Here is a 55989-nt window from a genome sequence, read left to right as displayed (position 1 = left end):
TTGCCCAGAAGAACCCACGCCGCCGGCCGCCCGGCCCACGGCGGTTAAGCCTCAACACCAAGGATCGTGAATCGTAAACATGTCAGACACCGTTGAAGATCCAACACCGCGCATTGGGGTGCTGCTGGTTGATGACCAGCCGTTGCTGCGCATGGGATTCAGGCTCATCCTGGAGGGTGAGGGCGATCTCGCCATCCTCGGTGAGGCCTCGGACGGTGCCGATGGTGTGCGCCAGGCGCTGAAGTTAAAGCCGGACGTGGTGCTCATGGACGTCCGGATGCCCACCATGGACGGTATCGAGGCCACCACCCGCATCGTCAAGGAGCTGCCCGATACCAAGGTCATCATCCTCACGACCTTCGACCTCGACGAATACGCCTTCGCCGGGCTGCAAGCCGGTGCCAGCGCATTCCTGCTCAAGGACGTGGCCCCGGAAGAACTGGTGCAGGCCGTGCGCCTGGTGGCATCGGGTGATGCGGTGGTCGCACCCCGAGTCACGGCACGACTGCTGGAAACCTATGTGCGCAACGGCGCCCCGAACCGGGCCAACAACACGGCCCCGGAACGGGACCCGCTGCTCGAAGACCTGACCCCACGCGAGCTCGAGGTGCTCGGAGCGATGTCCGAGGGACTCTCCAACGCCGAAATCGCTCACCGCTTCTTCCTCTCCGAGGCCACGGTGAAAACTCATGTGCGGCGAATCCTGACCAAGTTGCATCTGCGTGATCGCGTCCAGGCAGTGGTCTACGCCTATGAGACGGGTCTGGTTATTCCCAGCCAGGGACTTGACTACTAGGGGGAGTGATGAATTTCGAACTGCTGCGCTCGCCGTGGCTCCTGCTGGCCGGGGTCTTGTTGGTGGCCGGCGCATTTTTGATCACCAACTTCGCGCTTCCCATCCTCGGGTGGGCTAGCATCGTTGCAGGTGCAGCGGCCCTGGTGGTGGCCCTGCTTCGTACCCGAACCTAAATCATCCCTCACACCTCTTCACCCATATCAGCCACGGAAAGTTTCGAATGCCCAGCGCAGCCATCAAGCACATCAACGACCTCGCCGCCTTCGTAGCGGCCTCGCCCTCGTCCTTCCACGCGGTCGCCGAGGCGGCGCGCAGACTTGATGCCGCGGGCTTTAGCGCTCACGCTGAGGACGCTGCCTGGGAGCTGAGCGCAGGGGGTCACTATGTGATCCGCGACGGAGCGATCATCGCCTGGGTGCAGCCGGCCACCGCCACCGCGAGCACCGGATTCCACATCCTTGGCTCACACACGGATTCGCCGTCCTTTAAGCTCAAGCCCAAGCCGACGACCGGGGCCCACGGCTGGCTGCAGGCCGGAGTCGAGGTATACGGCGGCCCGCTGCTGAACTCCTGGCTGGATCGCGAGCTCTTGCTCGCCGGACGGCTGGCGATGAAGGACGGGCACACCGTGCTGGCCCGCACCGGCGCGCTGCTGCGCTTCCCGCAGTTGGCCATCCATCTAGATCGGGCGGTCAATGAGTCGCTGACGCTGGACAAGCAGACGCACATGAACCCCGTGTGGGGGATTGGAAACCCGGCCGAAGCCGATGTGTTGGCAGTGCTCGCCGAAAGTGCGGGGGTGGACGCGGCGCAGATCGGCGGTTACGACGTGGTGGTGGCCGACACCCAAGCCGGTGAAATCTTCGGCGGATCCAACGAGTTCTTTGCCTCCGGGCGGCTGGATAACCTCTCCTCGGTACACGCCTCACTGGTGGCACTGATCGAGCACGCGGCAACGGGCACAGGTGAGCACATTGCCCTACTGGCGGCCTTTGACCACGAAGAAATCGGGTCCTCCTCCCGCTCCGGTGCCTGCGGCCCGTTCCTCCAAGACATGCTCGAACGCATCGGGCACCACCTCGGCGCCGACACCCAGGACCGCAACCGCGCCTATGCCAATTCCTTCTGCGTCTCGGCCGATGCCGGTCACTCGGTGCACCCGAACTACGCGGGACGTCACGACCCGGCCAACCGCCCGCTGCTGGGCGCCGGACCACTGTTGAAGATCAACGCGAACCAGCGCTACGCCACCGACGGCATCGGGGCGGCACTCTTCGCCCGGCTCTGCGAGCAGGCTCAGGTGCCGTATCAGGAGTTTGTCTCCAATAATCAGATGCCGTGCGGTTCCACCATCGGCCCGCTGACCGCCACGCGTCTGGGTATCCGCACCGTGGATGTTGGCATCCCGCTGCTCTCGATGCACTCGGCACGCGAAATGTGTGGAGTGGAGGATCCGCTGCGCCTGGCCAAGATCTCCGCGGCCTTCTTCGCCGCCTAACAACACACCGTGAAGGGCATCATAAAAGCGTGCACCGGATAGCGAGTTAACACTCGCAGGTCACGAGGTGTTCATGCGTGTGTGCTTTGCTCGCGGGCATGAACACCGATTTAAAGCCGCCGCGCCGTTTCCTGCCAGAGGTTCAATCGCTGCGAGCCCTCGCTGTCGCTTTGGTGGTGGCCTATCACCTGGAACCGCGTTTGGTGCCGGGCGGATTTGTTGGTGTGGATGTCTTTTTTGCCATCTCCGGATTCCTGATCACCGGACATCTGCTGCGCGAGGTTCGCGCCTCGGGTCGGATCAACCTGCCGGGGTTCTGGGCGGCACGTGTGCGCCGCATCCTTCCCGCGGCCTTTGTGGTCATCATCGCGGTAGTCATTGCCACGCTCCTCTTCCTTCCTTCCACGTTGTGGAAAACGGTGGGAACCGCGGCACTGGCCTCGGCGTTCTCGGTGGAAAACTGGGTGCTGGCTGCCAATGCGGTGGACTACCTGGCCGCCGATCAAGCTCCCACGGCGCTGCAGCACTTCTGGTCATTGGGCGTGGAGGAACAGTTTTACCTCTTCTGGCCACTGTTGGTACTGCTCGCCATGTGGGTGGGGGGTCGTAACTGGGCAGCCAAGAAGGCCGAACGTGTGGGCCGTCGGGGGCTGAGCGGTGCCCTGCCACGTGCCGCCCTGGCCCTGGTCTTTGGTGCGGTCATCATCATCTCGCTGATTTATTCGATGGTTCTGGTGGGCTCGGGGGATCCCGCGGCCTACTTCGTGACCCCCGCCCGGGTGTGGGAAATGGCTGCAGGCGGCCTGCTGGCGCTCTTCCTCGCCCCCGCGGAGCCGGGCCTGATGCCCCGCACCATCAAATGGTTCCAGACACCGGGTGTCCGTACCGCTGTGGCCTGGGCTGGCTTTGCGGCCATCGCGGTGGCGGCCTTTGGTTATGATGCGAAAACGCCGTTCCCAGGGGCCTCGGCGGCCCTTCCGGTGCTTGGCACCCTGGCGGTGATCCTTGCCGGGGAGACCCGCGGGATGTTGGCCCCACAAAAGCTGTTGGAGCATTCGGCGGTTCAATGGTTGGGCAACATCTCCTACTCGCTTTATCTGTGGCATTGGCCGGTATTGACCTTCTTCCTCTTCTTCGCCGAGCGTGAGCCGCGAGCGTTGCAGAGCATCGGCTTGTTGGTGCTCAGCCTGCTGCTGGCCACGGCGAGTTACCGCTGGATCGAAACCCCCGCACGGAACTTCGCCCCACTGCAATCCTCAAGCTGGCGGGCTCTGGGCGTCGGCGCGGTGGCACTGAGCATGGTTGCCGCGATGTCCCTGGCCCCGGGAGCGCTGGCCCAGCGAGAAGTTGTGGCTCAGGAACGGGCCGCGGCCACGATGCTTGCCGCTCCGCCCGAGGGCTTCGGCGCCGCTTCGGTTCCCGCCGGCGCGCCCGCCTACCTGCAGGGCATGAAGCAGATCGTCCCGGTCCCCGCGGAAGCCGCCAGCGACCTGCCCGATCTGGGCGAATGTGTACAAAAGCCGCAGTCCGAGGTGACCCGCGAATGTATCCGCGGTGCTAAGGACGGCAAATTTACGATCGCCCTGGTGGGGGATTCTCATGCAGCGCATTGGTTTAGGGCGGCGGAAGCAACCGCCGAGCAACATGGCTGGAAGGTCCTCACGTATCTGAAAAACTCCTGCCCCTTCACCGCCACCGAGCGGACGGCGGAGAAGAATGGCAGTATTTCTTGCCAGCAAGCCAATAGGGACACCCTTGAGCGGATCGTTTCTCGTGGCGATGTGGACGCCGTGGTGACCAGCCACTGGGCCGGGTCGGCCTTTGCCAAGGGTGCCGCGGAGGGCTTCGCCCAATACTGGGATGCACTCGAGGATGCGGGCATTTCTGTCTATCCAATTCTGGACACCCCACGTCCGGGCCTGAAGACCTACGCGCGTGACTGTGTGGTGCAGCATCCGGAGCAACTTCAATCCTGTGGCACGCCGAAGTCGAAGGCCTTCGAGGCCAACGACTTCACGCTCTCTGCGGCCAAGCTCGACCCGCGGGTTGATGTCTTGGATTTCTCCGACCAGTTCTGCAGCAACGAGTTCTGCCCGGCGGTGATCGGCAACGTGTTGGTGTATCGGGACAAGCACCACATCTCCGACACCTATATGCGCACGCTAGCGCCGGTATTTGACCAACGGTTGCTCGCCGCGATGGATAAAGATCACCTGGAATCGAGCCGCTAAAGCCGATGCGTGATGCAGCGCACCAGAACTTGTCGGGGCAAAGCGCGTTTTTCAGCTAGAATAGTTGAGGCTGTTTCTGCCGCGCCCAGCAATCGGGTTGCGGCGACAGCAAATGCAAAGAACCTCCTGTTGCGGAAATGCCGTGACCGTTTAGCCCAAAGGAGGTGGGTTCACATGCGTGCTTATGAATTGATGGTGCTGATCGACCCCGAGGTCGACGAGCGAACCGTTGAACCGACCCTCGGTAAGTTCCTGGACGTTGTCCTCAACGATGGTGGAACCATCGAAAAGGTTGACATCTGGGGCCGTCGCCGCCTGGCCTACGACATTCAGAAGAAGAATGAGGCCATTTACGCGGTAGTTAACTTCACCGCTACCCCCGCTACTTCCGCAGAGCTTGATCGCCAGCTGAGCCTCAATGAGACCATCATGCGTACCAAGATCACCCGCCCGGAAGAGGCAAAGGTCGTAGCAGAGTAATTCTGCTTTTCGATCTTCGTAGAACAACACTTTAGGAGGCTCCAATGGCAGGCGAGACAGTCATTACGGTTATTGGTAATTTGACCGCTGACCCGGAACTGCGTTTCACCCCGTCAGGATCGGCAGTGGCGAACTTCACCATTGCTTCGACCCCGCGAACCTTCGATCGTCAGACCAATGAATGGAAGGACGGCGACACGCTGTTCCTCCGGGCTTCGGTGTGGCGTGAGGCTGCTGAAAACGTCGCTGAGACGTTGACCAAGGGCATGCGAGTCGTCGCCCAGGGTCGCCTTAAGTCGCGTTCTTACGAAACCAAAGAAGGCGAAAAGCGTAACGTCACCGAGCTAGAGGTCGATGAAATCGGCCCATCGTTGCGTTACGCCTCGGCTAAGGTCACCCGTACCCAGCGCTCCGGCGGTGGCAACGGTGGTGGCTTTGGCGGCCAGCAGAACTCCGGCGCTCCTGCCGGCGGCAATCAAGGTGGCAACGGTGGTTTCGGTGGCGGCAACGCTGGCGGAAACAACGGTGGCGGCTGGAATGCACCTGCAGCCGATCCATGGGGCGCTCCTGCCGGAGGAAACAACGGCGGATGGGGCAACCCGGGTTCCGACGAACCGCCCTTCTAAACACATTTATTCACCATCCCGCAGAATCTTCTGCGGGCTCCACCTGAATTAAGGAGCTCCACGATGGCTAAGGCTGAACTCCGTAAGCCCAAACCAAAGTCCAATCCCTTGAAGGCCGCTGACATCACTGTCATCGACTACAAGGACGTAGCATTGCTGCGCAAGTTCATTTCGGATCGCGGAAAGATCCGTGCCCGTCGCGTTACCGGCGTTTCCGTACAGGAACAGCGCAAGATCGCACAGGCCATCAAGAACGCGCGCGAAGTGGCATTGCTGCCTTACTCCGGCGCTGGCCGCGGCTAAGGAAGGTATACCAACATGGCAAAGCTCATTCTGACCCACGAAGTTACCGGCCTCGGTGCCGCAGGCGACATCGTCGAGGTGAAGGATGGTTACGCACGTAACTACCTTCTCCCGCGTTCATTCGCTATCACCTGGACCAAGGGCGGTGAGAAGCAGGTTGAGTCGATCAAGGCCGCCCGTGCTGCTCGCGCTGTTGCATCCTTGGAAGAGGCACAGGCACTCGCTGCTTCGATTTCCGCCAAGCCGGTCAAGTTGACCGTCAAGGCTGGCGCTACCGGTCGCCTCTTCGGCACCGTGAAGACCGACGACATCGCCAAGGCTGTTTCAGCTGCTGGCGCTGGCTCGATCGACAAGCGCAACATCGAAATTGACGACCACATCAAGTCGACGGGTAACTACTCGGCTACCGTGCGTCTGCACGCTGATGTTTCGGCAAAGATCTCTCTCGTAGTTGTTGCTGTAAAGAAGTAATTTCTTTAGCAACTACCGTCGTCCTTGACGACAACCTACTGTGGACCCCACCTTTGGTGGGGTCCACAGTAGGTTAACGCGACTACCCGTGAGGGCTTTGAAGCTCGCAGAACCGCCCGTCGATGAATGTCGGTCATCCGGCCATCGGCCAACCTATCGCCGGTACTCCGAAGCCTCAAGGATTCGACGCCGGACCTAGCGCTCGAAGCCCGGGGTACGTAATGTTTCCATGACAAGGGCCTTCCCCAGTAATGCCCACCCATGGACAGGCGAAGCGCACATGAAACTGACACTCACCGAGTTTGTAAGTCTTGATGGGGTCTGCCAAGGTCCGGGTTCTCCGGAGGAAGACCGCAGCGGTGGTTTCACCCGCGGCGGCTGGTTCGTTCCGCATATGGACGAGGCCTTCATTGACCAGGCCGCTCAGTGGCTCCGCTTGGCCGATGGATTGCTGTTGGGTCGGCGGACCTATGAGGCTTTTGCCCGGGACTGGCCGGAGATTACTGCCGAAGATGACCCATTTACCGGCCTGATGAACTCCTTGCCGAAGTATGTTGCCACTCAGACCCTCAGCGAAGGAAGCTGGAACCCGACCACCGTTCTTTCCGGCGACGTCCCCGCACGTGTTGCGGAACTCAAGGCCACCCCCGGCAAGGAACTGCAGATTCACGGAAGTGCACGATTGGCCGGCAGTTTGTTGGCAGCGGGACTCATTGATGAACTCCGTCTGGTGGTGGCGCCCGTGGTCGTTGGTCAGGGCCGGCGACTCTTTGTTGATGGCGGTGCCCCTGCCGGCTTACAACTGGTCAGTGCCACAACCACTCCGGGCGGCCTAGCGATCCTCACCTATGAGAAAACGGGGACAGCAGCGTTCGCGACCTATACCGGTGTTGCCGACGTTGGGTGATCGGTAGCGCGAGCTCGATCTGCGGCTAAGTCGAGGGGAGTTCGCAACGGCGGACGTAACCAGGAAAGTTACGTGTGGTCGAGCTCTCATCCGCGAGCGTTCAGCAGCTTAGACACTTTTACAGTGGAAGTGTTCACTTGTCACGAGTTCGTCGCAGATTCTTCGATTTGAACGCTTCATGACTTCTCATGTCGAAATAAACTTTGACGAGACGTAATTATTGCTTCTAACGTTAGTGATGAATCAAGAGTGTCAACGTCAGGCCCTGGCCCGTTGGCCGGCAACCCTCTCACGGTGGTGGGGTGCTCCAGGTGATGATTCGGCCGAACGGGACCCCGGGCGGCAAACACCGCTCACCTCGCAGGTTATCGCGTGAATCTCACGCACCTGGGACGGTGGCAGAAGCCGAAGGATTGAGCATCATGACTCTTACCTCTGACCTCACGCCCAATACTCTGCGCAATGTTTTTGCCCAGCACCCATCGGGCATTGCAGCGCTCTGCGCGATCGTTGATGGAGAGCCTCAAGGAATTATCGCCTCCTCCTTCACCGTTGGTGTCTCCATGGATCCACCGCTGGTGATGTTTGCCGTTCAGAACACCTCGCGCACCTGGCCTCTGGTGCGCAGCAGCGGCCGTATCGGTGTTTCGGTACTCAGCGAAAAGAATGAGGGCGTCTGCCGTCAGATTGCTTCCAAGGCGGGGGACCGCTTTGCCGGTCTTCGCCTAGATTCGACCGACGCGGGCGCGCTGTTCTTGCACGACGCCACGTTGTGGCTTGACTGCTCGATCGAGCAGGAGATCGAGGCTGGGGATCACCAGGTAGTGATCATGCGCGTGCACGGCCACGAGACGCACGATAACGCCCATTCGCCGCTGGTATTCCACGGTTCGGCTTTCCGCCGACTGGAAGCCGAGCAGCTGGTCTCCTAGGGCGTCTAGCGTTCAACGGGCTCCCGGCATGTGATGTCGAATCTTGGATTCGGCCTCAGGTGCCGGGAGTCTTTTCTTTGGCCAGGTTCTTGGCCTATGAGGGGCAATGCACCACATCCATCATGTAGCGGTAGCCATCGGCGGCCAACTGCCGCAAGATCTGAAGATCGACGTCCGCAAGCTTGTTGATATAGAGGCACGATGCCCCGAGCTTGTGTTTGCCTAGTTGCGCCAGAAGCGCTGGGGCCGTGGGGGCGATGGTCAGCCCATACAGTGCAAGATTGGCCGAACGTGGCGAAAAGCCGATGGCGACGGCGTCCCCTTCGCGCCCTGATTCATAGACGTAGTGGTAGATTCCGAAACCAACAATTGTTGGACCCCACATTTTCGGCGGCTGTCCACTGACTTCTCCCATCATGTCCGCGAGAATCGTGGCGTCGGCCCGCCGGGTTGGATGGGGCACGGCTGCGATGAATTCGTGGGGGTCGATGGCCGTGGGCTTGGTCTTGTTCTCGCTCATGTGGCCCAGTGTGGCAGTGCGACGTGACGCCCATCAATGTCCACTATCCCCAGTTTTTGGCATTTGACCGGCGTGTCTGTGGATAGCTTGTGGGTAACTGTGGAAAGAGGGCCTGTTTAGCCCCGGAATCTAGGGGTTTTTGTGTGTATAACGTGAGTTTACGCCGACGGAGGATGTGGATAATAAGTTTCTATCCACAGCTGTGGAGACATATAAGCCCTAGTCAGAGGGGATTTAAAGATCAACCATGCGGCTAATCCACAAAGTTCTCCCCAGACTGTGCACACAACACGCCACGAGGTACACAGGTTATCCACACGCCCTGTGGATAACTGCCTTGGGTTTTGCCGAAATGGGGTCTAGGGTGGCACTGTTCCCCACCTATTTCCACAGGTTCGTGGTGCCATTACGCACGTGTGATATTGCACCTAACGAATCGTCGGTTCTCCTTGAGACACTGGGGGTAGGTCATGAAGCGGAAACCTTGGGAACCCGCAATGCTTGAAGGGAAAAGCCCGTGTCGCTAGCCAGCTCAAATGCCACCTCCGATTCTCGAGAATCGGAGTATGGACGTACTCCACCGCAGGACCTTGTCGCAGAACAGAGTGTCCTCGGTGGCATGATGCTCTCCAAGGACGCCATCGCCGACTGCGTTGAAGTGCTGCGAGGACTGGACTTCTACCGTCCGGCACACGAGGCAATCTACGAAGCCATCATCGACCTCTACGGCCGTGGTGAGCCGGCCGATGCCGTCACCGTCTCGGACCTGTTGACCAAGCGCGGTGAAATCACCCGCATCGGTGGCCCGGCCTACCTGCACACGCTTATCCAGTCGGTGCCTACCGCCGCCAACGCCGGCTTCTACGCCGAGATCGTTCGCGAACGAGCGGTGCTTCGCCGACTGGTTGATGCGGGTACCAAGATCGTCCAGCTCGGCTACTCGCAGGACGGCGAGGTCGACGCCATCGTTAACGAAGCTCAGGCCGAGGTCTACAAGGTCGCCGAACGCCGCACGGCCGAAGACTACGTGCCATTGCGCGACATCATCGAGGGCACCGTCGACGAAATTGAATCCGCCGGCAGCCGCGGCGAGGGCGTGATCGGTGTTCCCACAGGATTCTTCGAACTCGACGAACTGACGCAGGGCCTGCACGGTGGCCAGATGATCGTCATCGCCGCCCGTCCGGCCGTTGGTAAATCAACGTTCGCATTGGATTTCGCTCGCTCAGCGTCCATTAAGAACAACATGACCGCCGTTTTCTTCTCCCTAGAAATGGGCCGGAACGAAATTGCCATGCGTCTGCTCTCGGCAGAGGCCAGCATCGCTCTGCAAGATTTGCGTAAGGGCACCATCCAGGACGAACAGTGGTCGAAGATCGCCACCACGATGGGCCGACTTAACGACGCGCCCCTGTTCATTGATGATTCGCCGAACATGTCGCTCATGGAGATTCGTGCCAAGTGCCGTCGACTAAAGCAGAAGCATGACCTCAAGCTCGTGGTGCTCGACTACCTGCAGCTGATGAGCTCTGGCAAAAAAGTCGAATCGCGTCAGCAAGAAGTTTCGGAGTTCTCCCGTGCCCTGAAGCTTCTGGCCAAGGAGCTGGACGTTCCGGTTATCGCGTTGTCCCAGCTGAACCGTGGTTCGGAACAGCGTACGGACAAGAAGCCGATGATTTCGGATCTTCGTGAATCCGGCTCGATCGAGCAGGACGCCGACATGGTCATCCTCCTGCACCGTGAAGACATTTACGATAAGGAATCGGCTCGTGCCGGCGAAGCTGACGTGATCGTGGCCAAGCACCGTAACGGACCCACCAAGACCATCACCGTCGCCTTCCAGGGACACTACTCGCGCTTCAGCAACATGGCCCAGGATGGCCACGGTTAGCACCTGTTGATCACCGAAGACCGGGCGGTTGGCCTTTCCCACGAGGAAGGCCAACCGCCCGGTCTGCTTTTGCCGGCAATCCCCGGGATATTTCGTGATGATCCAACCAGCGGGGGAGCAGGAAGGTGACGATAGGCTGGGATCATGAGCACACACGCCTTGCCGAAGCTTTCCGCACCCGCCACTCGAGCGTTGGATTCCGCTGGGATCACGAGTCTCGAACAGGCAGCAGCGCACGGGCAACGGGCCTTACTGGCGCTGCACGGATTTGGGCCTCAGGGCATCACGATCTTGCGAGCCGCCTTGGCGGAGCTTGGTCTGGAACTGGCCGACTGAGCCGTGGCGCTTAGCCCTTAGGCAGGATCGCGAGGTGCTCCGGAGTTGGCGTGATGAGTTCGGCATCAAATTCGTGGTGCTTTCGCACGTATACCTTGATGTACGGGCAGACGGGGACGATCTTGTATCCCCGGGCGACGGTATCGGCCAACGCCTGGGCAGCGAGCTTGCCGGCCAAACCCTGCCCCGCGTAAGCCTCGTCGACGACGGTGTGGAAGAAAACCCGTTCGATGCCCGTGTCTGTCTCCAGATCCCGGTAATGGGCAGCACCAATCACGTTCTCCCCGTCGATCAGGGCATAACGGCGGCGGTCGGCGAGGAGCTCAAAGCGAATCTCTGTCATCGGGTTCCTTCTGGTTGAGGGGTCGTTGAGGGATTAGGGGTTGCCAAAGAGGCGGCCGAAAAAGCCGCGCGGTTCGGTGCCGTCGGCTTCAATGAATACGGCACCAAAACCGTCGTAGCTGCCACCGTGCTTTAGCGTGATCGAGTGGACCGAGCGCAGTGCATTCTCTGCGTGCTCCACGTCGATGCGTTGAATCCGATACACCCGAAGCGGAAACCGGGAATGTTGATCTTGCGCGATGTCGGCATCAACCTGCCAGCCCGCGTCCTCGAAATGAGTGGTCGCCTCGGTGGCCTCACGCAGTGAGCGGAAGGAAACAAAATGTTCCATTTCGCGCTTGGACTCCAACTGGTCGCCCAGTCCCGCACGTTCGGCCAAAGCTTCGCGCAACTTGGCCAGTTCCTCGGTCAGTGACATGTTTTGGTTTTGCCCTTTCCTTGAGCCCGACGCGTTTTTGGCAGGGGTGGAGTTTTAGTCGCGGGGACGCAGCCGCACACTGGGCAGGACGGGTGCCGGAAGCGCAGCCGGCTGGTCGGTGGGAAAATCGCCGAAACGCCTGGTGCCACTGAGGGTTCCCTCGGCGCCGATCTCTGACTGCCAGGCCCTGCGGTACTCCACGACTTCCTCATGGGTGCGGCCGACAAAATTCCACCACATCAGGATCTGCTCGTTCAGTGGTTCTCCGCCTATTAGCAGGGCCAATACTGGTTCCGTTCCTGCCGTCAGGGTGATCTCCGGGGTTCCGGCCGGCAGATAGGCCAGATGGTCAACGGGAACGTGGTCGGCATCGAGGTTCAGGTCCCCGGAGTCAACCAAGAGGCCATGCTCGTGGTGGGCGTTAAGCGCCACGGTGATGCTGGTACCGGGTTCCAACCGAACCTCGGCACCGAGTAGTTCGGTATGTGTCTTGATGGGCGACGCGGAGAACTGGTCGAGTCCGGCCGGGTTGCGCACGGTGAGGTGGCCCAGAAATACGCTCACCACCCATCCGCTCCCGGTCAGCGGCTCGGGGCGGTGATGGGCGAATGTTGGCTCCATATGGCGGGCATCATCGGGGAGCGCCACCCATAACTGAGCACCGTGCAGGACGGTGGTCTCTGGCGTGGAGAACTCGGAGTGGCTGATCCCGCGGCCAGCGGTCATGAGGTTCACCTCGCCGGGGCGAACCATGGCATGGAAGCCCGCGGAGTCTCGGTGCTCAATTTCTCCAGTAAAAAGCCAGGAGATGGTCTGCAGCCCCGTGTGTGGATGGCGTGGAACAGCCATTCCGCCGCTATCACCCACGGGATCTGGGCCATAGTGGTCAAGGAAACACCACGCCCCGATGAGGCTTCGCTGCTTCTGCGGTAGTGTCCTGCGAACGTCCATGGCGCGTGGACCGCCGAGCGGAACATTGCGTGGAGACAAAAGCTCAATTCCAGCACACTGCGCATCGGCACCACACACGAGCTCGTCGGGGGCTGCCTCAAGATTGCTCATGGTTTCAGACTAGTGCCGAATCGGCGGATTTGGGATTACTCCGGACGATCTGCGTTTTATGCGTCGTCTCCGGCAGACAGTTGGTCTTCAAGATGGAAAACCTCGGTGAGTTCGCTCAGGGAAGGTCCCGGATCCAGCAAGAAATCGGCCATGTGTTCCTGCCAGACGGCATTTGCATCGGAGTTTTTGATGGCGGATTGGGCTGCGGCGAGGTCATCGGTTTCGAAATAACCGATCACCAGCCCATCGGGGCGCATAAACAAGGAATAGTTATGCCAGCCGCTACTCTTCAGCGCCATCAGCATCTCCGGCCAGACTCGAGCATGTTCGTCCGTGTATTCGGCGAGGCGATCGGGCTTGACCCGAAGCTCGAAGCAAACGCGTTTCATGATCTTTTCCGCCCCACATGTTTGTGTTCAAGGCCCAGCAGAGAAGCTGCAGCGGCAAGGTCCTGGGCACGGTGTCCTACGCACAGGGCCCAGTGGTGGCCAATGCCGGTGGTCGACCAGTCATCAACCCACTGGCCAGGATCCATCCCGAAGTCCACTCGGGAAGTTGTGTTTCCGATGGCCAGCAGTGGGCCGTCGGTGACACTTCCCTCCGAAGTGATGAAGGTGTAGCTGCCGTCGCGTTCCTCTCCCAGTCCAAAGGCCGTGACGGGTCCGTGCTGCACATCAAATTCAACTGAGACACCCCAGCCGCGTTTTCCGTGATAAACACCTAGCCCGCGCAACAGGGGCTGACCCGCGGAAATTTGGAGGTGAGCCGGTCCGTCATGGCCCATTTCCACAACGTTGTCGGTGAAATTGAGCGCTTGAATTTCGGTAAATGATCCGCCGGAACCGAGGGCGTTTGCGGCCAGCATGGCAATGGAAGTGCGCAATTCATACTCCCCGGCCATCGGGATGCCACGGGCCGTGAGCAGCGAGGCACCGAGGATCATGCCGGCACCGAGACGTTCATGCATTTCTCCGGCCAACCCGCGATGATAGTAGGCCAGTGAGTCGAGATCGAAGTCGGCAACCAACTGGTCAAGACCCACGGAAACCTTGGCGCCCCAGGCCAGATCGTCCCGGTTGACCGAGGCATCGAGAAGGAACACGTTCTCGGCCAGGCTCACCCGCTGTGCCACCTGCGCCTCGGTGACGGCATTGACGCGTTCACGCAGGTCATCGAATTCGAGGACTTCCACATGCGATCCGAAGTGTGCCGAAACGTTAAGCGGGTCGGTGGATACATCAAGCATGCCCGGGTAAAGGTGGCCCATCAGCCCGTGTCTGGCGGTGCGCAAGCGTCCGCGGATCGATGCCGCCGAAACCCAGCGATTGATCCGTTCCCAAGCAGATTCCTGGTGCAGATAGCCGGAGACCGAGCGAAATTCGATGCCAGCACGACGGAATACGTTGGCGATTTCGGGTACCGGGCACTGCCCGCATACGCCAACCATTGACCGGTGGTGGTGTTGGCGTGGTCCATGGCCGGTGACGGCTGTAGATCGATGACCAGCACCGGAGCGCCGGCACGTTGGGCAATCGGCAGCACCATGGAGGCCGTGAGATAAGTGGCGGCGAACATGACGATCAAATCGCAGTCTGCCCGACGCAGCGTCTCTGCGGCTGCCGCGCCCTGGCGGGCATCGGAGATGAATCCAGCGTCGATGACCTCCGCATCGGAGGCCCGGAGGCGTGAGGTGACATAGGTGGCGGATTCCCGCAGTTGCGGCAGCAGCTGCGGAAACTGCTCCCAATATGCGCCAAGTCCGCCGGAGACCAGACCAATGCGAGTTTTACGTCGCTGGTGGGGCGGCAGTATCTCGGTGAGTGTGGGGGTGTTTGGCATGCTGCATCCTTTACTGGGTAGGCGTAGCGTGCCGTAGAGCGTGGCGGAAACGGCCGCGCTACGCTGGGATCTGACCCGCTAACTGCCGCTGCCGGGTGCTGACCACTGAAGGATCTGCACCCGGCAGCTAGAGAAAAGTACGTTGGTTTAGAAGTCGTACTCGTCGATGTTGTCCTTGTTGAAAACCGTTGGCGGGCCAACGATGACCAGGCCACCATCTTCGACGGTGCGTTCACCGAGGGCGCCGGCAGTGAACTTGTCACCCGTGGCGCCGGTGATGGTGCCGTCAACCAGTGCCTTGGCGGCGTAGGCGGCTACCTCACCAAGCTGCGCTGGATCCCAGAGGGCGAATTCGGTGACTGTGCCGTCCTTGACGAAGGAGCGCATTTCGTTGGGCAGGCCCAGCCCGGTCAGTGCGACTTTGCCCTTGTACTCCGAGGTGGAGAGGTAGCGTGCGGTAGAGGCGATGCCCACGGTGGTCGGGGAGATGATGCCCTTGAGGTTCGGGTGCGCCTGCATCAGGCCCTGAGCCTCCTGGAATGACTTGGCGTCGTCGTCATCGCCGTAGACCTTGGCGACCAGTTTGATGTCCTTGTAGTCGGGGTTGGAGGCCAGCTCCTCTTCCATGAACTTGATCCACTCGTTCTGGTTGGTGGCATTGGCGGTAGCGGAGAGGATCGCGATTTCGCCCTTGCCGCCAATCTGTTCGGAGATCAGCTTGGTTTGGATCAGAGCCACATCCTTGGCCACCACCTGGGAGATGAAGACGTCGCGGCACTCGGGGTTGGTGTCCGAGTCGAAGGCCACGATCTTGGCCCCGGCGGTGCGCGCCTCACCCAGGGCCGAACAGACGGCATCCGGGTCGTTCGCGGCGATCACGATGGCGTTGGTGCCGGCCTGGGTTTCGGCATTGATGAAGGAGACCTGGGAAGATGCCGAGGCCTCCAGCGGGCCGACCACGTTGGCGGTGGCGAAGCCTGCCGCCGTGGCACCTTCCTTGCCGCCACCCAACACCACGTCGGTGTAGGGGTTGTTCAGCTGCTTGGGGATGAAGGTGATGGTGGCATCGGTTTTTGCCGAGCCGCCGGATTCACCGGCACTGGGGGTGGTACCTGCATCCGAACCTGCACAGGCAGTCAGTGCCAGGGCCGCGATAGCCAGAGAAGCTGTGAGTGAACCGATCCGACGTGTGGTCGAGATTCGTTGGGTAAACATCCTTGTTTCCTTCCTCAGTGGCGGAAAGCCCGCCGGGATTTGGTACGAGTGCAAAATCGTTGTTAGCCGGTGACGGATGGCTCGGCTGGCGCGGAGAGCTGACGGCGCAGTCTTCGCTCGTGCCGCCACCGGGTGATGGAGGCCGAGATGCTGGGCGCTATGACGGAGGCGATGAGCAGCAGGCCCGTCAGCGAGACCAGAACTACGTCCGAGACTCGGCCCAGGCGCAGCGCGTAGTTCAGCGAGCCAATCAACAGCACTCCTGCTAACACCCCGGGGATCGAGCCCTTGCCGCCGAAGATTGACACCCCGCCCAGTAGCACCGCGGCAATCACCGTCAGTTCCAGGCCCGAGGCGTTATCACTCCTGGCGCTGGTATAGCGCAGCGTCCAGAAGATGCCTGCCGCAGCAGCGACAACCCCGGAGGCGAGGTAGAGCCAGAACTTGGAGAGACCGACGTTGATGCCCACAAAGTGTGCCGCATCCTTGGAGTAGCCCATGGCGTACAGTCCGCGTCCAAAGGCTGTCTGGTGCAGGATCAGTCCAAAGATCACCACTACCACCAGCACCGGGATGAGCATGATGGGGATACCTGTGGCCCCGAGCTTGGACGAGGCAAGGGCGGTGATCTCCTTGGGGAAGTTCGCCACCGCGTTGTCCCCGATGACCACCAAGGCCAGGCCTCGGAAGAGTGCCAGGGTACCGATGGTTACGGCTAGGGAGGGAAGACCGACAAAGGCGATCAGCACACCGTTAAAGATTCCGGCCAGCAATCCCACCACCAGTGCCACGGCCATGGAGAGCCAAATATTTGATCCTCCCGCCCACATCATGCCCAACGTCGCGGAGGAGAGCCCCGCGATGCTTGCCACCGAGAGGTCAATCTCCCCGGTGATGATGATCAGCGTCATCGGCATGGCGATCAGCAGCGTGGGGATGACGTCGAGAATGAGGAAGCCGGTAGTGACGGGGGAAGCGAAGCGCGGGATGGTGATCATCGCATAGAGCAGGAAGACGATCAGAATGTAGATCATGACGGCATCTCGGCCGGTGTACCACCGGGGGCCACGGGCTGGTGTGGCCCCGGGCAACGCCTTGGAGGTGTCAACGCTCATGGTCGCTGGCTCAGACATTGCGACCCTCCTTTTCTCGCAGGTTCTTGGCGTGGCGCAGGGAGGCCAGACGGTCGATGAGGATGGCGGTGATGATCAAGACGCCAACGATGGCTTGTTGCCAGAATTTGTCCACCCGCAGGGCGGTCAGTGAGCTGGTGATGGTGTTGAGCAGGATCGCGCCGATCGTGGCGCCAATGACTGTGCCGCTGCCACCAAAGATCGCCACGCCGCCGACCACCGCTGCTGCCACGACGTCCAGTTCCAGACCGCTGCCGGTGGTGGCTCCCACGGCGTTGAAGCGGCTCGCATAGAGCACGCCGGCCAGACCGGCCAGAGCTCCGTTGATCAGGAACGCGGTAAAGACGCGGCGTGAAACGTTGATGCCGAAGAGTTTTGCCGCCTCGGGGTCAGAGCCGATGGCGTACAGGTCACGTCCCGGACGGCTGCCGATCATGAAGATCGCCAGGATGATGACCACGATGACTGCCACCAGGGTGATGATTGGCATGCCCAGCACGGTGTTCACCGAAAGGTTCCCGAAGGCCTGTGGCCGATCGCCAGCAAAGTGCTGCTTGGGTCCCGCCCACGCATTGTTCAGGCCACGGAAAACATAGAGCGTGCCTAGGGTGATCACCAGCGACGGAACTTTCGCCCACACGGTGAGCAGCCCGTTGAGTGAGCCAAGCACCGCGCCGAAGACCATCCCGATGAGTACCACCAGCACGATGGGCATGTTGGGGTTGGCAGCAAAGATCGAGCCTGTGCCAAAAGCCACCAGGCCCAGAATTGAGCCCACGGAGAGGTCGATGTTGCGAGTGACTATCACCATGGTTTGTCCGGCGGCCAGCAGCATCATGATGGTGGCGTTGAGCAACAGATCCTTCATCCCCTGTGGGGAGAGGAACAGCGGGTTGATGACGGCCGTGACCACGACGAGTACTACTAGGGCCACAGTGACGGGCAGTTCGCGCAGTTTTAGCCACGCGCTCGCCGATTTGCCCCCTTGCTTTGGTGAATTGTTGAGTGTTCCGATAGCCGGGGCGCTCATGAGTTTTTCTCCTTGGAGCCGGTGGCTGCGTGCATGACCGCTTCGGGGCTGGCCGAATCGCGGTCCAGGCGAGCGGTGATGAGCCCTTCGTGCATGACCAAGACCGTGTCAGCCATGCCTAGGACCTCGGGAAGTTCGGAGGAAATCATCAAGATGGCCATGCCGTGACCTGCAAGTTCGTTGATCAGCCGGTGCACCTCGGCCTTGGTGCCCACGTCAATTCCGCGAGTTGGCTCATCGATGATTAGGACCTGGGGTTCGGTGGCCAACCACTTGGCTAGGACCACCTTTTGCTGATTTCCGCCCGAGAGGGTTGAAACTGGCTGATCCATCGAGGACGTTTTGACCTGGAGCTTTCTGCTCCAGGTGGCAGCCGTCTGTTTTTCGGCCCGCGAGTTGATCAGACCAAAGCGGCTGAACTTGTGACGCAGGGTCAGCGCGGTGTTCCTGGCGACGGAGAGATCCATGACCAGACCTTGTTTGCGGCGATCTTCGGGGACAAAGCCGATGCCCGCGGCGATGGCGGCTCGCGGGTTGCCCACCGGAAGTGCGGTGTTATGCACAGTTACGTGGCCGGAGGTGCTCTTGTCGATGCCGAAGATGGCCCGGGCGACCTCGGTGCGGCCCGCGCCAACTAGTCCGGCGAGGGCAACGATTTCTCCGGCTCTGACCTCAAAGCTGATGTTGCTAAAAACGCCCTTGCGGCTCAATTTGTCGACGCTGAGCACCACCTCGCCAATGACGGTTTCGGTTCGCGGGTACAGCGCATCGATGTCGCGCCCCACCATGTCGCGCACGATGTCCTCCACGCTGACCGTGGCGGTGAGATGAGTGCCGATGTACCGACCATCGCGCATCACGGTGATGCGATCACAAAGCTCAAAAACCTCGTCGAAGCGGTGTGAGATGAATAGGATCGCGGCGCCGGCATCGCGCAGGGAGCGGGCAACACCAAAGAGGCGCCGGACCTCCGAGCCGCTGAGTGCCGCGGTGGGCTCGTCCATGACCAGAACCTTGGCGTCCAGTGAGATGGCCTTGGCAATTTCGATCAACTGCTGGTCGGCAATCGAGAGGCCCTCGGCGCTGCGAGCGGGATCCATCGGGACACCGAGGCGAACAAAGAGTGCTGCCGCATTGCGGCGCATCAGCGCGTGGTCAATGAGCCCGAGCCGATTCTTGGGCTGCCGGCCGATGAAGATGTTCTCGGCGACGGAAAGATCGGGGAAAAGCGTCGGTTCTTGGTAGATCACCGAGATGCCCATGGCCTTGGAATCGGCGACGGATTTGAATGAGCATTGATTGCCTTCGACGGTGAATTGACCGGCGTCGGGGGAGTGGACCCCCGCAAGGATCTTCACCAGCGTGGATTTTCCCGCGCCGTTTTCCCCGCAAAGGGCCAGGATTTCACCCGCCCGAAGTTCAATGGTTCCGTCGGCAAGCGCCACGACCGGCCCGAAGGTCTTTAGGGCTCCAGTCAATGACAGGACCGGCGTCGAATCCGGGGCTGTGGATACTTGCATTATTGTGTGCACCTTTGCGAGATCAGCGAGTGGACAGCCGAGAAGTGAATCGTTTCAACCGAGCTGTGGCCTAGATCATATGCGCGTGATTTGGAGCACGTCAAGATGGTTTGAGGCGAATTTGCGGAAAATCTTTGATTCGTTTCAATCGTGCGGCTATGGTGAGTGCTAGCCTCCCTTATCGGACAGGATCGCCCATGTTTTCCGTAGGTATCAAGGACGTTGCCAATCTGGCCGGAGTATCGGTTGGCACCGTCTCAAACGTGCTTAACCACCCGACGCGGGTCAATCCGGCCACCCATGAACGAGTCAGCGCGGCCATCGCCAAGTTGGGATTTGTGCGTAATGCCGCAGCGAGCCAGCTCCGCGCCGGGCTCAGCCGCAGCGTGGGGCTCATCGTGCTTGATTCGGCCAACCCGTTTTTCGCCGCGTTGGCGCGCGGGGCAGAAGACCATGCAGCGACCGCCGGCGTCAGCGTTTTGGTCGGCAACAGCGGTGAGGATTCGGCTCGCGAGGAAACCTATCTTGACCTCTTCGAAGAACAGCGGGTCAGGGGGATTCTGCTCTCGCCGGTCGGGGACATCACCCCACGACTCGAGCGACTCCGGGCACGCGGAATCGCCACGGTATTAGTGGATCGGCACACTCGCAACTCTGCCTTCTCCTCGGTAGCCGTCGACGACGTTGCCGGCGGCAGGTTGGCGGCCGCACACCTGCTGTCTTCGGGAAGAAAACGCATCGCCTTCGTCGGTGGTCCGCTGCATATTCGGCAGGTTGCCGACCGGCTCGAAGGGGCGCGCCAGGCACTGCGAAACGTGGGCCTCCCGGATCCGGAGATCCTTGCGACACGGTCAATGACGCTACCCGCGGGGCAAGAGATCGGCCGTCAATTGGCCGCGCGTGGGCCACAGGATCTACCCGATGCCATCTTCGCCGCCAACGACATGCTGGGACTTGGCCTGATGCAGGGGTTGCTGATGAACACCGGCTTGCGTATTCCCCAAGACATCGCGCTGATTGGTTATGACGATATTGCGTTTGCGGAATCCGCGCTCGTCCCCATGAGTTCGATCCGCCAACACGCGACCGAGCTGGGTCGACGGGCCATGGAACTATTGCTCGAGGAATCCGCCGCCGAGGGCGAATACGTCCACCGGCAACTGATCAGCACACCATCGTTGGTGGTGCGCGCCTCAACCAGCAGCTAGCCGCCAGCCACCGACTGCATGATCAGCACCTGCTCACCAGCCGGAACCACCGAATCAAGGCCCTGCAACGAACGGATGTTCTCCTGCCCGATGAAGACGTTCACGAAGCGGCGCACCTGACCGCGCTCGTCACGCACTCGGCGGGCAAAGAGTGGGTACTGCTCGCCGAGCGCATCCAGGATCCCGCGGACCGTGCCGTCGGTGGGCAGCGGGAGCTGAAGGCTTCGTTGGCCGCCCAGCGTGGAGGCCAACACCGAGGGAACCTCGACGGTAATCTCCGTCATGTTCTCGCACCGTTGGCCTGAGCGGCCCGGACGCTAAGCACATCGGGCAGGCGCTGGGCCACCGTGACAAAGTGCGCGCCCTCGTCGTTGCTGGCGAAGACTTCCCCTCCACGGGTACCGAAGTAGACGCCCACGGTTTCGGGGTGCTCGTCCACCGCAGCCGCATCGCGCAACACCGCGTTCCAGTCCGCATCCGGCAACCCAGCATGTTGTTCAATCCAGTTCTCCCCGGCATCCGTGGAGCGGTAGACCGAAAGTCGTCCGCCTACCGGGTTGCGTTCCTCGGCAGCCTTCAGCGGAATAGTCCACACGGTGCCACCCGTGCGTGGATGGGACAGCAACACGAATCCGAAGTCGGCAGGCAGACCCTCGGCGATGCTATTCCATTGATCCCCGGCGTCATCGGTGCGGTAAACCCCGCCATGGTTTTGCGCATAAAGCCGGTCCGGGTTTTGTGCATCTGCGGTGATGTGGTGGACGCACTGGCCGAACTCTGGGAACGGATCAGGGGCGAAGTCGACGTGGATGCCCTTGTTCCGCGGCTCCCACGAAGCTCCCGCGTCGGTGCTGCGGTACACGCCCCCGGTACTCATGGCGGCATGGACAACGTTTTGGTCCACCACATTGGGAACGATGCTGTGCACCGCGGCCCCGCCGAAGCCAGCACCCCATTCGCTGCGGTGGGGGTGGTCCCAAAGGCCACGGTTCAACTCGAAGTTCTCCCCGGAATCGGTGGACTTGAAAACCGAAATCGGTTCGCATCCGGCCCACACGACACCCGGTCGTTCCTCCGTATCGGGGCGCAAATGCCAGATCCGTTCCAGTGCGGTGTCCGTGTCCGCCGGGAACTTGATGGCGCCGCTCTCGGGTTCTGACCACGTGGCTCCCGCGTCGTCGCTGTAGACGACGGTGGGTCCCCAGTGCCAGTCGTTGATCCCAGCCAGGATGCGGGTCCTACCCTCCCTGGTGTCGATGGCCACGGAGGGGACCTCAAGATTCGCGAAGTGGGGTCCGGTCAGCGTCCACGCTTCACGGTCGGTACTTTCGGCGAGCCAGAGGCCCTTTTTGGTTCCGATGGCGAGAATGGTGCGTGCGTCATTGTCCATGACATGTAGTCCAGCACCGCAGCGCCCCGGATTCAAGGGTTAACCGTGAACCAGAAAAACCTCCGTGTACGTGGCTCCTCCTCTGGCTGCCCCTGTGTCGTTTCCTCGGCTGCGTGGGGATGGTGCGACGCCAGCGACGCCGGTATGGAAAGGTGGATTAATGATGCAGCCGAAACCGAAGAATGCCCGACGATGGTTGGCCACCGCAGCGATGGCCGGCGTCGCTAGCTACATCGTGATCGACGTGGTGCTTCAGTTCCTGCCACCGCACTACAGCGTGCTCCACGATGCCGAAAGTAATCTGGCGGTGGGCCCCTTCGGGTGGATCATGAATCTGAATTTTCTGGGCAGGGGAGTGACCACGCTCTGTGCCATTGCGGCCATCAATCGGGTGGGTCACGCTTCCGGACTGCGGCGCGGCGGGGTGTTTTTGCTGGCCGTCGGAGGCGTATGTTCGGCGATTCTGGCCTTTTTCCCGACCGACGTTGTTCCGGGTTCCGGGCTGGTAGCTGTCACCACCGCGGGCACCGTGCATCTTTTCGTGGCGGGTCTCGGGTTTCTGGCCGCGCTGGCTGGCATCCTGCTATTAACCGGCTGGATGCGCACGGTGAGAGAACTCCAGGGCACCTACCGGGCAGCGCTCACTCTCGCGGTCATCACCGCGCTGGGACTTGTGTTGCTGGGCCTGAGCGCCATTCTCGGATCCGCGTTTTTGGGGCTGGCCGAGCGCGTCTGCCTGCTCGGGGTTCTCGGCTGGGTGCTAGTGGTGTCCAATGCTATAAGGCGCTTTTCCCGGCGGAGCGCGCTGATCCCTCCTGTCGGCATGGCGAATTCTGAGCACGTTCCTCCTACTGCGTGAACGATAGTTTAAGGCGGATGAGAGATCCTCGAATCTTAGGACGTGTCTCCTAACCGTGATAGTTCGAGGGCTAAGCGACGTCATTTTTAGTCGCAGAGCAATAGTAGGTATTCGGAGGAAGCTCTATCGCGGACGAATTCGTGAAGCCTGACTGCGATGCAATGTAAACGATGCAGAAAACACACACCTGACTGGGTGACAGCAAGTGATCACGAAACGTTGCCACGATGTCCTGACCTAGAAAGTCCACCGGTCTTACGCGATACGGAGGCTCAGAAATGGATCCCTTGCTGAGACTCACGGCTGTTTTCTGGCTTCCGAGCTCGAAACGTCGGGAATTGCTGAACTTCCGGGGTACCTAAATTCTCAATAACGCGTCTCAGCGCAGCCGGCGCACTGCTGGGGATTGAGAGCCATTGACGGGACGGCGCGCCATGGCACGCTCTTGAAGCGGCACCTGGGCTTCAAATCAGTTTCCCCTATCGGCCAGGGGACCCCGTACAGGTTTATGGGCCGAGGACCCTGTACGGGAATGCTCGGTGGTGAAGCCAGGGAAAATCGCTGTCCCTCCTTTGGCATTGGATGAAGCTCTGGCGGCGAAGTGCTGCCAGATCCGCTACTTCTTGGAGATCCTCACGGTGGAGCTGGTTTTCGAGACCGTTGTGTATGCGTGGCGTTTCGCGGTGACCTTCACGGACATGTTCTTGGAGGCGTCGGCCTTGGCCAGCTTGTAGCTGCGCTTGGTGGCGCCCTTGATCGTTTTGCCGTTGCGGAGCCACTGGTAGCTGAGCTTTGATCCCGGAGCCCACGAGGAGACCGCGGCTTTTACGGTTTTGCCGGGGCGTCTGGTGCCGGTGACGGACACCTTCCCGGGCTTTGATGTCGCCACGGTGACCTTGGTGCCGGACTTGGGTGTCTGGGTCTTGGCGGTGTAGCCAGGCGCGGTGGTGGTGGCCTTGAAAGAGATGGTTTTCCCGTAGTCCGCTGCGTTCAAAACGTAGACCTGTTTGGTGGCGCCAGTGATGGACTTGCCGCCACGCAACCACTGGTAGGCGACCTTCTGCCCGGGCAGGACTTTTCCACCGTGCAGGTTCGCGTGGATCCGGGAACCGACCTTCGCCGTTCGTGTGTCGGTTTTCCCTTCCGAACCGATCTTCAGGGTTGATGATGGCACGATGCCCAGACCCACGGTGAATGATTTCCGGACGAACACCTCGTACCGGCGATCTGCTTCGTTGTACATCGACATCACGAAGGACACGGACTTTCCCAGGTCCTTGGCCACGAAGTCTTGCTCGATCGATTCGTTGTCAACGGTGCTGCCGTCGAAGGTCATCGCGACCGAAGGCGAAACATAGGTCTCGGCCCAGCCTGGCCCGGCGAAGGCCTTGACCCTGTCACCCACGCGAATGGTCGATGGCAGATTCATTTTGCCTTGACGTGCCTTGCCCGCCGGGACCACGAGACTTGCGCCGGTCACACGTCCATCAAGACTGAAGTAAGGGTTGGTGGTGTTGTCGAAGCTGTTGGCTCCCACGGTGAGGGTCTTGCCAACCCAATCAGACCCCACCAGCGCAGAGAAGCGCCCCCCACTTTCTTTGCGTGCATGGGCAAAGGACTCCTGGGTCTCGGTGTTGATCCATGAGACGAAGGTGAAAGGCCATGCTGGGGGACCAGCCGTGGGGGTAATTTTCCAGTAGAGACGCTCTCCGACGATGGGTTTGTTTTCAAACGCATAGGTGCCTGCTTTGGCTGTCGGTCTGTTCACCCACGCGACGCCAAGCTGCTCGGTAGTTGTCCCATCAACAGCCGTGAGAAGCGCCCTGAACATGATGTCGTGGTAGGGCAACTTCGTCGTGTAGGTCTGCGTTCTGACCCCGGTGGCTACCGCGAAGCCGTCCTTGCCTTCGAACCATTCATAGGTGGCGGTAGCGCCCTCGGGGATGTTCGCGACGGCAGTGACGGTGTCCCCGCCGTAAATCCATCCGTCTATCCGGTCGGGGGATGTCCACGCCGGCCATGAAATGCTTTCGATCTTCCCTTCGACGTCGTAAGGGCTGGGAATTTCAAACGGGGATTCTGCAACGACACTGGTCAGTGGCGCTGCAGTGACTGCGGGGGTGCCGGCCAAGAGAAGGGACGCTGCGGTCATGCCGACCGTCAGGTTGCGCAGGGCAGCTCGCATGGGGAACACTCCAAAAATGTGGGGACCAAGGTTCCCGGCCGTCAGGTATTGCTTGATCCTACAGGCGGGGTCCGAGACAGCCACGGCCCCCAATCTCTCCGACCGGGTCCAGTCCACACGCAAAGTCGCTCCCCGGCTCAAGCGAAGAGTCCTTGGTGCGAACTATGGAAGCCGGATTCGAGTGCATCAGTACAAGTATCGAACTGGTGTTGCCAGAGCTGCCCTCGGAAATGGAAACGGCCTACAAAGAGTATTCTCTACCAATTGTGTGCCTAGTCCTGGGAGGGAATCTAGGTTGAGTCTGCTGTTAGGCGCGACATCTCCAGATCCCTCATACTGCCGCGTGATTTCCCTGGGAAATACAAACGTCATTTTTGGGTATACCCCAATCTGACGTCAGGAAGTCAAGTCGGACTATGTGTGTTTTTTGACGATAAATGTCGCATTCTTGAAAGCGATAAATGTCGCGGGAATCGCGGGGGCGCTGTCCCAAAACAGGGGGAGCGCCGACGGTGCAAACGCGACCGAAACTCGTATCAGAATTCCACGTGTGTTGTTTCGAACCACCGACCGTTGGCTCGTGCTATGCGCACCCAGACCCAAAACCCTTTCAAGGGAATCTCCGTGACCCGTAGAAGGACGTGAACAAAGCGGTAGACGATCCACAAGATTTTCGTTCGCGCCTCCAGCGAAAGCGTCGGCTGCGAGATCGAGGCCACCCCGACACGGAAAACTGCCCAACATAACCGAGGGGGCGACACCGCCAACCCGCCGGGAAGCTAGTTCTTCCAGCGGACGACGACGTCCCCCGAATCGGCTTCGCGGTCCTTGGGGTCGCCCGTGGACCAACTCATGTAGTCTCCGGAGCAATAGTCCATGTTTTGGCCCTGCGAAGCTGCCACCACCGACAGGTCCTTGGAGCCGCGGTTGTACACGTAGTGTTTGGTGGCGAGATTTTCGGATCCACCCTGGTACGTCCACGAAATCAGGGGACCGCATTGGGTCAGCCACGAAATCTCAGCATCTTCGGGAGTTTGGAACATCTCTGTTTGGCGGGTGTGAGGGTCAACGAGGTATAGGTTTTTGTCATATTCCACCGCGAACCCACGCTCATCGGAGCCCCACAACCACATGGCATATTCCGCGGTGGAGTCCTCTGCCACGCGAAGGATTTCATCCCGTTTTCCTCCCGGCGCGTAGGAACTGATCGTATCCCTGTAGCCCTCTTCGCTGTCGTCCGGGACATCGACCGCAGCCAGTACCCTGTCTTCCCACACATACAGGGGACCTGTCGGCGGCTTCGCATCGGTGAGGGCCGGATCGAATTCGTCCCGCACGGTGCCGGGTTCTTCAAGGTCGACGGAAAACAGTTTCTTTTCATAGAAGTCATCGTCCGAATTGGAGCGTTCGAAGTTCCAATAGACCCTGCCGTCGACCAATACGGGAGAGCGGAGCATCGTGTGTTCCAAGATATCGTTGAGACCCTTTTTCCATGAACGCGTCGCCAGCACCCGGACCTCGGTGCTTCCCGGAGAGACGCTGAGGATTTTCCATCCCCTGCTCGAGGCATTCTCGGAATAGATTTCGCCCCAAATTATCCCTGCATCGGTCACCGTCATACCGGAAATTTCTTGCGCCAAATAGTCCTTCTTTGAAGTTCCCGCGACGGTGAACGGCTCAAAGGCCCCCTCAACGTAGCGCCCGAGGCGCTGGGATTCCGGATCGATGACATATCCGTTTTTCTCCTGCTCCTGAACCGTTTGGCGAGGTCCATAGACTCCCACCAAGGCTCCGGAGGAGTCCACCGCCTCGACCAGGAATGCCATTTTCTCGTTCACGAGGCCACGAGTCTCGGATTCTAAGGTGAAGTCCTCGTCTTTTGTTGCCACCCGGGCATGCTCGATTCCTTGGACATTGGCGGTGACCCTGGTGCCATCGGCCCACACCAAGGGAACAGGTGCCGGTGCCGGGGGTGCCGCTACGTTCGGGGGCTGTACGGCGGTTGGCTGGGACAAAGGCATGCAAGCGGTCAGTCCAAGGGACAGTACGGTGCCGACAATTCCAAGAGCCAAGAGGGTCCGGGTCCGCGACGTGCCCTGCATGCTACGCATTGGATTCGAAAAAGAATTAATGAGGAGTCCTTATCCGGTTTATCAAGCATGTGGACTAGTTTTCGAATAATCCTAGTTCATAGTCCGAGAGATGCCGGGGTGGTCCGCGGCTGTGCTCTTTACCCGGATCGTTTCTTCTCGGGGCGTGTTTTCTCGGGGCGGGCGTTCTGGCGGTGGCCGCTGCATGCATGCTGTGCGAGGGAGTTTTCCGTCGTGTAGCATCTTGACCTGGACGGGGTTCTTGAGGGGCACGAGGCATCCGGATCGGCGACGCAGCGCCAGTTTGAAAGCCCGAATTTGACGTTCAACAGGAACCGTTGACAAACAGAAGCGTTCGCTTCGGTCACGGCCCATCCCATGTCCTATAAACCTGAAGCTTTTTGAGACATTGGCACGAGACCCAATCCGAAAATCGGCTGACCCTGGGTGGCGGGGCGCCATGTGTCTCGAAAAGTCGTCTTGCCGTAAAGAGTCTTACACGGTTGGCATCGAGGGGTTTTGAGCCAAAATGGCGAGGTGAGACTTTTGGGATACACGCGGGTGAGCACCTCGAGCCGGGATGCGCAGCTGCAGCTTGATGCGTTGGTCAAGGACGGGGTGCAAAAGCGGGACGTGTTCGTCGATGTCACTTCCGGACGCAGGGCGGCGATCGAGCGGCCAGGGATGAAGAAGCTCCTGGAGTACGCCGAGGCCGGGGACACCGTGGTGGTCTGGCGGGTCGACCGACTCGGCCGTTCCCTGATCGATTCCCCCATCTACCCTCAGCCCAGCCTCAGCAAATGCCGTTGCATGGTATGTGGTCTGGCAGGTCAGCTATGAGACCAATGATGATGATTGGATGTGGCTGAATCGTCGCCAGGCTGTCTGGGAAGGGTTTTTCCCTGGGAAGCCCTGGATCGATGGTGAGATGTGTGGACGTGACTTGTCAGCATTTGATTTGGGGGATCCGGACGATCCCAAGGATGACCCAACCGATGAAGAATCCTTTGTAGTAGATGACGACCTGGGCCGTGACCAGTCCGTGGATCCGGCTCTTACGGAGAAAATAGAAGGCTTCACTCAGGAGTGGTTCGGGATGAGCAGTGCAGAGGTGCGCGAATCTGGGCGGCAAAAGGAAATGATGGACGCATCAGCGGCAGTGCTCTTTCCCAACGTGTATGCAGATCAAGATCCGCATTATGTAAATACCTGCCTTGTGATGGAGGAAACTGGTATGACGGTTCCCAGGACCCTTTATCTTGCTGGTGAACGCTGTGTCTTCTTTCCGGAGAAATACTTAACGCAGCCGGAGACTGACGCCGAGCCTGTGCCGCTTTACTTGGCTGCAAAATGCAGCGAAATAGCGATGCTGCTTCCGGAGGAAGACTTGTGGGAGCCCCTGCCGGATGCCACCGTACCGTTGCTCGTCGGTTCATCAAGTTGGCCGCCCAGCTTGATGGTTGTGTACAACGGGGTCAGATTCTTTTCCCCTTTGCGGAAAGTTGGTATGCGCGAATGTTCGCCGACCACTTAGCTGTTGCTTTCAAGGGGGCACCTGCAGGCGAGGACTGAGCTGTTTGAAAATGAAGGATGCCATTGGCTGAGGGCAGGGGGTATCGAGTGGCCCTGGGGCAGCGGTTGGGGTAGCTTCCCGGGACAGTATCTCGGGCTGTATATACGCGATTCCAGATGCTCCGGGTTCCCTCTGTTTATGCGCCTCCAAATATTTGCTTCTTGGTGATGGCCCGTCGCGGTGTGAGATCGACAAGCGGGTCAGTTCGCCCGCGGCTGGGCGAGATTACATTCCGAGGCATATCGGCAAGACCCTAGGAGTCACCTGCGCAATGGTCTACTGGTACCTGAGCCTGGCTGAGAAGGCCTTCATGGGCGTCACCGCACACGCAATGGTGGCGGCAATGGTCTAGACAAACCTCTGACGGCAACACACGATGCTCTGCTTTGCGGTGCTCGCAGACATCACACCAGCGCATGTCCGGCCGCATAGACTGGGTACCTATGGGTCGGCAACAGCAAGGATGAGTATCGTGAATCCGCCAAGACCGCTTGGCACAAGCGGTGGGTCGATTGTGGATCTGAGGGAGCACAACCTCTCGCAGGTGCTTCTGGTCCTAGCTGCAGAGTCCCCGCTCTCGCGCTCCAAGATCGCCGCACGCACGGGACTTGGGATCACCGCGATGACCAAACTCATTGCGGAGCTGCGCGATAGGCAGCTTGTCATCGAGGTTTCCGACACCAATCCGGCAGCGATGGGCAGGCCGACGAATCTCATCGCCCTGGCCAGGCACCACTGGGCCACCGCCTCGCTGAGCCTGGACAATGGCACCATCCACGCTTCCATCGGTGGGATTGACGGAAAGCACAGCACCGCATTTTCCGTTCCGACACCCATGTCGCTGGAAATCGACGAATACATCGAGTACGTCGGCATTGCCTTGAATCAAATCGCCGCGGAGTGCCGCAGCAGCGGACACGAACTGCTCGCTGTCGAAGCATCGGTCCCGGGGGCAGTCAACAGCTCCTCCGGTGTCATGATGCGCTCGATTCTCAACGGCTGGTCCCGCCCTTACCCGCTTCGCCAAGAGCTCCTGAACTTGCTCTCGCACATCGAAGGTGGCGTTTCTCCGTCGATCCTCGTGGGGATAGACCGCGCCACCAATTACTCGCTTTTGTCCCGGATCCGAGATCTGGAGCTGCCCGGTGAGATCGACTCGGTGGCTCACTTGGGCGGCCTCTATGCCGTCAGTGGCGGAATCTATAGCCGATCGGCGCTCGAGCACGGCTCAACCGGCCTGGCCGGCGAATTCGGTCACTTTGTCATCGACCCCGCGGGCGCCCAATGCTGGTGCGGCCGGCGCGGTTGCGTGGAAACGCGGATCGGGCTGGCGTGCCTTTACGCCCGGTGCAGCGGTTCGGGCATTACGGAGGCGGAGCTGGTGCCCCAGCTTGCCCAGCGCCACGAAAAAATGGTCGGGGAGCTACTGGCCCGAGCGCGGGCTGGCGAACAAGTGGTACTCCGCGAACTAGATCGCGCCGGATATTGGCTGGGAATCACCGTGGACACCATTGCCGCAGTAGTCAATCCACGGACGCTCATCATCGACGGCTACCTTGCCGCGCTGCAGGAGTTCCTCCGCCCCGAGATGGGTAAGCAGTTGGCATCCATCGGAGCGCTGCCCTCCATCGCGGAGCTGGGCATCATCTTCGCTGGTGACCCGTTCGCCCCGGTCAACAACGGTATGCACATCGCCGCCGGGCGCGCCGTGGCACAACACCCCGCGGCGGCCGCACACTAGAAAAACCCCCGAAACAACCTTGCGGGAAAAAGGTATCGACATTTTCCACGGCGTGGAATAATATGGTTGTGACGCGTGACACTGGGCCTCTTCTGCTCGTGGCCACCACGCACCTCATGCCTCCTCCTCACCAAGGACCCGTAATGGAAACCCAATCAACTCACCGGCGTGCAACAGCGCGCATTGCGGCCACGCCGCAGATTCAGACGCCGACCGAACAGGCCTGGCCGGCGCACCGGCTACGGGCTCGCAAGCCCGTTATGGCGGCAATGATCTGCATTGCGCTGGTTGGGGGCATGCAGGGCGTTGACCCCGCTCTGCATTCGGTTGCTATGCCGGCCGCGGCCAAGGCCCTTGGCATGGACCCTGCATTGGCATCGTTCCTCAAGAGCATCGGAACCATTGTGCTTGCCGCCAGCATGCTCGGCGTCGGAATCATCGGTGACCGGCACGGGCGCAAGAAGGTCTTGGTTGCCGGAATCCTCTTGATGGGCGTCGCGGCGTTCATCACCGCCGTGGCACCAAATCCGCTGGTTTTCGCCGTCGGGCGCGTGCTGATGGGTGTTTCCACGGCCATGTCCTTCGCCATGTGCCTAGCGCTGATCCCCACCCTCTTTGAAAAGAAGGACCTGCCCAAGGCCTTCGGATTGTTCTTCGGTGCAGGCGCCACCCTCATCGTGATAGCAACCTCCTTATCCGGATCGATCCAGGGTGCCTTCGGCTGGCGTGCAACCTACATCAGCACTGCGGTGCTGTGCTTGGCCCTGACCTTTACTGCGCTCCGCCTGCTGCCCGAGAACAACACCTCCGCCCAGCGGAAATTCGACAGCGTCGGCGTGGTCCTCGCCGCAGCAGGCCTCATTGCGCTTGTCTACTCGATCGGTCAGGCTTCCACGCGTGGCTGGGGCAGCCCGCTGGTCATCGGCGGCATCTTCACAGCGCTGGTCATCCTGGCCGGCTTCGCGCTCTGGGAACGCCGCATTCAGAGCCCTGCATTCCCCGTTGATTTGTTCAAGAAGCCCGCGTTCTCGGCGGCGTGCCTGGCGGGCGTGCTCTTCAACTGGGCCGATGCCTCCATGCTGGGCCAATACCCGGCGTTGGCGCTGCCAGCCGGGGTTCCGGCCTCGGCCGTCTCGGTGGTCGTCGCCGTCATGTACATCGGCATGATCTGCGGCGCACCGATGGCCGGCCTTGCGCAGAAGCGCTTCGGCGCGAGCAACCGCACCATGTTCACCAGTGGCCTTCTGTTGTGCGCCGCCGGTCTAGCAAGCCAGATTTTCATGAAGGACCCTCACAACATCACGTTGCCTGCTGCCGGCTTGTTCATTGTGGGCTTCGCGGTCATGTGGATGCAGAACCCGCAGAGCGCGGTCATCATGGGTTCGGCGCCGGCCGACCAGCTTGGCGCCGTCGGCGCGGTCAAGCCCGCCGTCGGCCAGTTCGGGTTCGGTTTGGGCTTTGCCCTGGCTGGACCCATGTCCACCATTTTCATGCAGGACGGCATCATGACAGCCCATGCCTACGGCATGGGTCTGGCGGCCCAATCACTCTTCTTCGTGATCGCTGCCGCGTTGATCTTCCTGCTATTAACCCCGCGCAACCGCCGGGCAACGGCGTAACCAGAGAGGCCACCATGAACGCGACAACGATTCTCCACAACGCCATAATTCTCACCGTCGATCCGGACTTCGGCACCGCTGAGGCCATCGCATTCAAGGACGGCAAGATCCTTGCCGTCGGTTCGACCGAACATGTTATGGAGACGGCCGGACCTGACACCGAGATTCGCGATCTAGAGGGCAACACCGTCCTTCCTGGTTTCGTCGAGGCACACGGGCACCCGACCGCCGAAATGAACTTCATCGGCCCGGACGCCATCGATATCCGGGCTTCGCTGTGCGGCAGCGCAGAGGCGGTGCTGGAGAAACTCCGCGCGGCCGTTGCCGAGGCAGAAACCGCCGGGCCAGGCGCATGGGTTGCTGCCTTCGGCTGGGACCCGCTGTTGCTGCCCGAGCTGCCCCGCATCAGCGGCACCTGGCTCAGCGAATTCTCTCCCACGGTTCCGCTGTCGGTCATGCACTACTCTGCCCATTCGGCGTGGGCCAACGATGCGGCACTGCAGGCCCTGGGCCTCGATCGCAACTCGGAGGATCCCGGTGCCTCGCAATACCTGCGTGACGAGGCAGGCGAGCTTACTGGCGAGGCACTGGAAATTCCGGCTGTTATGAATTTCATGGGCCCGAAGATGCATGCCGGTGCAGAGAAGTTCTCCGGGTTCCTAGACTTCGAGTTGCGCCGCATGGCCGCTGCGGGTGTCACCACCACCGGTGACCTCGCCTTTCACCCTGACTCCTATCCCTTAATGCAGGAATACCAGCGCGCGCACGAACCACCCGCACGCATACGCTCCTACGAGATGTCGGGAATCCGCGAAAGCATTCCTGCCCCGGGCACCGATCCCTTGATGGGCCCGGGCACCGCGATGTTCCGCCCCACCGGTGTGAAGGTGTGGACCGACGGTTCCCCATGGGTCGGGAATATCGAGACGAGCTTCGGATACGAAGACAGCGTCCAAACCGAATCCATCGGGCTGAGTGCCGGCCACCAGGGCTGCTCCAACTACACCGAGGAGCAGTTGCTGGCCATTTGCCGCCAGCATTACGCCAACGGCTGGCAGATGGCGTGCCATGTGCACGGCGACATTGCCGTCGACACGGTGCTCAGCGTTTTTGAGCAGGTTCAACGTGAATTCCCGCGCGCCGACGGCCGCCTGCGGATGGAGCATTGCGGCTCCATCACCCCCGAACAGGTGAAGAGGGCTTGGGAACTTGGCGTGGGCATCTCATTCTTTGTCGCGCACATCCACTACTACGGGGATATCCTGTCGGGTCTTTTCGGCGAAAATGCCGAGGCGTGGACTCCCGCAGGGGCCGCGGCGGAGGTTGGAATGCGCTTCTCGCTGCACAACGATCCGCCGGTGACGCCTGAATCACCCTTGATCAACATGCAGGCGGCGATTCTCCGCCAGACGCCATCGGGCAAGGTTCTGGGACCGCAGTTCCGCATAGGAATCCGCGATGCGCTCAAGGCACAAACTATCGATGCGGCGTGGCAGCTTTTTTCCGACCACGAGGTTGGGTCGCTGGAGGCCGGGAAACTTGCCGACATCGTCATCTTGGAACGGAATCCCCTAGAAGTTCCCGCCACCGAGTTGGGGGACATCCGGATCCTAGAAACTTGGGTCAACGGTCGCCGCATCCCCGCCGGCATCTCGGTGGATGCCGTATAGGTGTAGCGATAAATCAGGGGTCGCGAGGTGCAGTACTCCTAGGAGCCGCGCGGGCCGTACATAATCAGCCCCACTCCGGCCAGGGCAATGATGGCACCGGTGATGTCCCAACGATCTGGACGGAATCCATCAAGGAACACCGCCCAGATCAGTGAACCAGCAATGAAGACGCCTCCGTAGGCGGCCAGAATACGGCCGAAGTTGGCATCGGGCTGGAGCGTGGCCACGATGCCATAAAGTCCCAGTGCTACCGCACCGCCACCGATCCATAACCAGCCCCGATGCTCACGGATACCCTGCCAGATCAGCCAGGCGCCGCCGATTTCCAGCACCGCGGCAACACCAAAAAGCAGGATTGATTTGATCACAGTCATACCCGTAATCCTTTCATCATCACCTGATGCATGTTTGCCATCACACGGTGCCACCAATATTCGATTCGCGGCCGTATCCACGGTAATCTCGAGCGCATGGATATGGGCGAACTGGTTATTAATCATGAATTTGCGGCACCCCGTGCGGCACTGTGGGCGGCCTTCACCGAACCCGAGATCCTGGCCGAGTGGTTCGGCCCAGAGGGTTGGGGCGTGCACGTGGACACCGTCACCATCGAGCCACGCATCGGGGGCGTACAGAAGTTCGTGATGCACCTGCTCGAGGACCCCACCCAGACTTCGCCGGTGCACGCAAAGTTCACCGAAGTGCGGGAACATGAACTGCTCGTGGGTGAAGACGGGCCCCATGAAATGACCCTGAACCTGGTGATCACCATGCGTGTGGAATTCGCCGACTGCCCGATGGGCACCGCGCTGACAATCACCCAGGGTCCACTGCCGGGTGAGGTTCTGGCTCCGGCCCGCGCCGGCTGGGAGTCCTCATTCACTAAACTAGAGGCCTTGTTCGCCGCTCACCTTTAGGCCGTCGCATCATTCCTAGCCGCGGCCGATGTACGGCATTCCGGCCGCGGTGATGGTGACATTGTTGATCGAGACCTCGGCCGGGGCGGTGGCAATGAACTCCACGATGGCCGAGGCCTGCTCCATGTCGAAGGTCGGCTCGACCTTCCGGCTACCGTCGGTCTGCAAGGCACCCGAAGTTGCTCCGACATCATGCATCATCTCCGAGGCGGCGTTGCCGATGTCGATCTGCGAGCAGGAAATGCCATAGGGGCGACCGTCCAGCTCGATGGACTTGGTCAATCCTGTGACGGCGTGTTTGGTCACCGCGTAGGCAACGGAAGCCGGTCGTGGCACGTGGGCGCTGATTGAACCGTTGTTGATGATGCGCCCACCGCCGGATTCCTGCATGTGCCTGAAGGCGGCTCCAGCGCAGAACATGGCCCCGCTGAGGTTCACGGCGCAGACCTCCTGCCACCGTTGCGCTGAAAGCTCGCCGATGGTGGCGGCGGGGCCGAAAATCCCGGCGTTGTTGAAGAGGACATCGATCGTGCCGAAGCGCTCGATTCCCGCGAGGAAAAGCCGCTCGACCGCCATCGAGTCAGTGATGTCCGTCGGCACCACGAGGGCGTTGGGGTGCTTGTCGGCGCTTTGCTCCAGTTGTGCCTCACGTCGACCGGCGAGGACCACGTTCCACCCCGCGGCGAGCATCCGTCGGGTGACCGAACGCCCGATCCCGGAACCGGCTCCTGTGACCAGCATGGTTCGCGGCGCGGGCCCGCCTTGATTCTGGACTGGATTCAAGTGAAATCATCCTTTGCGCGTGAGGCTGTCATTCTTCTCTGCGAAGTCTGTCCTGAGGATGAGCTGCGCGGTGATTAGCTCCCAGCCTGCTGGTGTTGATACCGCCGTCTGGGAAGTAGCCCATGGGCTGGCGGTCATTGTGTTGGCGTTTCCCGGTTAATGGCATCATGTCGCGGTCCTCGACATCGGGCGGGATGCCGGTCGCCTTGGTGCTAGTTGCGCGTGGTCCAGAACCGCGACCAGAGCCCGATACGTGGCTTGGTGCGACGCGGTTCGATACTAAGATCCGGATCTAACCCCCTGATGGGATGGAACATGCCAGTGCTCAGCGCCGCAGACGTTTCCGGAACCGTGTGTGGGTGTGTCTCGCTGGATACTTCAGCGATGGGCTGGGTGATTTTCACGTGATCCTCCTCTGAACGATGCGGATTCCATAATATGGAAACTTAATATTGCTTTGTGAGAATAAGTATGAACTCGAATCATGAGAACCGCAAGAGGGTGATGTGATTTGCTTCATGCCCGGCCCGGGTGGCCTGGGGGCAGCGGGCTGCCAAAGGAGATTGGCCGATGCCCTTGACGGATGGGGTGTGATCGGAGTTACATGGTGTGGAAGCAAAGTTCCACCATCCAGAAACATCGAGTCGAAGCCGGTTCACGCCGGTGGTAAGGGTGTTCAGCCCTGGATGGTGTCGGCATACCAAGCAGGTTTGAAAGAGCTGATCACCCCATGGATATTTCTCGATTCAATGCACTCGATGTAAAGACAGCAGACGCAGTCCTTCGACCATGTGCCGACATAGATCGCTGGGTTGAAGCCACTCTGGGCGCCCGCCCTTTTAGTTCTCTTGAAGAACTTCTGGCCTGTGCCCAAACTGCCGCCAACCCGTTCACCGAAGCGGAGATCAACGCGGCACTGGCCCACCATCCCCGCATCGGGGAGCGCGCCGCCGGGCCCTCGGCAGAAGCCGCGCTCAGCCGCGTCGAACAATCCGATCTGACCTTCAACGTGCAGGTTGCCGCCGAGCTGCTGGCTGGGAACCGCGCCTACGAAGAACGGTTCTCCCGGCTTTTTCTCATCCGGGCCGCAGGCCGAAGCAGCCAAGAAATTCTTGCAGAACTGCGTCGCCGTTTGAGGAACGACTTTGAGACCGAGTTGGTGGAAGTCGACGAGCAGCTGCGTGCCATCGCGCTTCTGCGTCTTGCCGCGGCGTTCAACCGTGTGCCCGCCCGCTAAATCGCAGGCCAAAATTTGCCGGTTTTCTTTCCCCTTCAACGAATCCAAAGGAGTCCTTGATGAGTATCACCCAGGCTGCGAGAAGCCACATCACCACCCATGTACTCGACACCGGGACCGGGAGGCCTGCCTCCGGTGTCAAGGCCACGCTGGAAGCCAAGACGGCATCCGGATGGCAAGAAATCGGGTCAGGAGTCACCGATGCCGATGGACGCATCCAGACCCTTGGTCCGACAAAGGTTGAAGCTGGTCACCACCGAATTACCTTCGGCACGGGTGACTACTTCGGAATGACGGGTACGGAAACCTTCTTTCCCGTGGTCAGCATCGATTTCGTCATTAGCGACACAGCTGCTCACTACCACGTGCCTCTTCTTATCAGCCCGTTTGCTTATTCCACGTACCGAGGGAGCTAGAGAACATGAATACCGCAGCAACCAAAAATCGAACAGGCACCAAGATCGTGCTTGGAGCCAATCAATATGGCAAGGCCGAAGTCCGTCTGGTGAAAATCACGCGCGACACCGCCCGCCACCAGATCGAGGATTTGAACGTCACTTCTCAGCTTCGCGGCGATTTTCTCGCCGCGCACGTCGATGGGGACAACCGGCACGTCGTTGCCACCGACACGCAGAAGAACACCGTCTACGGCCTTGCCCGGGATGGGGTTGGCTCACCGGAGGCGTTCCTACTGCGGCTCGGTAAGCACTTCACCACGGAATTTGACTGGATCACCGGTGGCCGATGGGCAGCCGAACAATATTTCTGGGACCGCATCCAGAATCACGACCACGCCTTTTCCCGGAACAAGTCCGAGGTGCGAACCGCCGTACTGGAAATCACTGATGGCGAGCCGACCGTGCTGGCCGGGATCAAGGACCTGACGGTGCTCAAATCCACCGCCAGTGAATTTCGCAACTATCCAATTGATCGCTACACCACGCTGCAGGAAACCGATGACAGGATTCTGGCCACCGATGTCAGCAGCCGCTGGCGCTACGGCTCGGCCGCGGTTGCCGGCGGAGCCCTGGATTTCAACGCCGTCTATGCCTCGGTGCGTAAACTGCTGCTAACGGGTTTCGCCGCTAGGCATTCCTTTGCTTTGCAGCAAACGATGTTCGACATGGGCGAGGCCGTACTCGAAGCCCATCCGGAGATCGAGGAAATCAGGTTCTCCCTGCCCAACAAGCATCACTTTCTTGTTGACTTGACGCCATTTGGTCAGGACAACCCGAATGAGGTCTTCTTTGCGGCGGATCGTCCGTACGGCCTGATCGAGGCTGCCATCACCCGGGAAGGGGCTTCTGCGGCCCACCCCATCTGGGAAAACACGCCCGGATTCTGCTAGCCGATGAGGTTCTCGGGGGTGCCCGCGCTGCCACGCGGGCACCCCCGAAGCGTCGCAATCCATCAAGGAGTCAGACATGAAGGCTGCGCAAGTCAAAAGTACAACATCTCGGCCCGAGGACGAACGGCTGCCACTGGGCAAAACCGTCGCCTACGGGCTCCAACACGTCTTGACCATGTACGGCGGCATTATTGCCCCACCGCTGATCATTGGCGGTGCCGCCGGGCTGAGCCCGGAACAAATCGGCGTGCTGGTTGCCAGCTGCCTTTTTGTCGGCGGTCTGGCCACGATCCTGCAAACGGTTGGCATCCCGTTCTTTGGCGCCCAATTGCCCCTGGTCCAAGGCACGTCGTTCGCCTCGGTGTCCACCATGGTGGCGATTGTTAATGGGGATGGTGGTCTGCCATCAGTTTTTGGTGCCGTCTTGGCCGCCTCCGTGATTGGCTTCCTGATCGCCCCGTTCTTCGCGAAAATTGTACGATTCTTCCCGCCGGTGGTGACCGGCGTGGTTATCACGATGATCGGACTCTCGCTCACCCCGGTGGCCGCCAACTGGGCGATGGGGGGCAACGCCAAGGCCGATGATTACGGTTCATTGGCCAACATCGGGCTCGCCGCACTGACCATGGTGATCGTGCTGCTGCTTTCTAAGGTCGGAAAGGCGGCGATCTCTCGCCTATCGATCCTGCTGGCCATGGTCATCGGCACCATTATCGCGATATTTTTGGGAATGGCGGACTTCTCCGCGGTGGGCCGCGGCACCATTTTCGCCTTCCCGCAGCCCCTTGCGTTCGGCTGGCCGGTCTTCGAGGTCGGTGCCATCGTCTCGATGACGATTGTCGTCATCGTGATCCTCACCGAAACCACCGCGGACATCCTGGCGGTCGGCGAGATCGCCAAGACGCGGGTGGATTCGCGGCGCATCGCCGACGGCCTGCGGGCAGACATGGCCTCGAGCATCCTTGCCCCCGTCTTTAACACCTTCACACAGAGCGCGTTCGCGCAGAATGTCGGGCTGGTGGCCATCACCGGCGTCAAGTCCCGTTTTGTGGTCACTGCCGGTGGCGGAATCCTCGTGGTGCTAGGCCTATTGCCGGTGCTCGGTCGCGTGGTTGCCGCCATCCCTACACCTGTGCTGGGCGGAGCGGGCATCGTGCTCTTCGGCACCGTTGCGGCATCCGGCATTCGCACCCTAGCCAACGTGAAGTACGAGAACAACCTTAATCTGATCATCGTGGCGACCTCGATCGCCTTTGGTGCCGTGCCAATCGTGAAGCCAGACTTCTACGACGCGTTCCCAACGTGGTTCGCCACCATCTTCCACTCGGGCATTAGCTCGGCGGCGGTTATGGCCGTGTTACTGAACCTGTTATTTAATGAGCTGAAGCTGGGAACGCCCAAGAAGGACGGTTCCGCCTTTGCGGCGGCCCCGCCGCGCATGGTCATCGCTGAGCAGGTTCCACGCATCGTTAAGGCGGAGGAGGTCCGCGGACTGCTCGAGGGGGATCGCTTCAAGTCCGGCAAGATCATCGACGCGGACGGAGCGGAAATCCCCGTCGTCGACGAGAACGAGTTCAAGGGCATCGTGGAGGAGCACCGCAGGAAATGCGAGGAGGCCGGCATCCCCTGTCCCGACGAGTCGGAGTTCGTGCGCTCCGGCCCGCACCCGCCTCTTCACTAGACGGCCGTCGCGGCCAGGCACAAAGCTCAGGGCGGTCAGCCCGGACCGGGGAAAAATTGATTCCCGATGGCCGGGCGGACCGCCCTGTTGCGCGTCTTCGGCGCAGCCTAGCCTGTGGTGACGGCCAATGCGGCGGATAGCTGCGCGGTGGCGGCCCGCAGGTGCGGCACGGCCCGGGTGGCGAATTCTTCGTTGAGTCGGGTGACCGGCCCGGAGACGGAGATTGCCATCGGGGTCGGTGCGCCGGGGACGGCCATCGCCAGGCAGCGTACGCCGAGCTCCTGCTCTTCCTCGTCGATGGCGTAGCCGCGTGCTCGCACCTTTTCGAGTTCGTCGAAAAGTTGGTGCATGGTCCCTATGGTGTTTGGCGTATGGGCAGGCATGCCAGCCTGGTTGACCAGGCGCTGAACCCTTTCGTTCTCCAGCACCGCCAGGATTGCCTTGCCCACCCCGGTTCCGTGCAGCGACGAGCGGCGTCCGACCTCGGTGATCATGCGCATCGCGTGTGGCGACTGGGCTTGGGAAATGTAGGTGACCATGTCGCCGTCGAGAACCGCGATGCTGGCCGATTCGCCCAGGTCGTTGACCAGGGTCTGGAGGATGGGCGTGGAGAGTGCGCCGAGCTGGCGGTTGGCGACCTCTCCCAGTCGGATCAGCCGTGGGCCCAGGGCGTAGCGGCGGTTGTTTAGCTGGCGCACGTATCCAATGCCCACCAGGGTGCGCAGCAGCCGGTGGATGGTGGGAAGTGGAAGCGGGGTGTCCACGGCCAGTTCGCTCAGGGCCGCTTCGCCTCCGGCCCGGCCAATGAGCTCGAGGAGCTCGAAGGCGCGCTCGACGGATTGGACGCCCGATGTCGTCTTTACTTCGGCCATGGAGATGCTCCTGGATCTGCTGGTGCGCGAGCGCGAATCAATGGGGATGATCCCGCCAATGGTCTTGTCTTTGGGCCCAACAATACCGGAGCCCCAGAGAATTATTCCACGATCCGAAACTTTGACGCACAATTCCCGTGGCCCAGCGCACATAAGTGCTTGTAATTTCACTCAGTAGATAATAGTATCCACTATACGGAAACTTTTTCAGGAGGACGATATGGCTGTTCCAAGCCCGGGATATTCCCTGACGTTGCGTGTCCAAACGCCCGTCTCGATCACTGCAACCAGCGAACTGGCAGCGGCCGTGGGTCGCGCCGGAGGTTCGATCACCGCACTTGACGTGGCCGAATCCGGTCACGACCACATGGTCGTCGACGTCAGCTGCAACACCACCGATGCCGAACACGGGCAGGCCGTCCGCGAGGCGCTCGACGCGCTGGATGGTGTGAACGTCCGCAACGTCTCGGACCGCACGTTCCTCATGCACCTGGGCGGCAAGCTCGAGGTCGTCCCCAAGGTCGCCCTGCGCAACCGCGACGACCTGTCCCGCGCCTACACCCCCGGTGTGGCCCGCGTGTGCCTGGCCATTGCCGAGAATCCCGAGGACGCCCGCAACCTCACGATCAAGCGCAACACCATTGCCGTGGTCACCGATGGCTCCGCCGTCCTGGGCCTGGGCAACATCGGCCCGGCAGCAGCCCTTCCCGTCATGGAAGGTAAAGCGGCGCTCTTCAAGCAGTTCGCCAATGTCGATGCCTGGCCGGTCTGCCTAGACACCCAGGACACCGAAGAGATCATCATGATCGTCAAGGCCCTCGCCCCGGTCTACGGAGGGGTGAACCTCGAGGACATCGCCGCACCGCGCTGCTTCGAGATCGAGGCCCGACTGCGCGAGGAACTCGACATCCCGGTCTTCCACGACGACCAGCACGGCACCGCCATCGTCACCCTGGCTGCGTTGAATAACGCGCTGCTGGTGGTCGGCAAGCAGATCGACAAGGTCCGCATCGTCGTCTCCGGCGTCGGCGCCGCCGGCAACGCCATCATCCAGCTCCTGGCCGCCCGGGGCGCCAAGAACATCATCGCCGCGGGCCGCAACGGAGCGATCAGCCGCGCGGACGTTTCCGCGGACCCGCACCGCCAGTGGCTTGCAGAGAACACCAACCCCGAGCAGTTCACCGGAACGCTCAAGGAGGCCATGGTCGGCGCCGACGTCTTCATCGGTGTCTCGGCACCCAACATCTTGGACAAGGCCGACATCGAGGCCATGAACAAGGACGCCATTGTCTTCGCCATGGCCAACCCCGACCCGGAGGTCGACCCGATCGCCGCCGGACGCCACGCCGCAGTGGTCGCCACGGGCCGTTCCGACTTCCCGAACCAGATCAACAACGTCCTAGCCTTCCCGGGTTTCTTCCGCGGACTGCTCGACGCACACGTTTCAGACATCACCGACGACATGTTGTTGGCCGCAGCCGATGCCATTTCCGCCCGGGTGAGCCAAGATGAACTTAACCCCGGTTTCATCATTCCCTCCGTCTTCGACCCGCACGTGGCAGCAGATGTTGCCGAGGCCGTTTCCGGCGCGGCATCGAAGAACAAGTAGCTAGAAAGATCTGGTCCACCACCATGAGCATCACCCTGACGCACACCCCGGCCGTTGCCAAGGCCGATGAGATCCTTTCCGCCGAGGCACTGGCCTTCGTGGAGAAGCTGCACGAGAAGTTCGCCGCAACCCGCGGAGATCTCCTGGAAGCGCGCACCGCTGCGCGAGCCGCCGTAGCCAAGACGGGCACCCTCGACTTTGATCCGTCGACCGCGGACATCCGGGCCGGCGACTGGAAGGTCGCTCCCGCTCCCGCGGCGCTGGCGGACCGCCGCGTAGAGATCACCGGCCCGGCCACCCCGGCCAAGATGGCCATCAATGCGCTGAACTCCGGTGCCAAGGTCTGGCTGGCGGACCTCGAGGACGCTTCCACCCCGACTTGGCACAACGTGATCGACGCACTGATCAACCTCACCGATGCCGCGGCCGGCACCCTGTCCTTCGAGGACGCGGGCAACGGCAAGTCCTACGCCCTGCGCACCGACGCGCCGCTGGCCACCGTCGTGGTCCGCCCGCGCGGCTGGCACCTGCCGGAGGCCAACGTGCTTATCAACGGCGCGCCGGCCGTGGGCGCACTGGTCGACTTCGGCCTGCATTTCTTCCACAACGCGCGTGTCCTGAGCGAATCGGGCCAGGGCCCGTTCTACTACCTGCCGAAGATGGAGTCCGCGCTCGAGTCCCGCCTCTGGAACGAGGTCTTCGCCTTCGCCGAGGCCGAGCTGGGCATCGAGCACGGCACCATCCGAGCCACCATGCTCATCGAGACCATCCCGGCCGCCTTCCAGATGGACGAGATGCTCTTCGAGCTGCGCGACTACGCCTCGGGCCTGAACGCCGGACGCTGGGACTACCTCTTCTCCATCATTAAGTACTTCCGTGCGGCCGGAGACAAGTTCATCATGCCGGACCGCGCCGACGTGGCGATGACGGCCCCGATGATGCGCGCTTACACCGAGCTTCTGGTGCAGACCTGCCACAAGCGCGGCGCCTTCGCGATGGGCGGCATGGCCGCGGTCATCCCGAACCGCCGCGAACCCGAAATCACCGCCGCCGCCTTCGAGAAGGTCCGCAACGACAAGACCCGCGAAGCCAACGACGGCTTCGACGGTTCTTGGGTGGCGCACCCGGACCTGGTCCCGGTTTGCGTGGAGGTCTTCGACTCCGTGCTGGGCGACAAGCCCAACCAGATCGACCGCCAGCGCCCCGAGGTCTCGGTCACCGCCGATCAGCTGCTCGACGTCGCCTCCGCACCGGGCACGGTTACCGAGGCCGGGGTCAACACCAACCTCTACGTCGCGGTGGCCTACACCGCCGTGTGGCTCTCGGGCACCGGCGCGGTGGCCATCCACAACCTGATGGAGGACGCGGCAACCGCCGAGATCTCGCGTTCGCAGATCTGGCAGCAGATCCGCAACCAGGTCGTGGCCGCGGACACCGGAAATACCATCACCGCCGAGCTCGTCGCGAAGGCACTCGCCGTCCAGGTGGAGAAGCTGCGCGGCGAGGTCGACAACGCCGAGACCTTCGAGAAGTACTATGTCCCGGCCGCCGAGCTCATCGGCCGTCTGGTCTCCGGGCGTGACGAGGACTTCGAGGACTTCCTCACGCTGCCTGCCTACCACTTGCTGAGCACCGAACTGGTGACAAAATGAGCCAGCAAGGCGCGCTGAGCGCGGCCGCCCTGGCAAGCATTGACGGCGGGTTGGCGGCCACGGACGAACTGCTGGAGAAGAACTACCCGGGTGACGATGGACGGCGCCAGCCGATCCACACCGCCTATGTTCCTGCCGACCGCTTCACCCCCGAGCTGCCCGCAGCCTGGGGCACCGCGGCCCTTGAGGTCGCCGGCGGCGTGGCCGGCCTGGCCGCGCTGGCCGAAAAGCTGGATCTGGCCCAGCCGGAGGAACTGGCAACGCTGGTCGCCGCGAAGCTTCAGAACGAGCCTATCGAGGACCTGCGCCTGGACTTCGAGGATGGATACGGCAATCGCGGCGATACGGCCGAGGACGCCGCGGCCATTGCCGCGGCCGAACAGGTCGCCAAGGCCGTGGCGGCGGGTGTGGCCCCGCCGTTCATCGGCATCCGCTTCAAGTGCTTCGAGGCACCGACCCGGGCCCGGGGTTTGCGCACGTTGGATCTGTTCGTCTCCACGCTGGCACGCGCCGGCGAACTGCCCGAGGGCTTGGTGTTGACTCTTCCGAAGGTCACCACCGTCGACCAGGTCCGCGCCATGGTCTTCGTTTGCGAGCAGCTGGAGGCAGCGCATTCGCTACCCGCTGGACGCCTGCGCTTCGAGGTGCAGATGGAAACCCCGCAGCTGATCCTCTCCCATGAGGGAACCGTGCCGGCGGCCACACTATTGCACGTCGGCGAGGGCAGGATTTCCTCGCTGCACTATGGCACCTACGACTACTCGGCCTCGCTGGGGATCGCGGCGGCCTATCAGTCCATGGAGCATCCGGCAGCGGACCACGCCAAAAACGTCATGCAGGTGGCCGTCGCCGGCACCGGCGTGCACCTCTCCGACGGCTCGACCAACATGCTGCCGCTGGGTGACCCGGAACAAATCCAGGCCGCCTGGGCGCTTCATGCCCGCCTGGTGCGCCGCCACCTGGAACGCGGGATCTATCAGGGCTGGGACCTACATCAGAACCAGCTGCCGACCCGCTACCTGGCGACCTACGCGTTCTACCGCGAAGGCTTTGCCGCCGCCGCGGCACGCCTGCGCAATTACGTGCACCGCTTCGAATCGTCCATCATGGATGAACCGGCAACCGCGAAGGCGCTGGCCAACTTCATCCGCCGCGGGCTGATTTGTGGCGCACTGACCGCCGAGGAAATCACCTCGACGGCCGAAATATCCCTATCCACCCTTGAATCAATCGCCCTGGCGCGAGCAACACAGACGGAGGACTCGAATGTCTAAGATCCAGACTCGTGGCGATGCAAGCTACTACACGAACTACGGTGGGCATCCGCCGCAGACCGACCTGCTGACCGACCGCGCCATCGTCACCGAGGCGTACACCGTCATCCCGCGCGGGGTGCTGCGCGACATCGTCACCTCGGTCTTCCCTGAGTGGACCGGCACCCGCGCCTGGGTGTTGAACCGCCCGGTCGCCGGCGGCTCGACCACCTTCGCTCAGTCCATCGTGGAGGTCGCCCCGGGCGGCGGCTCGGATCACCCGGAGCCGCAGGCCGAGGTCCAGTCCTTCGTCTTCGTGGTCTCCGGCCGCCTAACCGTGAGTATCGACGGCGCCGTGCACACCCTGGAAGAGGGCGGCTTCGCCTACGTCCCGGCCGGCACGGCGTGGCAGGCGCACAACAACGGCGTCGAGGTGGCAACCTTCCACTGGATCCGCAAGCGCTACGAGGTCCTGGCGGGCGTCGCTGCACCGGCGCCGGTCGTCGGCAACGAGCGCGACATCGAGCCCGGCGCCATGCCGGAGACCGAGGGCAAGTGGCGCACCACGCGCATGCTCGACCCGCAGGACGTGGCGTTCGACTTCGGCGTGAACATCGTGACGTTCGAACCGGGCGCCTCGATTCCGTTCGCGGAAACCCACGTCATGGAGCACGGTCTCTACGTGCTCGAGGGCAAGGCGGTCTACCGCCTCAACGCCGACTGGGTTGAGGTCGAGGCCGGCGACTACATGTCGCTGCGCGCCTTCTGCCCGCAGGCTTGCTACGCCGGCGGACCGTCGAACTTCCGCTACCTGCTCTACAAGGACCAGAACCGCCAGATCGCCTTGTAGGCGGGAATAACCCTTAAACGACGTCGGGCTCGTCGAACGCATTGCGTTCGACGAGCCCGACGTCGTTGGGGGAGGGACCACCGGCGGGATTATTGGCCGGCTCCCGGCGAGAAAGCGGACCTTCTCTCAATGGCTGTTCTACCAGGTGGGCAAGACCGGCAAAGGTCCGTCGGCTTCGATGTAGCGACCCTGGCCGCGGGCCAGCCATTCAATCAGGCCCTCGCGGTCAGATTTCACGCTCAAGGCTCCGTCGCCGATCACCCACTCGTCACCTTCCTCGGTCACAATGCTCATGCCCGGCGCGCCCTTGGCCCGCATGGTGCGCACCGCGGCCTCCACGGCGTTCAGCTGCGAGTCCGGGTCCGCCTCCGCAATGGTCCACGCGGTGTCCAGGTCGTGATGGTGGACGACGATCTCGGAAATGCGCAGCGCCACGATGGAGGTGGCGGGGATGACCTTGCCATGCAGGTCCACTTCGTCGATCGCCAGGTCTCCGGTGAGTCGATCCGATTGCTCGGCGAAGAACTGGGCGGACTCGCGGAAACGGGCAATTAGCTCCTCGCGGGGAAGCGCCGCGAGTGCGGCGATCTCTTCGGTGCGGGCCTCCGGGGAAGCATAAAGCTGCTGCGGCTCCCCGCTGGTGGCCCAATCGATGAGCTTCACCAGCGTGCGGCCGTTGGATGCGAGGTGCGCGATGACGTCCGCGCGGCTCCATCCCTCGCAGAGGGAGGGAGCAGCCATTTCGTCGTCGGAGAGCGTATCGATGGTGGCCAGCATCATGCCGGTTTCGCGGCTGAGGCGGGAGAGGTCCGAGTGCAAGCGGGCTGAGTTGATCATGGTCACACCCTACCCAATGGCCAGCAGTCGAACGGTCCCGGGAAGTAATAGATATGCAACGAGTATTGACTCATACGATTTCACCGTTAATTGCGTCCGGGCCTGTCAGACCCGAGCTCGGGCACGGACCCGCCGCACCCAGTGTGAGCCCTACGCGCGGGATAGATTGGTGAAATGACCGACGATCCCCGGACACCACGGCTAGGTTTTGATCCACCCGTTCCCGGGGACCTGAACGCGGTCTTTGCCATTGCCAGCGACCCGCGGACTTGGGCGCACATCCCGGGTGAACTGATCACCGATCCAGCACAGATCGAAGCCACGCTGGCAATGTTTGGCAGCGGTTGGCAGGAGAATGGTCTCTCGCATTGGGTGGTGCGGCTGGCAAGCGACGGGCAGTATCCGGGGCTCAAGCAGGGCCAGGTGCTGGGGACCGGGGGAGTACACCTCTTTGAAACGCCTAGCGGAAGCCGGTTCTGGAATCTTGGCTACCGGCTGGATCCGACCTGCTGGGGCCAAGGGTTCGCCACCGAGCTGGCCCAACGGGCCGTGGCGTGTGCGGGTGAAACCCTGGCCGCGGTGCCGGTCATTGCCCGGGTACTTTCCACCAATCCTGCCTCCGCGAAGGTAGCGCTCAAGGCGGGGCTGGCGCTGAAGTGGTCGGGCGAACCGTCGGCGAAGACCCGCGCTGCGGTGGGGCGGGATTCGGTGCAGCGACTCATTTTCGCCGACCGCACCTTGGCGCCCGAGGTCCTCGATTACCTGGTCTCGCGCGGCTGAGGAATGTCACAACGCGATTCTTGGGATGTTATCGCCGACCGGGAGGGACAAGCGGACTTTTCCGCACGAGGATGTAGGTCCTCGGCATCAACCGCCCCGGGCCTATCGTTGGCGTTGATAGATGTCGCCCGCGTTAGCCGCGGATGAGATTGGCTGTTGTCTTGGTGATGGGCCAGCCGGTGATGACCTTGCGCCGCGGAGTTGCGTAGGTGCGCACCTTGGAGGTGCTCAGGCCCAAGCGGACTAGGGACTCGGCGATGGTGACGGCTGCCCGCACTCCGTCCACGATCGGCACCCCAGTCGCCGCCGCGACCTTGGTTTCAAGTTCCGCCATCCCGCCGCAGCCCAGCACGATGACCTCGGCCTTGTCGTTTTGAACCGCCTGGCGCGACTGCTCCACGATGGCTGCCACCGCGCGGTCGGCGTCCGATTCCAACTCAAGCACGCTCAGCCCACTGGCGCGCACCGAGGCGCAGCGCTCGGACAGCCCGGCCAGCTTCAGCCGGTCCTCGATCAGCGGCACGGTCCTATCCAGCGTGGTGACCACGGAGTACTTGTGGCCCAGGAACTGGGCGGTGGAGGCCGCCGCCTCGGTGATGTCCACGACCGGTACGTCCAGCAGTTCCTGGAGTCCCTCGCGGCCATGTTCGCCGTAGCCGGCCTGGATGACCGCGTCATAGGGTTCGGTGTAGTTAACGACCTTGTCCATGACGGCGATGGCCGCGAGGTAGCTTTCAAAGTTTCCCTCGCAGGAGTCGGCACCGAAGTTGGGCGTCAGTTCGATGATCTCGGTGCCCGGGGAGGCTGCCGAGCGGGCCGAGTCGCCGATGGAACGGGTCATGGACGCGGTGGTGTTGACGTTGAGGACCAGAATTCGCATGGGGAAAACTCCTGTGGTGCTGGTGGAACCGGTGGAATGCCGGTGACTAGTGGGTGGGGGCCACGGCGATGGCCTCGCCGTCGATGTCCTGATGAACCTGGCCGCGCTTGGCGATGACCAAGTAGATGATGGCGCCGAGGGCAGAACCGATGAACCAGGCGAAGGCCGAGACGTTGCCGAGGGCTGGGGAGAACGCGAGGATCAGTGCGGCAATCGCCGAGATGCCCAATGCAAGGATGGCGCGGAAGTTCACGCCGCGGGTGAAGTAGTAAGTCCCCTTGGGGGTGCTGCGGTAGAGGTCTGGGATGTTGATCTTCGCGCGGCGCAGGATCCAGTAGTCGGCCATGATGATGCCGAACAACGGGCCGAGCAGCGCGCCCAGGCCGCCGAGGAAGTAGGTGATGACAGCAGGGGAATTGTAGAGGTTCCACGGCAGGATCAGCAGTCCGATGACCCCGGAGATGATGCCGGCACGGCGGAAGTTCAGCACCTTCGGGAAGAGGTTGGTCAGCGCGTAGATCGGGGCCACGAAGTTGGCCATCAGGTTCACCGCGACGGTCAGGATCAGCAGTGCGGCCGAGGCGGCTAGCAGCAGGAAGGTGTTCGGGATAGCCGCCACGACGTCCGAGGGGCTGTCGATGATGGTGCCGTCGATCTTGAACTGCGCACCGGTCATGACCACGACGATCACGCCGAAGAGCAGCATGTTCAAGGGAATGCCCCAGAAGTTGCCGCGCACGATCGAACCCTTGGACTTGGCACTACGGGTGAAGTCGCAGAAGTTCAGCACGAAGGTGCCATAGATGGAGACCCACAGGGCTCCGCCTCCCAGGATGCCGAGCCACATGTCGAGCCCGGTCTTGGTGTTGCCGGTGGACCAAGCGATGGAGCCGCCGGCCCGGGTGAACATCCAGACGGCTAGCGCGCCCATGGTGACAAGAATGACCGGGCCGGCGAAGGCCTCATACTTGCGGATCATTTCCATGCCATAACTGACGATTACGAGCTGCAGCGCCCAGAGTGCCACGAAGCAGATCCAGCCGAGCGCGGAAAGGCCCAGAAAGCTGTTGGAGTTCAGGCCCGCTGCGGACGGAGCCACGGCCAGGATCATGACCACCAGAACGACGGAGGCCAGGTAGGTCTGGATGCCGAACCAAGCGATGGCTACCGCGCCGCGCAGGAGTGCGGGAATCTGGGCCCCGCGGATGCCGAAGGCAATGCGGCTCATGACCGGGAAGGGGACGCCGGTCTTTTCACCCATGAAGCCGGAGAAATTCAACAGCCCGAAGAGCAACAGTGCGCCGAAGCCCAAAGCGAGAAGGATCTGCCAGCCGCCCAGCCCGAGTGCGAAGAGCCCGATCGCAAATGCGTAGTTTCCAAGGGAGTGGACGTCGTTGGCCCAGAGGGTGAAGATGCTGTAGCTGGACCAGGTTCTTCCCGCCTTGGTGGTGGGTGCAAGGTCGTTGTTGTATAGCGAGGCGCTGAGTCCTTGGGGATTCGGTCCGTGCTGGGCCGATGGCAGGACGTGTGATTCTGACGTCGCTATGCGCACATCTGGATGGGTCATAAGAGCTCGTACCTTTCACCACGGGGGTGTGACGGAGATTACTTGATTGATCGATAATGACACGGTTCCACATAAAAGAAAAGCATTTCCGTCTGGTGGAATAACGGTGAAATATATCCGGGTTCCCGGCGGGACCGTTCCCGGGGTGGGTGTTGCTTTGCAAATCATCAGATGCGCGGGCCTTGGGTTGGTGGCGCCGGGTTGCGGACGTCTTGACAGTGACTCGGGCCACTCGCTAGAGTTCTCATCAAGCAATAAACATATTTCACAATATGGAAATTGGAACCATGAAGGAGTCGAAGATGACCTACACCGTCAACTGTTCAATCCTGCTCACCGAGCTCCCCCTGCTTGAGCGCGCCGCAGCGGCCAAGGCAGCGGGCTTTGACGGCGTTGAATTCTGGTGGCCGTTCGCCACCGCGGTACCCGCCGGCTCCGAGATCGACGCCTTCATTGCCTCCATCAAGGACGCGGGCGTCACGCTCGAGGGCCTGAACTTCTTCGCCGGTGACATGCCGGCCGGGGACCGAGGACTGGTTTCCTGGGTTGGACGCGAATCCGAGTTCCTCGACAACATCGACGTGGTCGCCGCCATCGGCGAGGCCACCGGATGCAAGGCCTTCAACGCCCTGTACGGCAACCGCCAGCCGGGGATTGACGGCCAGGCGCAAGACAAGCTGGCCGTGACAAACCTGGTCGCAGCGGCCAAGGGCGTCGAGCGCATCGGCGGAACGGTGTTGCTCGAGCCAGTCTCGGGTACCGAGGCCTACCCGCTGAAGACCTCGGCCGATGCCTTCTTCGTCCTGCAGAAGGTCCACGCCGCCGGCGCCGCCAACGTCAAGTTGCTCGCCGACTTCTACCACTTGGCCGTGAACGGCGACGATGTGGCAGCACTGATCGAGGGCCACGCCCACGAATTCGGACATATCCAGATCGCCGACGACCCGGGACGCGGGGCACCGGGAACCGGAACCTTGCCGCTGGGGCAATGGGTCACCCGTTCCCGCGACCTCGGCTACGCCGGAGGCGTCGCCTTGGAATACAAGGCCGCAGCGGCAGAGGCATTCACCTGGCTCATCCGCCAGTCCGCCTAACCCGCACCCCCACAACAAACCCCACCGGGAATTCCACGCCCCGGCCACCCACACACGAGTTTTCAGGAGCACGGTATGTCGAACACGCAAAAGATCGCATTCATCGGCTTGGGTATCATGGGACTTCCCATGGCCATCAACCTGGCCAAGGCAGGCTTCGAGGTCACAGGATATAACCGCAGCCCCGAAAAGACCGCCAAACTGGTGGCCGCCGGTGGCAAGGGCGCAGGTTCGATTCCCGAAGCGGTTGCCGGTGCCGACGTCATCATCACCATGGTCCCGGACTCCGTTGACGTGGAGGCAGTCGTCACCGGCGAGGCAGGCGTCTTCGCCCACGCCAAGGCCGGCGCCCTGTGGATCGACAACTCCTCCATCCGCCCGGACGTGGCCGCCCACTTGGCCGACGAGGCCCGCGCCGCGGGCATCCGCCCGCTCGACGCACCGGTCTCCGGCGGCGAGGCCGGCGCTATCGGCGGCGTGCTCTCCATCATGGTCGGCGGCGAGGCAGCAGACTTCGCCGACGCCGACGCGGTCTTCAACGCCGTGGGCAAGACCATCGTGCTGGTGGGGCCCTCGGGCTCCGGCCAGACCGTCAAGGCGGCAAACCAGCTCATCGTGGCGGCAAACATCCAGGCGCTATCCGAGGCCGTGGTGTTCCTTGAGGCCTATGGCGTCGACACTGACGCCGCGCTGAACGTCCTTGGCGGCGGGCTGGCGGGCTCCAAGGTCTTGGACCAGAAAGGCCAGAAAATCCTTGACCGGTCCTTCGAACCCGGCTTCCGCCTGGCCTTGCACCACAAGGACATGGGGATCGTGACCTCCGCAGCCCGCGAGGCAGGCGTCGTGCTTCCGCTCGGCGCACTCGTCGCCCAGCTCGTGGCCTCCACCGTGGCCAGCGGCGACGGCGCCCTGGACCACTCCGGACTCTTCCGCGGCGTACAACGCCTCAGCGGATCCGCCGACGTTCCGGCCGAACCCGTGGCCGCCACCCAGCAGTAAGCGCCGCCGGCGCGATTCCCCGCTACCCGGCAGGGACTCGCGCCGCCCACACCACCCGGACTGCCGCGCAGCATCAGCCGCGCAGAGCGTCCAGCCAAACTTCACCCCCCTCCCTGCCGCCAGGCCTTGCCGGCGCCCGGGATTGATACAAGGAGCAGTACAACATGGCAACAATGCGCGTCGTTGATGCAATTGTCTTGATTTTGGAAAAGGAAGGCGCCACCGAGGCCTTCGGCCTGCCGGGAGCGGCGATTAACCCGCTGTACTCGGCCATGCAGCGCCGGGGCACCATCCGCCATACACTGGCCCGCCACGTCGAGGGTGCCAGCCACATGGCAGACGGTTACTCGCGTGCCACCGGCAAGATCGGGCTGTGCCTGGGCACCTCCGGCCCCGCCGGCACCGACATGATCACCGGACTGTACGCGGCCATCGCCGATTCCATTCCGATGCTCTGCATTACCGGGCAGGCGCCGACCGACAAGCTGCACAAGGAAGACTTCCAGGCCGTGGACATCGAGTCCATCGCCAAGCCCGTCACTAAATTCGCAGCCACCGTCCTGGAGCCGGGCCAGATCCCGGGCTACTTCGCCAAGGCCTTCCAGATCATGCGCTCGGCACGTCCCGGCCCGGTCCTGCTCGATTTACCGATCAACGTGCAGATGGCGCAGATCGAATTCGATATCAACGCCTACGAGCCGCTGGTCCCGGACAAGCCCGCGGCAACCCGCGCCCAGGCCGAGAAGGTCCTGGATCTGTTGGTGGCCTCCAAGCACCCGATGATCATTGCCGGGGGAGGGGTCATCAACGCCAACGCCTCTCAGCAGCTCGTCGAGCTGGCCGAATTGCTGAACGTGCCGGTCTCCCCAACCTTGATGGGCTGGGGCTCGATCCCGGATGACCACCCTCTGCAGTCGGGCATGGTCGGCATCCAGACCCACACCCGCTACGGCAACGTCTCCTTCCTGGCCTCCGACTTCGTGCTGGGCCTGGGCAACCGCTGGGCCAACCGCCACACCGGCGGCCTGGACACGTACCGCAAGGGCCGCACCTTTGTGCATATCGACATCGAGGGCACCCAGATCGGCCGGGTCTTCTCCCCGGATCTGGGCATCATCTCCGACGCCGGGGCGGCCATCGACCAGCTGCTGGCCGCAGCCCGTGGCCGTTTGGCCGCAGGCACCATGCCGGACTACTCGTCGTGGGCCGATGAGTGCACCGTGCGCAAGGGCACGCTGCACCGCAAGACCAACTTTGAGAACATACCGATTAAGCCGCAGCGCGTCTACCAGGAAATGAACGCAGCCTTCGGCCGCGACACCACCTACGTCTCCACCATTGGCCTGTCCCAGATCGCCGGTGCGCAGATGCTGCACGTCTTCGGCCCGCGCCAGTGGATCAATGCCGGGCAGGCCGGCCCGCTGGGCTGGACCGGTCCCGCAGCCCTGGGCGTGGTGCGCGGCAAGCCGAACTCGACCGTCGTTGCGCTCTCCGGCGACTATGATTTCCAGTTCATGATCGAGGAACTGGCGGTCGGCGCGCAGTTCAAGCTGCCCTACATCCACGTGGTCGTGAACAACTCCTACCTGGGTCTGATCCGTCAGTCGCAGCGCCCGTTCGAGATGGATTACCACGTCTCGTTGGGCTTCGAGAACATCAACTCCCCAGAGACCAACGGCTACGGCGTTGACCACGTCAAGGTCGCCGAGGGTCTGGGCTGTAAGGCCGTGCGCGTTCAGGATCCCTCCAAACTGGCCGAGGGCTTCGCCGAGGCCGGCCGCCTGGCCGAGGAGTTCCAGGTGCCCGTCGTCGTCGAGGTCATCCTGGAGCGTGTGACAAACATCGCCATGGGTGCTGAACTGGACGCAGTGAACGAATTCGAGGACCTGGCCGCCGCAGCGGCCGATGCCCCCACGGCGCTGACCCCGTTGGAAGCAGCGCGCGGCGTCCACGCCGGCACATCGGTCTAGGAAGAAACAGCGAGAGGAGGCGGCACACCATGTTGGTAGTAGTGGCACCGGATAAGTTCAAGGGATCGCTCACCGGCGCGCAGGTTGCCGCCGCCATCGAGGCGGGGGTGCGCGCGGCCTTGCCGCAGGCGCGCATTCTCACGGTACCCGTCGCCGACGGCGGGGAGGGAACCCTTGACGCCGCCGTGCAATGCGGCTTCGAGCAGCGCCACGCGCTTGTCACCGGCCCCACCGGCGAAGTAGTGCGAGCCGCCTTCGGTCTCCGGGGCGAGGTGGCCGTCGTGGAGATGGCCGAAGCCTCCGGCCTGGACCGGCTGCCCGGCGGCACCCCGGACGCCCTCGGGGCGAGTAGCCGCGGCACCGGAGAACTGATTGCCGCGGCCCTGGATGCCGGCGCCACCCAGATCATCCTCGGCGTGGGCGGTAGCGCCTGCACCGACGGCGGGGCCGGCATGCTCCAGGGCCTGGGCGCGCGGCTGCTTGATGCCGCGGGCAACGACCTTGCCCCCGGCGGCGGGGCGCTGGCCTCCCTGGCCCGCGTCGAGCTGGACACGCTGGATCCCCGGATCGCCGCGACAACTTTCACCCTTGCGGCCGATGTGGAGAACCCGCTGAGCGGAGCACACGGCGCGGCGTTCGTCTTTGCCCCGCAGAAGGGCGCAAGCCCGGATCAGGTGCGGGACCTTGACGCCGCGCTGGGCCGTTGGGCGCAGGTGCTCGGCCTCGGGCCCAACGCCGGAAGGATCGCCGAGCTCGCCACATCGCCGGGTGCCGGGGCAGCCGGCGGGGTGGGCTTCGCCGCCCTGGCGGTGCTTTGTGCCACCCGGCGCCGCGGCATCGATGTGGTGCTGGAGCTGACCGGCCTGGAAGAGGCGCTGTCCGGGGCCGTCGCGGTGTTCACCGGCGAGGGCAGCCTGGACACGCAGTCGCTGGAGGGCAAGACCCCGGTGGGCGTGGCCCAGCTGGCCGCCGCCCACGGCATTCCCGTCTACGCAATTTGTGGACGCAATCAACTTTCCACCGAGCAGGCAACCGCCGCGGGCTTCACCGCGGTGCGATCGCTGCTTGAGCTGGAAGACGATGTTGCTCGTTGCATGAGTGAGGGTGGATCTCTTGTGCAACGGGCGGCAACCCAATTGGCCTTCGAATTCCTGGCTGTCCACGCGGCCAACGCCTAACCCCGGGCGCCACCACCATTCCCACCGCACGAAACGTAAGGACGAAACCATGGGCAACACCGAGCTCAACGAGGCAGCGACGCCACGGACGGAAGCAACTTCAGGCGCAGACTTCGACCTGGTGATCCGCGGCGAGCGGATCGTCACGAGCGCCGGAACCGTCGCCCGCGAAATCGGCATCCGCGACGGCAAGATCGTCGCCATCGAGCCGTTGGGCAACAACCTCTGTGGTGCGCAGCTCATCGAGCTGTCCGCCGAAGAAGTGCTGATCCCGGGCCTGGTTGACACCCATGTGCACGTCAACGAGCCGGGCCGCACCGAGTGGGAAGGCTTCGAGTCCGCCACCAAGGCCGCTGCGGCCGGCGGGGTGACCACCATCGTGGACATGCCGCTGAACTCCATCCCGCCGACCGTCAACGTCGAGGCCCTAGAACTCAAGCAGGACGCGGCCCGGACCAAGGCCTTCGTCGACGTCGGATTCTGGGGAGGTGCGATCCCGGGCAACAAGCCCGAGCTGCGCAAGCTGCACGACGCCGGCGTTTTCGGCTTCAAGTGCTTCCTGCTGCACTCCGGCGTCGAGGAATTCCCGTACCTCGA

The 55989-nt window shown here is 62.0% G+C and carries 56 protein-coding genes, 1 pseudogene and 1 riboswitch (2 of these 58 cut by a window edge); of the genes and pseudogenes, 35 read left to right on the top strand and 22 right to left on the bottom strand.

Features of this window, described 5'->3' with window-relative positions; genetic code table 11:
• The 11 genes from HED64_RS05355 to HED64_RS05305 form a co-directional block, all read left to right on the top strand.
• Positions 1 to 70 carry the 3' end of a sensor histidine kinase gene (locus HED64_RS05355; RefSeq protein WP_168150999.1) on the top strand. It extends 1268 nt beyond the left edge of the window, so the window shows 70 of its 1338 coding nt (coding positions 1269-1338); its start codon lies off the left edge, out of view; its stop codon occupies positions 68 to 70.
• Positions 71 to 79: 9 nt separating this feature from the next.
• Entirely contained in the window at positions 80 to 796 is a 717-nt protein-coding gene (locus HED64_RS05350) for a response regulator (RefSeq protein WP_168150998.1), read from the top strand.
• Positions 797 to 804: 8 nt separating this feature from the next.
• Positions 805 to 969, top strand: coding sequence for a hypothetical protein (locus HED64_RS05345; protein WP_168150997.1), 165 nt, complete (start codon positions 805 to 807; stop codon positions 967 to 969).
• A gap of 47 nt (positions 970 to 1016) precedes the next feature.
• Positions 1017 to 2294 carry a M18 family aminopeptidase gene (locus tag HED64_RS05340; RefSeq protein ID WP_168150996.1) on the top strand — a complete coding sequence of 426 codons (1278 nt, stop codon included), beginning with the start codon at positions 1017 to 1019 and terminating at the stop codon, positions 2292 to 2294.
• A 98-nt stretch (positions 2295 to 2392) separates the two neighbouring features.
• Positions 2393 to 4525 carry an acyltransferase family protein gene (locus HED64_RS05335; protein WP_168150995.1) on the top strand — a complete coding sequence of 711 codons (2133 nt, stop codon included), beginning with the start codon at positions 2393 to 2395 and terminating at the stop codon, positions 4523 to 4525.
• A 174-nt stretch (positions 4526 to 4699) separates the two neighbouring features.
• Positions 4700 to 5005, top strand: a complete 306-nt coding sequence (rpsF, locus tag HED64_RS05330) for a 30S ribosomal protein S6 (protein ID WP_068732441.1) — start codon at positions 4700 to 4702, stop codon at positions 5003 to 5005.
• Positions 5006 to 5049: 44 nt separating this feature from the next.
• Entirely contained in the window at positions 5050 to 5631 is a 582-nt protein-coding gene (locus HED64_RS05325; RefSeq protein ID WP_132360651.1) for a single-stranded DNA-binding protein, read from the top strand.
• Between the two features lie 63 nt (positions 5632 to 5694).
• Complete coding sequence (gene rpsR, locus HED64_RS05320; protein ID WP_007269381.1) at positions 5695 to 5934, top strand: 30S ribosomal protein S18; 240 nt, start codon at positions 5695 to 5697, stop codon at positions 5932 to 5934.
• 15 nt (positions 5935 to 5949) lie between these two features.
• Positions 5950 to 6405 carry a 50S ribosomal protein L9 gene (rplI, locus tag HED64_RS05315; protein WP_132360649.1) on the top strand — a complete coding sequence of 152 codons (456 nt, stop codon included), beginning with the start codon at positions 5950 to 5952 and terminating at the stop codon, positions 6403 to 6405.
• A gap of 280 nt (positions 6406 to 6685) precedes the next feature.
• The gene (locus HED64_RS05310; RefSeq protein WP_168150994.1) at positions 6686 to 7312 is read left to right on the top strand and encodes a dihydrofolate reductase family protein; all 627 of its coding nucleotides are present in this window, start codon (positions 6686 to 6688) and stop codon (positions 7310 to 7312) included.
• A gap of 241 nt (positions 7313 to 7553) precedes the next feature.
• Positions 7554 to 7667, top strand: a riboswitch (SAM riboswitch).
• A 67-nt stretch (positions 7668 to 7734) separates the two neighbouring features.
• Positions 7735 to 8244 carry a flavin reductase family protein gene (locus HED64_RS05305; protein WP_168150993.1) on the top strand — a complete coding sequence of 170 codons (510 nt, stop codon included), beginning with the start codon at positions 7735 to 7737 and terminating at the stop codon, positions 8242 to 8244.
• A 94-nt stretch (positions 8245 to 8338) separates the two neighbouring features.
• Here the strand turns inward: HED64_RS05305 and HED64_RS05300 are convergent, their stop codons facing one another.
• Positions 8339 to 8764, bottom strand: a complete 426-nt coding sequence (locus HED64_RS05300) for a DUF1801 domain-containing protein (RefSeq protein WP_168150992.1) — start codon at positions 8762 to 8764, stop codon at positions 8339 to 8341.
• 517 nt (positions 8765 to 9281) lie between these two features.
• Here HED64_RS05300 and dnaB point away from each other — a divergent pair.
• Together dnaB and HED64_RS05290 are read left to right on the top strand one after the other, a co-directional pair.
• On the top strand, positions 9282 to 10655 hold the full coding sequence (dnaB, locus tag HED64_RS05295; RefSeq protein WP_132360641.1) for a replicative DNA helicase: 1374 nt from the start codon (positions 9282 to 9284) through the stop codon (positions 10653 to 10655).
• 144 nt (positions 10656 to 10799) lie between these two features.
• Positions 10800 to 10991 (top strand): helix-hairpin-helix domain-containing protein, encoded by a 192-nt coding sequence (locus tag HED64_RS05290; RefSeq protein ID WP_168150991.1) that lies wholly within the window; start codon positions 10800 to 10802, stop codon positions 10989 to 10991.
• A gap of 10 nt (positions 10992 to 11001) precedes the next feature.
• On the opposite strand, the gene HED64_RS05285 is transcribed toward HED64_RS05290, so the two are convergent.
• The 10 genes from HED64_RS05285 to HED64_RS05245 all read right to left on the bottom strand — a co-directional run bounded on the left by HED64_RS05285 (position 11002) and on the right by HED64_RS05245 (position 19550).
• Positions 11002 to 11334: a GNAT family N-acetyltransferase gene (locus HED64_RS05285; RefSeq protein WP_168150990.1), complete on the bottom strand. Its 333-nt coding sequence runs from the start codon at positions 11332 to 11334 to the stop codon at positions 11002 to 11004.
• 33 nt (positions 11335 to 11367) lie between these two features.
• A complete protein-coding gene (locus tag HED64_RS05280; protein ID WP_168150989.1) occupies positions 11368 to 11751 on the bottom strand; it encodes a ribonuclease E inhibitor RraB in 384 nt (127 codons plus the stop codon).
• A gap of 54 nt (positions 11752 to 11805) precedes the next feature.
• A complete protein-coding gene (locus tag HED64_RS05275; RefSeq protein WP_168150988.1) occupies positions 11806 to 12813 on the bottom strand; it encodes a pirin family protein in 1008 nt (335 codons plus the stop codon).
• A gap of 56 nt (positions 12814 to 12869) precedes the next feature.
• Positions 12870 to 13202 (bottom strand): L-rhamnose mutarotase, encoded by a 333-nt coding sequence (locus HED64_RS05270; RefSeq protein ID WP_168150987.1) that lies wholly within the window; start codon positions 13200 to 13202, stop codon positions 12870 to 12872.
• Positions 13199 to 14080 (bottom strand): hypothetical protein, encoded by an 882-nt coding sequence (locus HED64_RS05265; protein WP_425351774.1) that lies wholly within the window; start codon positions 14078 to 14080, stop codon positions 13199 to 13201. The genes HED64_RS05270 and HED64_RS05265 overlap by 4 nt, the downstream gene beginning before the upstream one ends.
• The gene (locus tag HED64_RS19795; protein ID WP_245325630.1) at positions 14080 to 14652 is read right to left on the bottom strand and encodes a hypothetical protein; all 573 of its coding nucleotides are present in this window, start codon (positions 14650 to 14652) and stop codon (positions 14080 to 14082) included. Before HED64_RS19795 ends, HED64_RS05265 begins: the two co-directional genes overlap by 1 nt.
• Positions 14653 to 14799: 147 nt before the next feature.
• Positions 14800 to 15867: a rhamnose ABC transporter substrate-binding protein gene (rhaS, locus tag HED64_RS05260; RefSeq protein ID WP_210149208.1), complete on the bottom strand. Its 1068-nt coding sequence runs from the start codon at positions 15865 to 15867 to the stop codon at positions 14800 to 14802.
• A gap of 62 nt (positions 15868 to 15929) precedes the next feature.
• The gene (locus HED64_RS05255; protein ID WP_168150986.1) at positions 15930 to 17000 is read right to left on the bottom strand and encodes an ABC transporter permease; all 1071 of its coding nucleotides are present in this window, start codon (positions 16998 to 17000) and stop codon (positions 15930 to 15932) included.
• On the bottom strand, positions 16993 to 18030 hold the full coding sequence (locus HED64_RS05250; protein ID WP_168150985.1) for an ABC transporter permease: 1038 nt from the start codon (positions 18028 to 18030) through the stop codon (positions 16993 to 16995). Before HED64_RS05250 ends, HED64_RS05255 begins: the two co-directional genes overlap by 8 nt.
• Positions 18027 to 19550 (bottom strand): sugar ABC transporter ATP-binding protein, encoded by a 1524-nt coding sequence (locus tag HED64_RS05245; RefSeq protein ID WP_168150984.1) that lies wholly within the window; start codon positions 19548 to 19550, stop codon positions 18027 to 18029. The genes HED64_RS05250 and HED64_RS05245 overlap by 4 nt, the downstream gene beginning before the upstream one ends.
• Before the next feature lie 197 nt (positions 19551 to 19747).
• On the opposite strand from HED64_RS05245, the gene HED64_RS05240 reads away from it, so the two are divergent.
• A complete protein-coding gene (locus tag HED64_RS05240) occupies positions 19748 to 20758 on the top strand; it encodes a LacI family DNA-binding transcriptional regulator (protein WP_168150983.1) in 1011 nt (336 codons plus the stop codon).
• Here the strand turns inward: HED64_RS05240 and HED64_RS05235 are convergent.
• Together HED64_RS05235 and HED64_RS05230 are read right to left on the bottom strand one after the other, a co-directional pair.
• Positions 20755 to 21042: a MoaD/ThiS family protein gene (locus tag HED64_RS05235; protein ID WP_168150982.1), complete on the bottom strand. Its 288-nt coding sequence runs from the start codon at positions 21040 to 21042 to the stop codon at positions 20755 to 20757. The genes HED64_RS05240 and HED64_RS05235 overlap by 4 nt on opposite strands.
• Positions 21039 to 22148, bottom strand: a complete 1110-nt coding sequence (locus HED64_RS05230) for a WD40/YVTN/BNR-like repeat-containing protein (RefSeq protein ID WP_168150981.1) — start codon at positions 22146 to 22148, stop codon at positions 21039 to 21041. Before HED64_RS05230 ends, HED64_RS05235 begins: the two co-directional genes overlap by 4 nt.
• Positions 22149 to 22308: 160 nt before the next feature.
• On the opposite strand from HED64_RS05230, the gene HED64_RS05225 reads away from it, so the two are divergent.
• On the top strand, positions 22309 to 23007 hold the full coding sequence (locus tag HED64_RS05225) for a DUF998 domain-containing protein (protein ID WP_168150980.1): 699 nt from the start codon (positions 22309 to 22311) through the stop codon (positions 23005 to 23007).
• Positions 23008 to 23623: 616 nt separating this feature from the next.
• Here HED64_RS05225 and HED64_RS05220 read toward each other — a convergent pair.
• The gene (locus tag HED64_RS05220) at positions 23624 to 25192 is read right to left on the bottom strand and encodes a hypothetical protein (RefSeq protein WP_168150979.1); all 1569 of its coding nucleotides are present in this window, start codon (positions 25190 to 25192) and stop codon (positions 23624 to 23626) included.
• Positions 25193 to 25971: 779 nt separating this feature from the next.
• The gene (locus tag HED64_RS05215; RefSeq protein WP_168150978.1) at positions 25972 to 27213 is read right to left on the bottom strand and encodes a hypothetical protein; all 1242 of its coding nucleotides are present in this window, start codon (positions 27211 to 27213) and stop codon (positions 25972 to 25974) included.
• A gap of 606 nt (positions 27214 to 27819) precedes the next feature.
• Between HED64_RS05215 and HED64_RS05210 the strand changes: the two are divergent.
• The 5 genes and pseudogenes from HED64_RS05210 to HED64_RS05190 form a co-directional block, all read left to right on the top strand.
• Positions 27820 to 28050: pseudogene (locus HED64_RS05210) on the top strand (recombinase family protein); the annotation flags it as partial.
• Positions 28051 to 28141: 91 nt separating this feature from the next.
• Positions 28142 to 28816 (top strand): hypothetical protein, encoded by a 675-nt coding sequence (locus tag HED64_RS05205; protein WP_168150977.1) that lies wholly within the window; start codon positions 28142 to 28144, stop codon positions 28814 to 28816.
• Positions 28817 to 29327: 511 nt separating this feature from the next.
• Positions 29328 to 30596 carry an ROK family protein gene (locus HED64_RS20150; RefSeq protein ID WP_168150976.1) on the top strand — a complete coding sequence of 423 codons (1269 nt, stop codon included), beginning with the start codon at positions 29328 to 29330 and terminating at the stop codon, positions 30594 to 30596.
• Positions 30597 to 30739: 143 nt separating this feature from the next.
• Positions 30740 to 32215 (top strand): MFS transporter, encoded by a 1476-nt coding sequence (locus tag HED64_RS05195; protein WP_168150975.1) that lies wholly within the window; start codon positions 30740 to 30742, stop codon positions 32213 to 32215.
• A gap of 14 nt (positions 32216 to 32229) precedes the next feature.
• Positions 32230 to 33885, top strand: a complete 1656-nt coding sequence (locus tag HED64_RS05190) for an amidohydrolase (RefSeq protein WP_168150974.1) — start codon at positions 32230 to 32232, stop codon at positions 33883 to 33885.
• Positions 33886 to 33923: 38 nt separating this feature from the next.
• Here the strand turns inward: HED64_RS05190 and HED64_RS05185 are convergent, their stop codons facing one another.
• On the bottom strand, positions 33924 to 34259 hold the full coding sequence (locus HED64_RS05185; RefSeq protein ID WP_168150973.1) for a YnfA family protein: 336 nt from the start codon (positions 34257 to 34259) through the stop codon (positions 33924 to 33926).
• A 102-nt stretch (positions 34260 to 34361) separates the two neighbouring features.
• Between HED64_RS05185 and HED64_RS05180 the strand changes: the two genes are divergently transcribed.
• A complete protein-coding gene (locus tag HED64_RS05180) occupies positions 34362 to 34802 on the top strand; it encodes an SRPBCC family protein (protein WP_168150972.1) in 441 nt (146 codons plus the stop codon).
• Between the two features lie 15 nt (positions 34803 to 34817).
• Here HED64_RS05180 and HED64_RS05175 read toward each other — a convergent pair whose 3' ends face one another.
• A complete protein-coding gene (locus HED64_RS05175) occupies positions 34818 to 35543 on the bottom strand; it encodes an SDR family oxidoreductase (RefSeq protein WP_168151153.1) in 726 nt (241 codons plus the stop codon).
• 254 nt (positions 35544 to 35797) lie between these two features.
• A complete protein-coding gene (locus tag HED64_RS05170; protein ID WP_168150971.1) occupies positions 35798 to 35989 on the bottom strand; it encodes a hypothetical protein in 192 nt (63 codons plus the stop codon).
• 326 nt (positions 35990 to 36315) lie between these two features.
• Here HED64_RS05170 and uraD point away from each other — a divergent pair, with 326 nt between their 5' ends.
• From uraD to HED64_RS05150, 4 genes are all read left to right on the top strand, one after another.
• Positions 36316 to 36822, top strand: coding sequence for a 2-oxo-4-hydroxy-4-carboxy-5-ureidoimidazoline decarboxylase (gene uraD / locus HED64_RS05165; RefSeq protein WP_168150970.1), 507 nt, complete (start codon positions 36316 to 36318; stop codon positions 36820 to 36822).
• Positions 36823 to 36881: 59 nt separating this feature from the next.
• A complete protein-coding gene (gene uraH, locus HED64_RS05160; protein WP_168150969.1) occupies positions 36882 to 37238 on the top strand; it encodes a hydroxyisourate hydrolase in 357 nt (118 codons plus the stop codon).
• 5 nt (positions 37239 to 37243) lie between these two features.
• Positions 37244 to 38170 carry a factor-independent urate hydroxylase gene (gene pucL, locus HED64_RS05155; protein WP_168150968.1) on the top strand — a complete coding sequence of 309 codons (927 nt, stop codon included), beginning with the start codon at positions 37244 to 37246 and terminating at the stop codon, positions 38168 to 38170.
• A gap of 76 nt (positions 38171 to 38246) precedes the next feature.
• Positions 38247 to 39851: a nucleobase:cation symporter-2 family protein gene (locus HED64_RS05150; RefSeq protein ID WP_168150967.1), complete on the top strand. Its 1605-nt coding sequence runs from the start codon at positions 38247 to 38249 to the stop codon at positions 39849 to 39851.
• Positions 39852 to 39958: 107 nt separating this feature from the next.
• On the opposite strand, the gene HED64_RS05145 is transcribed toward HED64_RS05150, so the two are convergent.
• Positions 39959 to 40723 (bottom strand): IclR family transcriptional regulator, encoded by a 765-nt coding sequence (locus HED64_RS05145; protein ID WP_168150966.1) that lies wholly within the window; start codon positions 40721 to 40723, stop codon positions 39959 to 39961.
• Positions 40724 to 40943: 220 nt separating this feature from the next.
• On the opposite strand from HED64_RS05145, the gene HED64_RS05140 reads away from it, so the two are divergent.
• From HED64_RS05140 to HED64_RS05125, 4 genes are read left to right on the top strand one after another with little or no spacing between them, the layout of a single operon-like run.
• Positions 40944 to 42332 (top strand): NAD-dependent malic enzyme, encoded by a 1389-nt coding sequence (locus HED64_RS05140; protein ID WP_168150965.1) that lies wholly within the window; start codon positions 40944 to 40946, stop codon positions 42330 to 42332.
• A gap of 23 nt (positions 42333 to 42355) precedes the next feature.
• Complete coding sequence (gene aceB / locus HED64_RS05135; RefSeq protein ID WP_168150964.1) at positions 42356 to 43984, top strand: malate synthase A; 1629 nt, start codon at positions 42356 to 42358, stop codon at positions 43982 to 43984.
• The gene (locus HED64_RS05130; protein WP_168150963.1) at positions 43981 to 45258 is read left to right on the top strand and encodes a DUF6986 family protein; all 1278 of its coding nucleotides are present in this window, start codon (positions 43981 to 43983) and stop codon (positions 45256 to 45258) included. The genes aceB and HED64_RS05130 overlap by 4 nt, the downstream gene beginning before the upstream one ends.
• Positions 45251 to 46087 (top strand): bifunctional allantoicase/(S)-ureidoglycine aminohydrolase, encoded by an 837-nt coding sequence (locus tag HED64_RS05125; protein WP_168150962.1) that lies wholly within the window; start codon positions 45251 to 45253, stop codon positions 46085 to 46087. The genes HED64_RS05130 and HED64_RS05125 overlap by 8 nt, the downstream gene beginning before the upstream one ends.
• Before the next feature lie 138 nt (positions 46088 to 46225).
• Here HED64_RS05125 and HED64_RS05120 read toward each other — a convergent pair whose 3' ends face one another.
• Positions 46226 to 46924: a maleylpyruvate isomerase family mycothiol-dependent enzyme gene (locus tag HED64_RS05120; RefSeq protein ID WP_168150961.1), complete on the bottom strand. Its 699-nt coding sequence runs from the start codon at positions 46922 to 46924 to the stop codon at positions 46226 to 46228.
• A gap of 174 nt (positions 46925 to 47098) precedes the next feature.
• Between HED64_RS05120 and HED64_RS05115 the strand changes: the two genes are divergently transcribed.
• On the top strand, positions 47099 to 47704 hold the full coding sequence (locus HED64_RS05115) for a GNAT family N-acetyltransferase (protein WP_168150960.1): 606 nt from the start codon (positions 47099 to 47101) through the stop codon (positions 47702 to 47704).
• A gap of 133 nt (positions 47705 to 47837) precedes the next feature.
• On the opposite strand, the gene HED64_RS05110 is transcribed toward HED64_RS05115, so the two are convergent.
• Together HED64_RS05110 and HED64_RS05105 are read right to left on the bottom strand one after the other, a co-directional pair.
• The gene (locus tag HED64_RS05110; protein WP_168150959.1) at positions 47838 to 48584 is read right to left on the bottom strand and encodes an aspartate/glutamate racemase family protein; all 747 of its coding nucleotides are present in this window, start codon (positions 48582 to 48584) and stop codon (positions 47838 to 47840) included.
• Positions 48585 to 48630: 46 nt separating this feature from the next.
• On the bottom strand, positions 48631 to 50151 hold the full coding sequence (locus HED64_RS05105; RefSeq protein ID WP_168150958.1) for an NCS1 family nucleobase:cation symporter-1: 1521 nt from the start codon (positions 50149 to 50151) through the stop codon (positions 48631 to 48633).
• A gap of 302 nt (positions 50152 to 50453) precedes the next feature.
• On the opposite strand from HED64_RS05105, the gene HED64_RS05100 reads away from it, so the two are divergent.
• From HED64_RS05100 to allB, 5 genes are all read left to right on the top strand, one after another.
• Entirely contained in the window at positions 50454 to 51245 is a 792-nt protein-coding gene (locus tag HED64_RS05100) for a hydroxypyruvate isomerase family protein (RefSeq protein WP_168150957.1), read from the top strand.
• 75 nt (positions 51246 to 51320) lie between these two features.
• Positions 51321 to 52244: a 2-hydroxy-3-oxopropionate reductase gene (locus HED64_RS05095; protein ID WP_168150956.1), complete on the top strand. Its 924-nt coding sequence runs from the start codon at positions 51321 to 51323 to the stop codon at positions 52242 to 52244.
• A gap of 164 nt (positions 52245 to 52408) precedes the next feature.
• Positions 52409 to 54214 carry a glyoxylate carboligase gene (gene gcl, locus HED64_RS05090; RefSeq protein WP_168150955.1) on the top strand — a complete coding sequence of 602 codons (1806 nt, stop codon included), beginning with the start codon at positions 52409 to 52411 and terminating at the stop codon, positions 54212 to 54214.
• A gap of 29 nt (positions 54215 to 54243) precedes the next feature.
• On the top strand, positions 54244 to 55392 hold the full coding sequence (locus tag HED64_RS05085) for a glycerate kinase (RefSeq protein WP_168150954.1): 1149 nt from the start codon (positions 54244 to 54246) through the stop codon (positions 55390 to 55392).
• Between the two features lie 49 nt (positions 55393 to 55441).
• Positions 55442 to 55989: the 5' end (the start) of an allantoinase AllB gene (allB, locus tag HED64_RS05080; RefSeq protein WP_245325629.1), read on the top strand. Its footprint extends 844 nt past the window's final position; only the first 548 of its 1392 coding nucleotides appear in the window; the start codon lies at positions 55442 to 55444; the stop codon falls past the right edge of the window.

This window comes from Paeniglutamicibacter terrestris (genome assembly GCF_012271785.1).
GTDB lineage: Bacteria > Actinomycetota > Actinomycetes > Actinomycetales > Micrococcaceae > Paeniglutamicibacter > Paeniglutamicibacter terrestris.
This window is presented reverse-complemented; position numbering and strand designations above follow the sequence as displayed.

Coding starts and splice junctions, on each gene's coding strand:
- HED64_RS05250 (WP_168150985.1), bottom strand. CDS start 18,030: ATGAGCGCCCCGGCTATCGGAACACTCAACAATTCACCAAAGCAAGGG.
- HED64_RS05335 (WP_168150995.1), top strand. CDS start 2,393: ATGAACACCGATTTAAAGCCGCCGCGCCGTTTCCTGCCAGAGGTTCAA.
- HED64_RS05215 (WP_168150978.1), bottom strand. CDS start 27,213: ATGCCTTTGTCCCAGCCAACCGCCGTACAGCCCCCGAACGTAGCGGCA.
- HED64_RS05280 (WP_168150989.1), bottom strand. CDS start 11,751: ATGTCACTGACCGAGGAACTGGCCAAGTTGCGCGAAGCTTTGGCCGAA.
- rplI (WP_132360649.1), top strand. CDS start 5,950: ATGGCAAAGCTCATTCTGACCCACGAAGTTACCGGCCTCGGTGCCGCA.
- HED64_RS05195 (WP_168150975.1), top strand. CDS start 30,740: ATGGAAACCCAATCAACTCACCGGCGTGCAACAGCGCGCATTGCGGCC.
- gcl (WP_168150955.1), top strand. CDS start 52,409: ATGGCAACAATGCGCGTCGTTGATGCAATTGTCTTGATTTTGGAAAAG.
- rpsF (WP_068732441.1), top strand. CDS start 4,700: ATGCGTGCTTATGAATTGATGGTGCTGATCGACCCCGAGGTCGACGAG.
- HED64_RS05175 (WP_168151153.1), bottom strand. CDS start 35,543: ATGCTGGTCACAGGAGCCGGTTCCGGGATCGGGCGTTCGGTCACCCGA.
- HED64_RS05180 (WP_168150972.1), top strand. CDS start 34,362: ATGGGCGAACTGGTTATTAATCATGAATTTGCGGCACCCCGTGCGGCA.
- HED64_RS05105 (WP_168150958.1), bottom strand. CDS start 50,151: ATGACCCATCCAGATGTGCGCATAGCGACGTCAGAATCACACGTCCTG.
- HED64_RS05300 (WP_168150992.1), bottom strand. CDS start 8,764: ATGAGCGAGAACAAGACCAAGCCCACGGCCATCGACCCCCACGAATTC.
- HED64_RS05255 (WP_168150986.1), bottom strand. CDS start 17,000: ATGTCTGAGCCAGCGACCATGAGCGTTGACACCTCCAAGGCGTTGCCC.
- HED64_RS05325 (WP_132360651.1), top strand. CDS start 5,050: ATGGCAGGCGAGACAGTCATTACGGTTATTGGTAATTTGACCGCTGAC.
- HED64_RS05150 (WP_168150967.1), top strand. CDS start 38,247: ATGAAGGCTGCGCAAGTCAAAAGTACAACATCTCGGCCCGAGGACGAA.
- HED64_RS05305 (WP_168150993.1), top strand. CDS start 7,735: ATGACTCTTACCTCTGACCTCACGCCCAATACTCTGCGCAATGTTTTT.
- rpsR (WP_007269381.1), top strand. CDS start 5,695: ATGGCTAAGGCTGAACTCCGTAAGCCCAAACCAAAGTCCAATCCCTTG.
- HED64_RS05205 (WP_168150977.1), top strand. CDS start 28,142: ATGTGGCTGAATCGTCGCCAGGCTGTCTGGGAAGGGTTTTTCCCTGGG.
- HED64_RS05265 (WP_425351774.1), bottom strand. CDS start 14,080: ATGGGCCACCTTTACCCGGGCATGCTTGATGTATCCACCGACCCGCTT.
- HED64_RS05125 (WP_168150962.1), top strand. CDS start 45,251: ATGTCTAAGATCCAGACTCGTGGCGATGCAAGCTACTACACGAACTAC.
- HED64_RS05145 (WP_168150966.1), bottom strand. CDS start 40,723: ATGGCCGAAGTAAAGACGACATCGGGCGTCCAATCCGTCGAGCGCGCC.
- uraH (WP_168150969.1), top strand. CDS start 36,882: ATGAGTATCACCCAGGCTGCGAGAAGCCACATCACCACCCATGTACTC.
- HED64_RS05140 (WP_168150965.1), top strand. CDS start 40,944: ATGGCTGTTCCAAGCCCGGGATATTCCCTGACGTTGCGTGTCCAAACG.
- HED64_RS05220 (WP_168150979.1), bottom strand. CDS start 25,192: ATGCGAGCTGCCCTGCGCAACCTGACGGTCGGCATGACCGCAGCGTCC.
- HED64_RS05225 (WP_168150980.1), top strand. CDS start 22,309: ATGATGCAGCCGAAACCGAAGAATGCCCGACGATGGTTGGCCACCGCA.
- HED64_RS05100 (WP_168150957.1), top strand. CDS start 50,454: ATGACCTACACCGTCAACTGTTCAATCCTGCTCACCGAGCTCCCCCTG.
- HED64_RS05130 (WP_168150963.1), top strand. CDS start 43,981: ATGAGCCAGCAAGGCGCGCTGAGCGCGGCCGCCCTGGCAAGCATTGAC.
- HED64_RS05110 (WP_168150959.1), bottom strand. CDS start 48,584: ATGCGAATTCTGGTCCTCAACGTCAACACCACCGCGTCCATGACCCGT.
- rhaS (WP_210149208.1), bottom strand. CDS start 15,867: ATGTTTACCCAACGAATCTCGACCACACGTCGGATCGGTTCACTCACA.
- HED64_RS05245 (WP_168150984.1), bottom strand. CDS start 19,550: ATGCAAGTATCCACAGCCCCGGATTCGACGCCGGTCCTGTCATTGACT.
- HED64_RS05235 (WP_168150982.1), bottom strand. CDS start 21,042: ATGACGGAGATTACCGTCGAGGTTCCCTCGGTGTTGGCCTCCACGCTG.
- aceB (WP_168150964.1), top strand. CDS start 42,356: ATGAGCATCACCCTGACGCACACCCCGGCCGTTGCCAAGGCCGATGAG.
- pucL (WP_168150968.1), top strand. CDS start 37,244: ATGAATACCGCAGCAACCAAAAATCGAACAGGCACCAAGATCGTGCTT.
- HED64_RS05345 (WP_168150997.1), top strand. CDS start 805: ATGAATTTCGAACTGCTGCGCTCGCCGTGGCTCCTGCTGGCCGGGGTC.
- HED64_RS05190 (WP_168150974.1), top strand. CDS start 32,230: ATGAACGCGACAACGATTCTCCACAACGCCATAATTCTCACCGTCGAT.
- uraD (WP_168150970.1), top strand. CDS start 36,316: ATGGATATTTCTCGATTCAATGCACTCGATGTAAAGACAGCAGACGCA.
- HED64_RS05085 (WP_168150954.1), top strand. CDS start 54,244: ATGTTGGTAGTAGTGGCACCGGATAAGTTCAAGGGATCGCTCACCGGC.
- HED64_RS05310 (WP_168150994.1), top strand. CDS start 6,686: ATGAAACTGACACTCACCGAGTTTGTAAGTCTTGATGGGGTCTGCCAA.
- HED64_RS05275 (WP_168150988.1), bottom strand. CDS start 12,813: ATGAGCAATCTTGAGGCAGCCCCCGACGAGCTCGTGTGTGGTGCCGAT.
- HED64_RS05350 (WP_168150998.1), top strand. CDS start 80: ATGTCAGACACCGTTGAAGATCCAACACCGCGCATTGGGGTGCTGCTG.
- HED64_RS05290 (WP_168150991.1), top strand. CDS start 10,800: ATGAGCACACACGCCTTGCCGAAGCTTTCCGCACCCGCCACTCGAGCG.
- HED64_RS05185 (WP_168150973.1), bottom strand. CDS start 34,259: ATGACTGTGATCAAATCAATCCTGCTTTTTGGTGTTGCCGCGGTGCTG.
- HED64_RS05120 (WP_168150961.1), bottom strand. CDS start 46,924: ATGATCAACTCAGCCCGCTTGCACTCGGACCTCTCCCGCCTCAGCCGC.
- HED64_RS05115 (WP_168150960.1), top strand. CDS start 47,099: ATGACCGACGATCCCCGGACACCACGGCTAGGTTTTGATCCACCCGTT.
- HED64_RS19795 (WP_245325630.1), bottom strand. CDS start 14,652: ATGCCAAACACCCCCACACTCACCGAGATACTGCCGCCCCACCAGCGA.
- HED64_RS05270 (WP_168150987.1), bottom strand. CDS start 13,202: ATGAAACGCGTTTGCTTCGAGCTTCGGGTCAAGCCCGATCGCCTCGCC.
- HED64_RS05340 (WP_168150996.1), top strand. CDS start 1,017: ATGCCCAGCGCAGCCATCAAGCACATCAACGACCTCGCCGCCTTCGTA.
- HED64_RS05230 (WP_168150981.1), bottom strand. CDS start 22,148: ATGGACAATGACGCACGCACCATTCTCGCCATCGGAACCAAAAAGGGC.
- HED64_RS05095 (WP_168150956.1), top strand. CDS start 51,321: ATGTCGAACACGCAAAAGATCGCATTCATCGGCTTGGGTATCATGGGA.
- HED64_RS05240 (WP_168150983.1), top strand. CDS start 19,748: ATGTTTTCCGTAGGTATCAAGGACGTTGCCAATCTGGCCGGAGTATCG.
- HED64_RS05285 (WP_168150990.1), bottom strand. CDS start 11,334: ATGACAGAGATTCGCTTTGAGCTCCTCGCCGACCGCCGCCGTTATGCC.